Source organism: Phytohabitans maris (assembly GCF_031085175.1).
Taxonomy (GTDB): domain Bacteria; phylum Actinomycetota; class Actinomycetes; order Mycobacteriales; family Micromonosporaceae; genus Phytohabitans; species Phytohabitans maris.
In genome coordinates this window covers 114044-161281 of record NZ_JAVHUY010000020.1, presented here as the reverse complement: position 1 = coordinate 161281, position 47238 = coordinate 114044, and the positions used below count along the sequence as shown (strand labels likewise).

Annotated in this window: 45 protein-coding genes (1 of these 45 running past the window's edge); 21 read left to right on the top strand and 24 right to left on the bottom strand. The window is 71.8% G+C overall.

Annotated elements, in window-relative coordinates; genetic code table 11:
- Positions 1–103: 103 nt before the first annotated feature.
- A complete protein-coding gene (locus RB614_RS22310; RefSeq protein WP_308711415.1) occupies positions 104–967 on the top strand; it encodes an IS5 family transposase in 864 nt (287 codons plus the stop codon).
- Positions 968–1462: 495 nt separating this feature from the next.
- Here the strand turns inward: RB614_RS22310 and RB614_RS22305 are convergent, their stop codons facing one another.
- Together RB614_RS22305 and RB614_RS22300 are read right to left on the bottom strand one after the other, a co-directional pair.
- On the bottom strand, positions 1463–1717 hold the full coding sequence (locus RB614_RS22305) for a WhiB family transcriptional regulator (protein WP_308714521.1): 255 nt from the start codon (positions 1715–1717) through the stop codon (positions 1463–1465).
- A 412-nt stretch (positions 1718–2129) separates the two neighbouring features.
- Positions 2130–3053, bottom strand: a complete 924-nt coding sequence (locus tag RB614_RS22300; RefSeq protein ID WP_308714520.1) for a diacylglycerol/lipid kinase family protein — start codon at positions 3051–3053, stop codon at positions 2130–2132.
- Here RB614_RS22300 and RB614_RS22295 point away from each other — a divergent pair.
- Positions 3052–3480 (top strand): hypothetical protein, encoded by a 429-nt coding sequence (locus RB614_RS22295; protein WP_308714519.1) that lies wholly within the window; start codon positions 3052–3054, stop codon positions 3478–3480. The two genes, RB614_RS22300 and RB614_RS22295, sit on opposite strands and share 2 nt — an antisense overlap.
- Before the next feature lie 62 nt (positions 3481–3542).
- Positions 3543–4247 (top strand): FadR/GntR family transcriptional regulator, encoded by a 705-nt coding sequence (locus tag RB614_RS22290; protein WP_308714518.1) that lies wholly within the window; start codon positions 3543–3545, stop codon positions 4245–4247.
- A 166-nt stretch (positions 4248–4413) separates the two neighbouring features.
- Here the strand turns inward: RB614_RS22290 and RB614_RS22285 are convergent, their stop codons facing one another.
- The 3 genes from RB614_RS22285 to sodN form a co-directional block, all read right to left on the bottom strand.
- Positions 4414–4821 carry an ATP-binding protein gene (locus RB614_RS22285; protein WP_308714517.1) on the bottom strand — a complete coding sequence of 136 codons (408 nt, stop codon included), beginning with the start codon at positions 4819–4821 and terminating at the stop codon, positions 4414–4416.
- 22 nt (positions 4822–4843) lie between these two features.
- Positions 4844–5296 carry a GNAT family N-acetyltransferase gene (locus RB614_RS22280; RefSeq protein ID WP_308714532.1) on the bottom strand — a complete coding sequence of 151 codons (453 nt, stop codon included), beginning with the start codon at positions 5294–5296 and terminating at the stop codon, positions 4844–4846.
- A gap of 65 nt (positions 5297–5361) precedes the next feature.
- Positions 5362–5766 (bottom strand): superoxide dismutase, Ni, encoded by a 405-nt coding sequence (gene sodN / locus RB614_RS22275; protein ID WP_308714516.1) that lies wholly within the window; start codon positions 5764–5766, stop codon positions 5362–5364.
- Between the two features lie 84 nt (positions 5767–5850).
- Here sodN and RB614_RS22270 point away from each other — a divergent pair, with 84 nt between their 5' ends.
- The 3 genes from RB614_RS22270 (at position 5851) to RB614_RS22260 (ending at position 8439) form a co-directional block, all read left to right on the top strand.
- Positions 5851–6162: a S24/S26 family peptidase gene (locus RB614_RS22270; RefSeq protein WP_308714515.1), complete on the top strand. Its 312-nt coding sequence runs from the start codon at positions 5851–5853 to the stop codon at positions 6160–6162.
- Positions 6163–6272: 110 nt separating this feature from the next.
- Positions 6273–7463 (top strand): NAD(P)-dependent malic enzyme, encoded by a 1191-nt coding sequence (locus RB614_RS22265; protein ID WP_308714514.1) that lies wholly within the window; start codon positions 6273–6275, stop codon positions 7461–7463.
- Positions 7464–7476: 13 nt separating this feature from the next.
- A complete protein-coding gene (locus tag RB614_RS22260) occupies positions 7477–8439 on the top strand; it encodes a zinc-binding dehydrogenase (protein ID WP_308714513.1) in 963 nt (320 codons plus the stop codon).
- 10 nt (positions 8440–8449) lie between these two features.
- Here the strand turns inward: RB614_RS22260 and RB614_RS22255 are convergent, their stop codons facing one another.
- The 4 genes from RB614_RS22255 to RB614_RS22240 form a co-directional block, all read right to left on the bottom strand.
- Positions 8450–9370 carry an alpha/beta hydrolase family protein gene (locus RB614_RS22255; protein ID WP_308714512.1) on the bottom strand — a complete coding sequence of 307 codons (921 nt, stop codon included), beginning with the start codon at positions 9368–9370 and terminating at the stop codon, positions 8450–8452.
- A complete protein-coding gene (locus RB614_RS22250; RefSeq protein ID WP_308714531.1) occupies positions 9360–10175 on the bottom strand; it encodes an NAD-dependent protein deacetylase in 816 nt (271 codons plus the stop codon). The genes RB614_RS22255 and RB614_RS22250 overlap by 11 nt, the downstream gene beginning before the upstream one ends.
- 234 nt (positions 10176–10409) lie before the next feature.
- Entirely contained in the window at positions 10410–10949 is a 540-nt protein-coding gene (locus RB614_RS22245) for an alpha/beta hydrolase (RefSeq protein ID WP_308714511.1), read from the bottom strand.
- Between the two features lie 440 nt (positions 10950–11389).
- Complete coding sequence (locus tag RB614_RS22240) at positions 11390–13588, bottom strand: MMPL family transporter (RefSeq protein WP_308714510.1); 2199 nt, start codon at positions 13586–13588, stop codon at positions 11390–11392.
- A gap of 116 nt (positions 13589–13704) precedes the next feature.
- On the opposite strand from RB614_RS22240, the gene RB614_RS22235 reads away from it, so the two are divergent.
- On the top strand, positions 13705–13869 hold the full coding sequence (locus tag RB614_RS22235; RefSeq protein WP_308714509.1) for a hypothetical protein: 165 nt from the start codon (positions 13705–13707) through the stop codon (positions 13867–13869).
- Here RB614_RS22235 and RB614_RS22230 read toward each other — a convergent pair.
- From RB614_RS22230 to RB614_RS22200, 7 genes are all read right to left on the bottom strand, one after another.
- Positions 13855–14952: an acetate/propionate family kinase gene (locus tag RB614_RS22230; RefSeq protein ID WP_308714508.1), complete on the bottom strand. Its 1098-nt coding sequence runs from the start codon at positions 14950–14952 to the stop codon at positions 13855–13857. The two genes, RB614_RS22235 and RB614_RS22230, sit on opposite strands and share 15 nt — an antisense overlap.
- The gene (gene pta / locus RB614_RS22225) at positions 14949–16997 is read right to left on the bottom strand and encodes a phosphate acetyltransferase (protein ID WP_428983086.1); all 2049 of its coding nucleotides are present in this window, start codon (positions 16995–16997) and stop codon (positions 14949–14951) included. Before pta ends, RB614_RS22230 begins: the two co-directional genes overlap by 4 nt.
- A 119-nt stretch (positions 16998–17116) precedes the next feature.
- Positions 17117–19093: a DNA recombination protein RecN gene (locus RB614_RS22220; RefSeq protein WP_308714506.1), complete on the bottom strand. Its 1977-nt coding sequence runs from the start codon at positions 19091–19093 to the stop codon at positions 17117–17119.
- Positions 19090–19608, bottom strand: a complete 519-nt coding sequence (locus tag RB614_RS22215; RefSeq protein WP_308714505.1) for an ABC-three component system middle component 2 — start codon at positions 19606–19608, stop codon at positions 19090–19092. Before RB614_RS22215 ends, RB614_RS22220 begins: the two co-directional genes overlap by 4 nt.
- Positions 19598–20620, bottom strand: a complete 1023-nt coding sequence (locus RB614_RS22210; RefSeq protein WP_308714504.1) for a hypothetical protein — start codon at positions 20618–20620, stop codon at positions 19598–19600. The genes RB614_RS22215 and RB614_RS22210 overlap by 11 nt, the downstream gene beginning before the upstream one ends.
- A 135-nt stretch (positions 20621–20755) precedes the next feature.
- Positions 20756–22615, bottom strand: coding sequence for an EAL domain-containing protein (locus RB614_RS22205; protein WP_308714503.1), 1860 nt, complete (start codon positions 22613–22615; stop codon positions 20756–20758).
- Between the two features lies 1 nt (position 22616).
- Complete coding sequence (locus tag RB614_RS22200) at positions 22617–23150, bottom strand: RNA polymerase sigma factor (RefSeq protein ID WP_308714502.1); 534 nt, start codon at positions 23148–23150, stop codon at positions 22617–22619.
- Between the two features lie 406 nt (positions 23151–23556).
- Here RB614_RS22200 and RB614_RS22195 point away from each other — a divergent pair, with 406 nt between their 5' ends.
- The 8 genes from RB614_RS22195 to RB614_RS22160 all read left to right on the top strand — a co-directional run bounded on the left by RB614_RS22195 (position 23557) and on the right by RB614_RS22160 (position 31302).
- Complete coding sequence (locus RB614_RS22195; protein ID WP_308714501.1) at positions 23557–24456, top strand: MurR/RpiR family transcriptional regulator; 900 nt, start codon at positions 23557–23559, stop codon at positions 24454–24456.
- Between the two features lie 26 nt (positions 24457–24482).
- Entirely contained in the window at positions 24483–25217 is a 735-nt protein-coding gene (locus tag RB614_RS22190; protein ID WP_308714500.1) for a sugar isomerase domain-containing protein, read from the top strand.
- A gap of 23 nt (positions 25218–25240) precedes the next feature.
- Positions 25241–26629, top strand: coding sequence for an N-acetylglucosamine/diacetylchitobiose ABC transporter substrate-binding protein (ngcE, locus tag RB614_RS22185; RefSeq protein ID WP_308714499.1), 1389 nt, complete (start codon positions 25241–25243; stop codon positions 26627–26629).
- A 17-nt stretch (positions 26630–26646) separates the two neighbouring features.
- Positions 26647–27531, top strand: a complete 885-nt coding sequence (locus tag RB614_RS22180; RefSeq protein WP_308714498.1) for a carbohydrate ABC transporter permease — start codon at positions 26647–26649, stop codon at positions 27529–27531.
- Positions 27528–28346, top strand: a complete 819-nt coding sequence (locus RB614_RS22175; protein WP_308714497.1) for a carbohydrate ABC transporter permease — start codon at positions 27528–27530, stop codon at positions 28344–28346. The genes RB614_RS22180 and RB614_RS22175 overlap by 4 nt, the downstream gene beginning before the upstream one ends.
- Positions 28347–28370: 24 nt before the next feature.
- Entirely contained in the window at positions 28371–29564 is a 1194-nt protein-coding gene (locus tag RB614_RS22170) for a family 16 glycosylhydrolase (protein WP_308714496.1), read from the top strand.
- 7 nt (positions 29565–29571) lie between these two features.
- Entirely contained in the window at positions 29572–30465 is an 894-nt protein-coding gene (locus tag RB614_RS22165) for an N-acetylglucosamine kinase (RefSeq protein ID WP_308714495.1), read from the top strand.
- Positions 30466–30675: 210 nt separating this feature from the next.
- Positions 30676–31302: an RlpA-like double-psi beta-barrel domain-containing protein gene (locus tag RB614_RS22160; RefSeq protein ID WP_308714494.1), complete on the top strand. Its 627-nt coding sequence runs from the start codon at positions 30676–30678 to the stop codon at positions 31300–31302.
- Positions 31303–31329: 27 nt separating this feature from the next.
- On the opposite strand, the gene RB614_RS22155 is transcribed toward RB614_RS22160, so the two are convergent.
- The 6 genes from RB614_RS22155 to RB614_RS22130 are packed head-to-tail and all read right to left on the bottom strand — an operon-like array spanning position 31330 to position 37110.
- The gene (locus RB614_RS22155) at positions 31330–32028 is read right to left on the bottom strand and encodes a hypothetical protein (RefSeq protein ID WP_308714493.1); all 699 of its coding nucleotides are present in this window, start codon (positions 32026–32028) and stop codon (positions 31330–31332) included.
- Positions 32029–32043: 15 nt separating this feature from the next.
- Positions 32044–32631, bottom strand: coding sequence for a GTP-binding protein (locus tag RB614_RS22150; RefSeq protein WP_428983085.1), 588 nt, complete (start codon positions 32629–32631; stop codon positions 32044–32046).
- Complete coding sequence (locus tag RB614_RS22145; protein WP_308714491.1) at positions 32609–33049, bottom strand: DUF742 domain-containing protein; 441 nt, start codon at positions 33047–33049, stop codon at positions 32609–32611. Before RB614_RS22145 ends, RB614_RS22150 begins: the two co-directional genes overlap by 23 nt.
- Positions 33046–33477: a roadblock/LC7 domain-containing protein gene (locus RB614_RS22140; protein WP_308714490.1), complete on the bottom strand. Its 432-nt coding sequence runs from the start codon at positions 33475–33477 to the stop codon at positions 33046–33048. The genes RB614_RS22145 and RB614_RS22140 overlap by 4 nt, the downstream gene beginning before the upstream one ends.
- On the bottom strand, positions 33474–36062 hold the full coding sequence (locus RB614_RS22135; protein ID WP_308714489.1) for a sensor histidine kinase: 2589 nt from the start codon (positions 36060–36062) through the stop codon (positions 33474–33476). Before RB614_RS22135 ends, RB614_RS22140 begins: the two co-directional genes overlap by 4 nt.
- On the bottom strand, positions 36049–37110 hold the full coding sequence (locus RB614_RS22130; protein WP_308714488.1) for a hypothetical protein: 1062 nt from the start codon (positions 37108–37110) through the stop codon (positions 36049–36051). The genes RB614_RS22135 and RB614_RS22130 overlap by 14 nt, the downstream gene beginning before the upstream one ends.
- A gap of 462 nt (positions 37111–37572) precedes the next feature.
- Here RB614_RS22130 and RB614_RS22125 point away from each other — a divergent pair, with 462 nt between their 5' ends.
- Complete coding sequence (locus tag RB614_RS22125) at positions 37573–38976, top strand: sigma 54-interacting transcriptional regulator (protein ID WP_308714487.1); 1404 nt, start codon at positions 37573–37575, stop codon at positions 38974–38976.
- Positions 38973–40928, top strand: coding sequence for a VWA domain-containing protein (locus RB614_RS22120; RefSeq protein ID WP_308714486.1), 1956 nt, complete (start codon positions 38973–38975; stop codon positions 40926–40928). Before RB614_RS22125 ends, RB614_RS22120 begins: the two co-directional genes overlap by 4 nt.
- Before the next feature lie 228 nt (positions 40929–41156).
- Here RB614_RS22120 and RB614_RS22115 read toward each other — a convergent pair whose 3' ends face one another.
- Positions 41157–42188, bottom strand: a complete 1032-nt coding sequence (locus RB614_RS22115) for a potassium channel family protein (protein WP_308714485.1) — start codon at positions 42186–42188, stop codon at positions 41157–41159.
- An 87-nt stretch (positions 42189–42275) separates the two neighbouring features.
- On the opposite strand from RB614_RS22115, the gene RB614_RS22110 reads away from it, so the two are divergent.
- Complete coding sequence (locus RB614_RS22110) at positions 42276–42668, top strand: cupin domain-containing protein (protein WP_308714484.1); 393 nt, start codon at positions 42276–42278, stop codon at positions 42666–42668.
- A gap of 5 nt (positions 42669–42673) precedes the next feature.
- Here RB614_RS22110 and RB614_RS22105 read toward each other — a convergent pair whose 3' ends face one another.
- Positions 42674–43123 carry a hypothetical protein gene (locus RB614_RS22105; RefSeq protein ID WP_308714483.1) on the bottom strand — a complete coding sequence of 150 codons (450 nt, stop codon included), beginning with the start codon at positions 43121–43123 and terminating at the stop codon, positions 42674–42676.
- Positions 43124–43252: 129 nt separating this feature from the next.
- Between RB614_RS22105 and RB614_RS22100 the strand changes: the two genes are divergently transcribed.
- The 3 genes from RB614_RS22100 to RB614_RS22090 form a co-directional block, all read left to right on the top strand.
- A complete protein-coding gene (locus tag RB614_RS22100) occupies positions 43253–45181 on the top strand; it encodes a phosphotransferase (protein ID WP_308714482.1) in 1929 nt (642 codons plus the stop codon).
- Entirely contained in the window at positions 45157–46350 is a 1194-nt protein-coding gene (locus tag RB614_RS22095) for a radical SAM protein (protein WP_308714481.1), read from the top strand. The genes RB614_RS22100 and RB614_RS22095 overlap by 25 nt, the downstream gene beginning before the upstream one ends.
- Before the next feature lie 149 nt (positions 46351–46499).
- Positions 46500–47238, top strand: the 5' portion of a protein-coding gene (locus RB614_RS22090; RefSeq protein ID WP_308714480.1) for a hypothetical protein. It continues 137 nt past the right edge of the window; only the first 739 of its 876 coding nucleotides appear in the window; the start codon lies at positions 46500–46502; the stop codon falls past the right edge of the window.

Below are 47238 nucleotides of genomic sequence, written 5' to 3'. Positions count from 1 at the left end.
AGAGGGCATCTGATCTCAATACGGGATAATTTGGTATAGGCGCGACGATGTATTCGAAAACAACATCCCACACGTAGTCCATCTGGTCTGGTACAGCACGTGGGTGACCGCTTCCCGACGCCCGTACCGAACCGACCTGTCCGACGCGCGCTGGGCGTTGATCGAGCCGATCCTGACGCGGTGGCGGGCGGACCGGGTCGGGTTGGGGATAGCGCCGATACAACATGACCTACGCGAGATCGTGAACGCGGTCCTGTACATCAACCGGACCGGGATTCCATGGGAGTACCTGCCGCACGACTTCCCTCCACATAAGACGGTTTACCACTACTATGCGTTGTGGGAAAAGGACGGCACGACTGAAGCGATCCACGAGGCGCTGCGCCGCAGGGTGCGGCGGGCCGCCGGGCGGGCCGAGGAGCCCAGCGCGGCGATCATCGACGCGCAGACGGTCAAGACCTCCAACAATGTTCCAGAGTCATCGCAAGGAATCGACGCCGGCAAGCGGATCAAGGGCCGGAAACGGCACATCGCCACAGACGTGCTCGGCCTGCTGCTGGTCGTGTTGGTCACTGCGGCGAGTGTGCACGACACGGCCGGCGGCCGATACGTGGTCGACGAGCTCGCCGCCCACCGACCAGATGTGGTCAGGGTGTGGGTGGATGCCGGCTACAAGCAGAGCGTCATCGACCAGGGCGCGGCACACGGCATCGATGTCGTGGTGGTGACCAAGGATCCCGACCAGCGCGGGTTCAAACCGCAACCCAAGCGGTGGGCGATCGAGCGGACCTTGGGCTGGCTGATGCTTCATCGCCGGCTGGTCCGGGACTACGAGGCCGACCCGGCCCGATCCCGGACGATGATTCTCTGGGCAATGATCGACAACATGTCCCGGCGGTTAACCGGAGAATCAACATCGACGTGGCGCACCACCCCAACAAATACGGACATTATCTGTCAGTTATAGATCAGATGCCCTCTAACGACTAGAAGGGAGCTTCGATCACAGCCCATCACCCCTGCGCCGCGCCGCCGGCTGCGGTTTGTGGAGCGGACCTGTATCAGGGGGGCGGTCTCTGGGCTCCTCATCCCAGAGGGACGCCCCGACCGCGCCTCTGGGCGTCCTTCTCGCACGCGCGGGACGGTCTCGGGGGCGGTCCCGCGCGTGCACGACCGGCCCGGGCATCAAGGGCAGGTCCGGGGTGGCCGGGGGGCGGTCCGGGACTGTGGGAGGGGGGCCTTGATGCTGGGCCGGTCGTGCGGGCGAGCCGGTCGTGCCCGCGAGCCGGTCCTGCGCGCGAGCCGGTCCTGCGGGAAGAGCGCGGGGAGGAGCCGGGGGCCAGGGGGAGAGAGCGCCCGGGGGCCAGGGCGAGAGAGCCGGGTCCGCCGAAAGAGCCGGGCAAGCAAAACGCCCCGGTGGCCTGGAGCCCGGGGCGTTGATGCTGTGTGTGGTGCTGTTTTGTCAGGCGGAGTGAGCGCGGACCCGCAGGCCGCCGCGACGCTTGACGGCGCGTCGCTCCTCTTCGCTCATCCCGCCCCAGACGCCGGCGTCCTGACCGGAGTCGAGCGCCCACTGCAGGCACTCGTCGGTCACGGAGCAGCGCCGGCAGACGGCCTTCGCCTGCTCGACCTGCAGGAGCGCCGGGCCGGACGTCCCAATCGGGAAGAACAGCTCCGGGTCCTCGTCGCGGCAGGCAGCATGGTGGCGCCAGTCCATGGCGGCAACACTCCTCGTTCTGGATCGGTGGCAATTAATGCGGTGGAACTCTATTTGCGTCCGCGGTGCCGATCGCGACTTTGCGCATTCATCCGATCGGCAGCGCGTTAGCAGGCCTTTGGACCGGTCAAGCTGCGTGAACTTGCCACACGGCGGGCATGCCCGCGCAACTTCCCGGTAACTCGTTTCGCTTGTGAATACTTTCACGAACTCCCGCGATGTCAAGGGGGACGCTCGGAAAAAATCTGAGCGGGTGAGCAAGCCCACAACCCCTTTGTCCGGATTTTGACCCTGGGTCAGCACCCGGTGTGCGACAGTCACCAGTCAATGTAGTACAGTCCCGGCTGCATTGCCGACATTTCCGGCGTAATCCGTGGGGGTGGTTGTGCCGGTGCGGCGCAGGAGGCGTCTCTCAGCAGATTACGCGCAGTGCGCCCGGGACGCTCGTGAAACGGACTTTTTCTCGCTCGCCGAGGTAGTCGCCGTCCAGCTGGAACGCCTGCGGACGCTCCGCTAGCAGGGAAAACTCCGAGACGTCGTGCAGTCGTACCACTTGTGCCCCGTGCGGCTCGCGATCGCGGGACAGGAGCTGCGTCACTGTGCGTGTTGTGCTGGGCACGCGTAGTCGACGGAGGGCCAGTACGTCAAGACCGAGGTCGAACGACGCGTCCGGGTTGGGGTTGATCGCGCGGTCGCCGAGGAAGGTCCACGGGGCGGTGTTTTGGATGATGACGGTCGATAGCTCGGCCTCGGCCGTCTCGCCCGGCTGCTCGAGCGTGATCGCCGGGTGCCGCCGGTCCATCGCCGTGAAGTACTGGGTGACCGCGGAGCGCATATAAAGGGCGGGAGTGGAGGTGCGCCCGCGGAGCCGGGCCTGCTCGACCCGCCGCACGACCGAGGCGTCCAGCCCCAGTCCCGCGCAGAACGTGAAGTACCGGTCGTCCGCCCGCCCCAGCCCGATCGTGCGTATCCGGCCGGCGTGGAGCGCCTCGAGGATCACGCTCGCGCCCTCGGCCCAGCCCTTGGGGAGCCCGAGCGCGCGGGCGAAGACGTTGGTCGAACCGCCGGGCACCACCGCCAGCGCCGGCCGGGTCTCCGCCGGCGCGCCCGCCATCAGGCCATTGACCGCCTCGTTGATCGTGCCGTCGCCGCCGAGCGTGAAGAGCACGTCGACGCCGCCGGCGGCGGCTTCCCGGGCGAGCGTGGTGGCGTGCCCCCGCCGGCGGGTGTGCTCCACCCTCAGCTCGAACTCGCTGCGCAGCGCCCGCACGAGCACGTCCCGCGCGCGCTCGCTGGTGGTGGTCGCCTTGGGGTTGACGACCAGTAACGCCCGCATGGGCGGGACTGTACCCGCTGGCGAGTATCGTGTGCGCGTGATCCAGGACTCCCCGGCGCTCCCCGGCACGCTGCGCTGGGCGGTGTGGCTGCTGCTGGGCGAGGCGGCCGCGGTCGCGCTCGTCGCCGCCTACCTGGTCTACGAAGACCTCACCGGCACCGCCAACAACATCGTCGTGGCGCTCATGGTGACCGCCTTCGCGGCCGCCGGCGCGGCGCTGCTCTTCGTGCTGGCCCGGGCGCTGGCGGCGCGCCGGGCGGGTGCCCGCGGGCCGGCCATCGTGCTCCAGTTGATGCTGCTGCCGATCGGCTACTTCATGATCCAGGGCGGCCTGCCCTGGGCCGGCGTCCCGATCATCGCGGTCGCCGTCGCGGTGGGGGCGCTGCTTGTCACTCCATCGAGTACCAAAGCGCTCGGTCTAGGCTGAACACGACACTCGAACGGATGGCTCTGCCACCGTTTGCGCGCCACCGCCCCTAAAGTGTCGCCGTGGGTGTAGAGGGGGCAGTGCGGCCACCGGCGTACCAGACGCTCGCGGAAGACCTCCGGGCCGAGATCACATCAGGGCGGCTCCAGCCGGGCGAGCGGCTGCCGACCGAGCCACAGCTGTGCGCCCGTTCCGGAGTGAGCCGCAGCACCGTACGGGAAGCGCTCCGCCTGCTGGCCAGCCAGCATCTCATCGTGACCACCCGGGGCGTGACCGGCGGCAGCTTCGTCGCCCACCCGAGCCCGGAAAACCTCTCCGACACGCTCTCCACCGGGCTCAACCTGCTGATCAACGCCTCCACCGCCAGCCTCTGCGACCTCCTGGAGGTGCGCGAGTCGCTGGAGGTGCCGGCGGCCGGACAGGCGGCCCGGCGGCGTTCCGAGGAGCACCTCGCCGCGATGGAGCTGGCGCTCTTCGACCCGCGGACGGCGGACGTGCCGGCGATGCTCGTCGCCCACCGGCTCTTTCACGCCGCTCTCGGCGCGGCCACCGGCAACCCGCTCTACGAGCTGCTCAGCCGGCCGCTCTACCAGGTGGCCAACGAGCGTGAGGTGGCCGCGACGGCCCCGCCGGGCTTCTGGCTCCAGATCGACGCCGACCACCGGGAGCTCCTGCGCTGCGTCCGGGCCCAGGACGCGGAGGGCGCGACGAAGGTCGCCTGCGACCACATCACCTTCATCCGGACCGCGCTCGCGCCGCGCGTCTGAGCCCGCTGACCGAGGCCCAAAGACCGAAGATCTTGAGCTACCGCGACGCCCGTCGTGGTCCGGACCGTTGCGCGGGGCCCCCGGGGAAACGTGGAGCGCAGCGGAGCGTCTTTCTTGGGGTGCATTCCCGCGGCCTTGCTCTCCGCGGTCGCGCAACCCCGAACCCTCAGGGAGAGCGCCGGGTCAGCAGGCGGATCGAGGCGCGGTCGCCCTCGGCGGTGGCGGACGCGGCGGTGGTGAGCGCGGTGAGCACCTTCCACGCGAAGGAGGACTCGGCCGGCAGCCGCGCGCCGCGCACGGTGTTGACCGCGACCTCGACGCTCAGCGCGTCGTCGGTGACCGAGAAGCGGCACTCGAGCTCGGCGTCCCGGCTCGCGATCGCCAGGAGCATCGCGCACGCCTCGTCGACGGCGATCCGCAGGTCTTCGATCTCGTCGAGGGCGAAGTGCAGTCGTGCCGCGAGGCCGGCCGTGGCTGTGCGTAGCACCCCCAGGAAACCGACGTCGGCCGGCACGGTGAGCAACACGACGTCGTCTTCGATCACCGGCTCCACATGCACTGTCAGCTGACTCACCCCGCCCAGCGACTCTACCGGTTCATGACCAATCGACGGGCTCCCGTGTCGCCAGTTTGTGGAGGGCCGGCCCGGAGAGGCGGTACGGGATCCACTCGTCCATGGCCGCCGCCCCGAGCGCACCGTAGAAGTCGCGGGCCGGGTTCCAGTGCAGGACCCACCAGTCGAGCCGCTGGTACCCGCGTTCGACGCAGATCCGCGCGAGGGTGGTGAGCAGCAGCCGCCCGGCCCCGGTGCGCCGGGCCGCGGGGCGGACGTAGAGGTCCTCCAGATAGATCCCGTGCACGCCTTCCCAGGTGGAGAAGTTCAGAAACCACAGCGCGTACCCGATGATGTCGCCGGAGGGCGCGCCACCGCGGACCGCGACGTGGCCGAAGAGCGCCGGCTGCGGCCCGAAGAGGGCGGTGTGGAGCTGGGGCTCGGTGAGGTGGCACTGCTCGGGCGCCCGCTCGAACTCGGCGAGCTCGTGCACCATAGCGACGACGGCCGGCACGTCATCGGGACGTGCCGGCCGGATCGTGACCTCGGAGGGAGCGGGCGTCACGCCTGCTTGGTCTCCCAGAAGATCTTGGAGATCTCCTCGATCTTGCTCAGCAGCTCGTCGGCCTTCGCCGGGTCGGCCGAGCCCTTGGCGCCGGCGGCTCCGGCGAGCTTGGTGGCCTCGTTGAAGAGCTGGTGCAGGTGCGGGTACTTCTCGAAGTGTGGCGGCTTGAAGTAGTCGGTCCACAGCACCCACAGGTGGTGCTTGACCAGCTCGGCACGCTGCTCCTTGATGATCAGGCACCGCGTGCGGAACTCGGGATCGGTGTTCGCCTGGTACTTTTCGGCGATCGCCTTGACCGACTCGGCCTCGATCCGTGCCTGCGCCGGGTCGTAGACGCCGCAGGGCAGGTCGCAGTGGGCACTGACCACCGTGCGCGGAGCAAGAATGCGTGGAAGTCGCATAAGGACCCTCCATGACGTTTGCGATGATCCGGGAAAGACCCTACTCCTCGTCCGACTGCCCCACGTGCGAGAGGTGAAACACACATGCCGTTCGCGGTTCTCGTGCGCGGCCCCTCAATGGCACCGACGCTGCGCCACGGCGACGCGCTGATCGTGCGGCGCGGAGGCCGCGCGGTGCGGCCGGGTGACGTCGTCGTGGCGAGGTTTCGCTCCCGTCCCGACCTGCTCGTGGTCAAGCGGGCGGTCCGTGCCGAAGACGGCGGTTGGTGGGTACACGGAGACAACCAGCTCGTCACGGATGACTCCCGGGCCTACGGGGTAGCCGACGTCGTGGGTCGGGTGGTGCTGCGCTACTGGCCCCGGCCGGGGTTTATGCTCAAGTTTCGGACCGGGTGACCCCCGCACCGCGCACCGCCCCTCGTGCACTCACCGTCGAGTGCAGAGCCGGCGGCCGAAGCGTTCGCCGCCAGGGGGCGAGCGAGGAAACACACGTGGGGAGTCACCGCATGTCATCATCGTCCAATTTGGATCCCGTCTTCGCGCTGCATCGCGGCGGCAAGATGGCCGTCGCCGCCACCGTCCCGCTGACCAGTCGCGAGGACCTCTCGCTCGCGTACACGCCGGGGGTGGCCCGGGTCTGCGAGGCGATCGCGACCGAGCCGGACCTGGCCGCCGAGTACACCTGGACCGGCCACACCGTCGCCGTCGTGACCGACGGGACCGCCGTGCTGGGCCTGGGCAACATCGGCCCGCGCGCCGCGATGCCGGTCATGGAGGGCAAGGCGGTGCTCTTCAAGCAGTTCGGCGGCGTGGACGCGGTGCCGATCTGCCTCGACACCCAGGACGTCGACGAGATCGTGGCGGTGGTGAGCGCGCTGGCGCCCTCGTTCGGCGGGATCAACCTGGAGGACATCTCCGCGCCCCGGTGCTTCGAGGTCGAGCGGCGGCTCGACGAGGCGCTGCCGATCCCGGTCTTCCACGACGACCAGCACGGCACGGCGATCGTCGTGCTCGCCGCCCTGCGCAACGCGATCACCCTGCTCGACCGCAAGATGGACGACCTGAGCGTGGTGGTGAGCGGCGCGGGCGCGGCCGGCGTCGCGGTCACCAGGATGCTGATCGCCGGCGGGGTCGACGCCGACCGGGTCGTGGTCGCCGACTCGCGCGGGATCATCCACGGCGGGCGGAGCGACCTCACCCCCGTCAAGGCCGAGCTCGCCGCCACCACCAACGGCGCGGTCCGCCACGGCCGCGTCGCCACCGGCGGTATCGCCGACGCGCTCGCCGGCGCGGACGTGCTGATCGGGGTCTCCGGCGGCCAGATCCCCGAGGAAGCGGTGGCCGGCATGGCGCCGGAGGGGATCGTCTTCGCGCTCGCCAACCCCACGCCCGAGGTGCACCCCGACGTCGCGTCCCGGTACGCGGCGCTGGTCGCCACCGGCCGCAGCGACTTCCCGAACCAGATCAACAACGTGCTCGCGTTCCCCGGCGTCTTTCGCGGTGCCCTGGACGCGCGGGCGACGACCGTTACCGACGGCATGAAGGTGGCCGCCGCGGAGGCCATCGCCGGCGTGGTGGCCGACGCGCTGCGGGCCGACGCGATCGTGCCCTCGCCGCTCGACCCGCGGGTGGCGCCGGCGGTGGCCGAGGCTGTGGCGGATGCCGCCCGGCGTGACGGAGTCGCCCGCGGCGCGTGACGCCTTTGCTAGCGTGCCGATCATGCGAGCCGCGTACGCCTCCACGTTCGATGACGACAACCCGCTCACCGCGCTTGTGGTGGGGGAGCAGCCGGAGCCGGCCCTGCCCGGACCCGACTGGGTGACGATCGAGGTCAAGGCCAGCTCCCTCAACCACCACGACCTCTGGTCGCTGCGCGGCGTCGGGCTCTCCGCCCAGCAGCTGCCGATGATCCTCGGCTGCGACGCGGCGGGCGTCGACCCGTCCGGCGCGGAGGTCGTCGTGTACCCGGTGATCCTCGACAAGGACGACCCGCGCGGCTACTCGCTGCTCTCCGAGCGCCACCCCGGCACGATCGCCGAGCGGGTCGCGGTGCCCCGCGCCAACGCGGTGCCCAAGCCGGCCGGCATGTCGTTCGCGGACGCCGCCTGCCTGCCGACCGCCTGGCTGACCGCGTACCGGATGCTCACCACCCGCGGCCGGGTCGGCGAGGGCGAGTCGGTGCTGGTGCAGGGGGCCGGGGGCGGGGTGGCCACCGCGGCGGTGGTGCTGGCCGTCGCGCTCGGCAAGCGGGTGTACGCCACGAGCCGCGACGCCGCCAAGCGGGCCCGCATCGCCGAGCTCGGCGCGACCGCGCTGGAGCCCGGCGCCCGCCTGCCGGAGCGGGTCGACGTGGTGATCGAGACGGTGGGCGCGGCGACGTTCGAGCACTCGCTCAAGTCGGCGGCCTCCGGCGCCCGCATCGTGGTCTCCGGCGCCACCTCCGGCCACGAGCCCAAGGTCAACCTCCGCCGCGTCTTCGCGATGCAGCTGGAGATCCTGGGCACCTCCATGGGTACGCCCGAGGAGCTGGCCGCCCTGCTCGCCCTCCTCCAGGAGCGGGGGATCAGCCCGGTGGTCGACAGCGTGTTCCCGTTCTCCGATGTGGAGGGCGCCTTCGCCCGCCTCGACTCCGGCGAGGTCTTCGGCAAGGTGGTCGTCGACCACACCCGGTAGCGGTGGGCGTTCAGCCGAGCTTGTCGTCGAGGCGGCCCAGGCCGGCGGACTCGGCGTCGTCCGGGAGGCGGCGCTTGGCGTCGGCGTCGCCGTAGAGGGACCATCGCCAGAAGTCGAGCGTCGAGTCGGCCACCACGTCGAACGCCTCGTTGCCGTCGCGCAGCAGCGACTGGCCGTGGTCGCCGTCGGGCAGCGTGAGGAACGCCTTGGGCCACGGCACGCTCGCGTAGACGGCCTGGCCGGAGGCGTACGAGACGACCGAGTCCCGCTGGCCGTGTACGAACAGCAGCGGCGCCGGCGGGCCGGTGAAGCCCAGCCCCACGCCGAGCGCGCTGCCGGCGAGCACGATGCCCGCGTCCAGCCGCTCGTCGCGGGCCACGCTGAAGAGGCCGATCGTCGTGATGCCGCCGGCGGAGTGACCGGCCGCCGCGAGCCGGTCGGTGGCGAGGCGCCCGCGCAGGGCGTCGCCCGCCCGCCGGTCCAGCTTGAGGACCTCGGTCAGTACGTACGTGGCGTCGGCCGGCTGGTTGACCACGTCAAGCGCGTCGAAGCGCTCGGCGCCACCGCTCGTGTGCGGGTACACCGGGGCGGCGATCACGAACCCGGCCGACGCCCAGCGCTCCAGCAGCGGCGCGTAGTCACCGGGGCGGCCGGTCAGCCCGTGGCTGAACAGGATCACCGGCAAGCGCCCGGCGTCCGCGTCCGGGTACCAGATCGTCACCGGCAGCGGCCGGTCGGCGCCGCGGCGCAGGCGCAGCTGGCGGGTGTCCACCTCGAAGGTCTGCCGCGGTGCCCGCCCGGTCGCCGCCGGGGCGGGAGCGGTCGAGGTCACCGCGGGCGCCGGTGGCGCGGACGTGGTGGCCGGGCGGGGCAGGGAGACCGAGCAGCCGGTGAGCAGGAGGACGGAGGCGGCGGCGAGGCTAGCGCGCAACGACGCCTCCGGCGCCTACGAGCCGGACGAGGTCGGGCAGCACCGCGCCGAGCGGCGCGTCGAGCGTGAGCGCCGCGTACGGGTCGCCGCGGGTCGCACCGCGGTTGACGATCGCCACCGGGATGCCGAGTTTCGCCGCCCGCAGCACGAACCGCCGCCCCGACATCACCGTCAACGACGACCCCAGTACGAGCAGCATCCGCGCGCTCTCCACCAGCCCGAAGCTGGCGTCCACCCGCGGCCGTGGCACCGTCTCGCCGAAGAAGATCACGTCGGGCTTGAGCGTGCCCCGCCCGCAGGCCCGGCAGCCGACCAGGCGAAACCGCTCCGCCGCCGCGTCCGGCAGCTCGACGTCGCCGTCCGGGTTGACCGCGAGCACCTGGGCGTGAAACTCGGGGTTGACCAGCCGCAGCCGCCGGTCGAGCTCGTCCCGCATGGTCCCGTCTCCGCAGTCGAGGCAGATCACCCGGTCGAGGTTGCCGTGCAGCTCGATCACCTCGGTGCACCCGCCGGCCTGGTGCAGCCCGTCGACGTTTTGCGTGATGACGCCGCGGAGCAGCCCGCCGGCGTGGAGGTCGGCGATGGCCCGGTGCCCGGAGTTGGGCTCGGCGCGCGCGATCGTCCGCCAGCCGACGTGGCTGCGCGCCCAGTACCGCCGCCGCGCGAGCGGGTCACGGGTGAAGGTCTGGTAGGTCATCGGCGCGTGCCGCGCCTGCACGCCGTCCGGCCCGCGGTAGTCCGGAATGCCGGAGTCGGTGGAGATGCCGGCGCCGGTGAGGACAGCGACGCCACCCTCCCCGACCATCTCGGCCAGCCGCTCGGTCCCGTCGATCACCCATCCATGGTGCCTCAGCCCCCGCCGGCACTCACCCTCCGCTCTCCACAAGCCCCGGCCTCCCGGCCACCGTCGCGGTGCGGCTGGTTGGTTGCGGCTGAAGCTCGGTGATGGGCTGTATCGAAGCTCCCCTCAAGTCGTTAGAGCGACCTGAGGGGAGCTTCGATCACAGCCGTCGCGCTAGCCCTTGGATCTGGGCGGCGGTCAGGTCGTCAGCGTGAGCCGGCCGCGGGCGGCGAGGTCGTCGTAGAGGGTCCAGCGCAGGAAGTCGAGCGTGGTCGCCAGTACCCGGGTGAAGTCGGGCTGGCCCGGAGTCAGGTAGGCGCCGTGGTCCTGGCCCTTCAGCGCCAGGAACGCCTTCGGCCAGTTGACGCGGTCGTACGCGGCCCGCGCGGCCTCGATCGGCACGGTCGGGTCGGCGGTGCCGTGGATGAAGAGCAGCGCGGCTCGCGGGCCGGAGAAGGCGCCGGCCATCCCGGCCCCGGCGATCACGATGCCGCCGCGCAACCGGCGGTCGTGGCCGGCCGTGAAGAGGCCCGCCGTCGTGTAGCCGCCGGCGGAGTGGCCGGCCGCGGCGATCCGGCCGGCGTCCAGGTGGCCGGCGAAGATCGGGACGGCGAGCACCTTGCGGACCACGTACCAGGCGTCGGCGGGCTGGTTGCGCACGTCGGCGCGGCTGAACCGGCGGGCGTCCTTCCGGGTGCGCGGGTAGGCCGGCGCGGCCACCACGAAACCGGCCGCCACCCAGCGGCTGACGATCTCGGCGTGCGCCCCGGGGAGGCTGTGCAGCCCGTGGCTGTAGACGACGACCGGAAAGCGGCCGGCGGCGACCGGGGCGTCGCGGCCGGGGTAGAGGGCCGGGTACCAGACCGTGGTGGGCAGCGGGCGGGCCGGGCCGCGGCTGAACGCCAGCAGGCGGATGCCGACCGGGAACGTCGTCGCCGGGGCCGCGGCGTGCGAAACGGCGTGGGGGGGCGGGGCGCCCCCCCCCCCCCCCCCGGGGGGCCCGGGGGGGGGGGGCGGGGGGGGGGGGCCCCCCCCCCCCCCCCCGCCGAAGCGAGCAGCAGGACCACGCCGACGAGCCCCGCTGCGAACCGCTTCATGTTTCGACGGTACGGACGGGACCGCCGTACTGGGCCGGCTTTCCGGTTCCCGTACGGCGGCCGTCCGGACACCGCAGAGGCTTACTGGTGCGACAGCCGCGGCAGCCACCCCAGCCAGCGTGGCAGGTACCAGTTTCGCTCGCCCAGCATCGCCATCACCGAGGGAAGGAGCACCGCCCGTACGATCGTGGCGTCGAGCAGCACGGCGATCGCGAGGCCGAAGCCCATCTCCTTCATCGCGGTCAGCGGGGCCGTGGTGAAGAGCGCGAAGACCGCCACCATCACCACCGCCGCGCTGGTGATCACGCCGGCCGTGTTCTGGATGCCGCGGGTGACGGCGAGCCGGGTCGGCCAGCCGCGGTCGTGGCCCTCGCGGATCCGGCTCAGCACGAAGACGTGGTAGTCCATCGAGAGGCCGAACAGGATCACGAAGAGGAACAGCGGGATCCAGCTCGTGATCGTGCCGCGCTCCTGGAAGTCCATCAGCCCGGCGCCCCAGCCGTGCTGGAAGGCGAGCGTCAGCGCGCCGTACGCGGCGGCCACCGAGAGCAGGTTGAGCACGATCGCGGTCACCGCCACGACCACCGAGCGGAACGACACCAGCATCAGTACGAACGCCAACCCCAGCACGAACGCGAACACCAGCGGCACGCTGCGGGTGAGCGCGTGGTTGAAGTCGACCGACTGGGCGGTACCGCCGGTGACCGTGACGTCCGCGCCGTCCACGCCCCGGAGCGTGGTCGGGATGACGTCGTCGCGCAGCGTGTGGATGGCCTGCTCGGAGACCTTGTCGGTACCCGTGCCGGAGAGGCCGATGCCGATCCGGGCGACCGTACGGTCGGGGTTGACCTCGACGGTCACCGGCTCGTGCAGCTGGCCGGTTGCCAGCGCCTTGGCCTTGAAGTCAGCGATCGCCGCGGTCATCGCGGGGTTGGTGACGTCCGGGGCCTTGACCACGACGGTGGCCGGGTCGGCGCCGCCGGGGAAGGCGGCCTGCACCTGGTCGTACGTCTTGATGGCGGCGGCGTCGTGCTTGACGCCGTCGATGCCGTCGGACGCCGGGCGCATGCCGAGCGCCGGCAGCGCCAGTGCGACCAGGGCGGCGGCCGCGATCGTGGCGGAGACGCCGGGCCGGCGCAGCACCACGCGGAGCACGAACCGCCAGAAGCGCCCGTCGGACTTGCGCCGGTACAGGCCGGGGATGCGACCCAGGTCGACCTTGTCGCCCAGCTTGGAGAGCATCGCCGGGAGTACGGTGAGCGAGCCCAGCGCGGCGGTCGCGACGACCAGGATCGTGCCGACGGCCAGGCTGATGAACGTCGTGTCCCGGGTCAGGAACATGCCAGCCATCGCGATGATCACGGTGAACGCCGAGATCAGCACCGACCGCCCGGAGGTGGCCGCCGCGGTGGCGAGGGCCTGTTCGGGACTGGCGCCCTTGGCCCGCTCCTCCCGTTCCCGGCGGATGTAGAAGAGGCAGTAGTCCACGCCCACCGCCAGCCCCATGAGCAGCATCAGGTGGGTGACCGTGTCGTCGGCCGGGAAGAAGCGGCTGCTCGCCGCCAGCAGGCCGAGGGACGCCAGGAACGCGGTGACGGCGAGGCCGAGCGGGAGTACGGCGGCCAGCAGCGCGCCGAACGCCACGATCAGGATGCCGAGCGTCACCGGCAGGGAGAGCATCGAGAGGGTACCGAGCGCGTCGCTCACCTGGCCCTCGATCGCCTCGTCGATGCTGACCTCGCCGGTCTGCGCGACGAGCAGGTCCGGGTGCCGGTCCTGCACGCCGGCCACGGCGGCGAAGACCGGTTCGATCCGGTCCGCGGCCGTCTCCGGGTCGCCCTTCATGTCGAACGTGACGAGCGCCGAGTGCCCGTCCTCGGATACCGCGTCGGTGTTGACGTTTTCGACCTGGCCGGTGGCCTCGACGGCGGCCGCGGCCTCCCGCACCACGCCGCGGAACTCGGTCGAGTCGGCGGTGAGCGTGCCGCTCTGCACGATCACCATCTCGCCGGCCCGCTCCGGGAAGCCGGCCGCGTCGACGATCTGGGCGGCCCGCTTGGACTCGCCGTTGCCGTAGTCGCTGTCCTCCGCGCCGATGGTGCCGATCACGGCGCTCAGCGCGGTCGCCAGGACCACGAAGAGCAGCCAGCCACCGATCGCGGTGGCCCGGTGCCGTGCGCTGAAGCGGGCGACGGAGGCGGCCAGGTTGCGGGGCCGCCGGTGGCTCGTCAGGGTCTCGTCCGGCCGGATCTCCGGCGGTCGCAACATGGATGTCGTCATGCCGCTGACGCTATGAGCGGGGCTGATCCGCTTCGATCCAGCGCGCACCCCACTTTCTGGTGAGGAACACCGCGCCTTCGTGGTAGGGCCTGCCCTACCACGCTATGGTCAGGGCCATGTCTGACGAGTACGTGGACCCGAGCGGTAACACGGAGGCGTTTCGCTCCTTCGCGCAGGGCGCGGAGGCCGAGGCGGCGCCGTCCCGCCTGCCCCTGATCATCGGCATCGCGGTGCTGGCCGCGATCCTGATCGTGCTGGCGGCCTTCCTAGCCCTGGGCTGATCCGATCACGCCGCGCGCCTGCGTGGCGATCTCCAGCTCTTCGTCGGTCGGCACCACGAAGACGGCGACCGGCGCACCGTCCGGCGAGATGAGCCCCTCCTTCACCCGCTCGTTGCGCTCCGTGTCGATCTCGATACCCATCCGTGACAGGCCGGCCAGCGATTCGGCCCGTACCGCCGGTGCCCGCTCGCCCACCCCGGCCGTGAACGTGATCGCGTCGAGCCTGCCCAGCACCGCGTAGTAGGCGCCGACGTACTCCTTGATCCGCCGGCAGTACACGGCGAGCGCGAGCGTGGCGGCCGGGTCGCCGGCGGCGCGGCGGCTCAGCACCTCGCGCATGTCGCCGGCCCCGGCCAGCCCTTTCAGGCCGCTGCGGTGGTTGAGCATGTCGTCGAGGTCGTCCACGCCCATCCCCGCGTTGCGGGCGAGGTAGATCAGCACGCCGGGGTCGACGTCGCCGGGACGGGTGCCCATGACGAGCCCCTCCAGCGGCGTCAGCCCCATCGACGTGGCGACCGACCGTCCACCTTCGACCGCGCACGCGCTCGCGCCGTTGCCGAGGTGCAGCGTGATCGTGTTGACCGTCTCCAGTGGACGCCCGAGGAGCATGGCGGTGCGCCGGGAGACGTACGCGTGGGAGGTGCCGTGAAAGCCGTACCGGCGCACGCCGTACCGGTCGGCCAGCTCACCGTCGATGGCGTACCTGGCCGCCTCCTCGGGCAGCGTGCGGTGGAAGGCCGTGTCGAAGACCGCCACCTGCGGTACGCCGGGCAGCAGCTTGCGCGCCACCTCGACGCCGGCGAGGTTGGCCGGGTTGTGCAGGGGGGCGAGCGGGATCAGCTGCCGGATGTCCTTCAGGACCTCGTCGGTGACCAGGGTCGGCTCGCTGAACGACGCTCCACCGTGGACCACGCGATGCCCCACACCGTCCAGCCCGGACAGGTCGAGCCGCCGGGTCACCTCGGCGAGGGCGGCCTCGTGGTCGGTGACCCGCTCGACGAGTCCCTTGTCGACGGTGCCGTCTCCGTCGTAGAGCTGGTACTTGACCGACGACGAGCCGCTGTTGAGGACGAGGATCTTCATGACGCCGCCTGGATCGCCGTGATGGCCACGGTGTTGACGATATCCTTCACCGTGGCGCCCCGGCTGAGATCGTTGACCGGCCGCCGTAACCCCTGCATCACCGGGCCGACCGCCACCGCGCCGGCCGTGCGCTGCACCGCCTTGTACGTGTTGTTGCCGGTGTTGAGGTCCGGGAAGATGAAGACCGTGGCGTAGCCGGCGACCGTGCTGCCGGGCAGCTTGGTGCGGGCCACGCTCGGGTCGACCGCCGCGTCGTACTGGATGGGGCCCTCGACGGGCAGGTCGGGCCGGCGCTCCCGGACCAGCGCGGTGGCCGCCGCGACCTTCTCCACGTCGGCGCCGGCACCGGAGACGCCGGTCGAGTACGAGAGCATCGCCACCCGCGGCTCGATGCCGAAGCGCGCGGCGGTGTCCGCCGAGGAGAGCGCGATGTCGGCGAGCTGGGCGGCGTCCGGGTCGGGGTTGACCGCGCAGTCGCCGTAGACGAGCACCCGGTCGGCGAGGAGCATCAGGAAGACGCTGGAGGCGACCGAGACGCCCGGCACGGTCTTGATGATCTCGAACGCCGGGCGGATCGTCGCCGCGGTCGTGTGGGTGGCGCCGGAGACCATGCCGTCCGCCCGGCCGGTGTGCACCATCATCGTGCCGAAGTAGCTGACGTCCCGTACCACGTCGCGGGCGAGGTCGAGCGTGACGCCCTTGTGCCGGCGGATCTCCGCGTACGCCTGGGCGAACTCCTCCAGCCACGGGCTGGCCGCCGGGTCCACGATGGACGCTCCGTCGACGTCGAGCCCGAGTTCCCTCGCCTTGCGGGCGATCCCGTCCGGGTCGCCGAGGAGCGTCAGGTCGGCCACGCCCCGGCGCAGCAGCGTCTCGGTGGCGCGCAGGATCCGCTCCTCCGAACCCTCCGGCAGCACCAGGTGGCGGCGCTTCAGGCGGGCGCGGTCGATCAGCTCGTACTCGAACATCAGCGGTGTCACCCGCGGCGCCCGCGCCACGTCCAGCCGGCGCATCAGCTCGTCGCTGTCCACACTGGACTCGAACGCGCCGATCGCGGCCTCCACCTTGCGCGGGCTGGCCGCCGTGGGGCGCCCCTCGATCCGCCCGACCGCCTCGATCGTGTGGTAGCTGTCGGTCGGCACCAGGAGCACCGCGAGCCCCGAGCCGAGCGACTCCACGAGCCGCATGGTCCGCGGGTCCGGCTGTACGCCGAGGGTGAGCACCACCCCGGCGATCGCCGGCGAGCCGGCCGCCCGGGCCGCGGCCGCCACCACCAGCAGGTCGTCGCGGTCGCCGGGGGTGATCAGCAGGCAGCCGTCGGTCATGTACTCCAGCAGCAGCGGCACGTGCGCCGCGCCGACCACGAAGTCGAGCACGTCCCGGTCGAGCGACGCGTCGTCGCCGGCCAGCCGGGTCGCGCCGAGCCGCGCCGCCACCTCGGCCACGGTTGGCGCCGAGACGGTCGGCACCTCGGGGATCGCGTACGCCGGTACCGGCAGATCGGGCATCCCGGTGCCCGGCGGCACCCGGTTGGCGATCACGGCGAGCACCGTGGCGCCGAGGTCGGTCAGCCCGTGGTAGCCGGCGCTGGCCGCCGACGCGATCGCCTCCGGCTCCTGGTCGAGACCGTCGACCACGGCGACGACCACGCTGCCGAACTCGTTGGCCATCCGGGCGTTGAACGCGAGCTCGTCGGTCTCGTCGTCGGCGCGCAGCCCGTTGCCGACGATCACCATCGCCGTGTGCCGCCGCTCCACCTCCCGGTAGCGGCCGACGATCAGGCCGATCAGCTCCTCCCGCCGGCCGCTGGAGAGCAGCTCGTCCGCCTCGGCGTACGTGGCGCCGTACAGGTCCTCGTACGGATCCTCGATCCGGTAACGCTCCCGCAGCAGGTCCAGGATCGCGTCCCGCCCGCTGGCCGGGGCGAGCGGCCGGAAGGCCCCGATCCCCTCCACCTGCCGGGAGAGCATCTCGGCCATCCCGAGCGCGATCGTCGACTTGCCGCCGCCCGGCCCCAGGCCGGCGACGTAAACGCTTCGTGTCACGGCCCTAGTGTCCATCGGATGAGCCTTGTGGATGCGAGGCGAGGTCAAGATCGAGCCCGGCGGTCAGTGATCGAAGCTCCCGTCAAGCCGCTAGAACGACTTGAGGGGAGCTTTGATCACTAGTCGGTTTCGTCGTCGATGAGGCCGTACGGGGGCTGGTCGGAGCGGCGGCTGAACCGCACGATCACGTCTTCCTCGGCCTCGGCCGGCGGGGCGTTGTCGGCGACGACGATCTGCGCGCCGGTGCCCGGGCCGGCCAGCCAGCGCCGCAGGTGGCGGTAGACGCGGGCGATCGTGGCGGCGCCGGCGACCGGGTTGTCGACGAGGCTGCGCTGCGGGCTGTCGATCAGCAGGAAGCCCGGGTGTGACGAGTTCGTCTCCCAGGCCACCTCGAAGATGGCCAGCTGCCAGGCGAGCGCGATCAGCGTGCGGCCGCCGGAGGAGGCGGCCGTGTAGCGCTGGCCGCGCACGTGTGGCACGAGCCGCTCGTCCACGTACGCCTCGGCGAGCTTGGGGTAGCGCCACTCGGCCAGCAGCTCCGCGAACCGTTCGCTGATCCGGCCGATCACCGCGGACCGGTCCGGCGGCGACTGCCCCGCCTCGGCCAGCTCCTCGCGCAGCGACGCGATCGTCGCCTCCTGCCGCTCGATGTCCTGTGCCCGCCGCCGCAGGCTCGCGACCAGGCGTAACCCGGCCGCCGCCCGCTCGTGCACCACCGCCGCGCCCTGGCGGCGGCGGGCCAGCGCGTCCCGTTCGCCGAGGAAGGGGGTGACCGCCCCGGCGGTCGCGGCGTCCACCTCCGCCGCGGCCGCCACCTCCGCGGCCAGTGCCTGCTCAGCCGTGGTACGCAGCGCGGGGAGCCCGCCCTCCAGCTCCTCGACCCACCGGGTGAGCTCGGCGAGCCGGGTCTTGGCGGCGGCGAGTTCGGCGCCGACGTCGGGCGCGGCCCCCGACGGCTCGGCGGGCAGCTCGGTCTGGCACAGGCCACAGCGCCCTTCGGCGATCGCCGGCGTGGTGGCTGGGACGGTGTGGCAGACCGGGCAGGCGGTCAGCCGCACCGGCTCGAAGACCTCCTCCGCCTCCGACAGCATGGTCAGCTTCGAGACGTCGTCCGCGTACTGCACGCGCAATGGCAGCATCCGCCGCAACTGGGTCTCGCCGTCGCGGACCGCCGTGACCGCCTCCTCGGCCGCCTCGACCGCCTGTCTGTAGCGGTCGCGCAGCTCGTCCGCGAAGCCGGCGGCGGCGAGCGTACGCCGGTCCAGCTCGGCCAGCTCCGCGTCCGCGGCCGCCTGCTCGGCCATCGCGCCTTCGCGCGCCGCGTCGAGCAGGGCGGTGTCGCCGAGGCTCTGCTCCTCGACCAGCTCCTGCGCCGCCGCGTACGCCACGCGGGCGGCGGCGGCCCGCTCCTCCAGCTCGCGGATCTGGCGCCCCAGCCGCAGCGGCCGGTCGTCGTGGACGTCGAAGACCACGTCGACCACCTGGCGGAGCGTGAGGTGGCGGACCGGCTGCCGCTCGAAGAGCAGGTCGCCGTCGAGGCGGTCGCCGAGCAGCAGGCAGAGCCACATGAGCTCGCGGAAGCTGAGCGGGTCGGCCGGCGACCCGGCCGGGTCGGGCGCGTCGCGCAGGTGGATCCCCTCGAGCTTGCAGTACGACAGCAGCAGGCTGGACAGGCTGCTCGGGTGGGCGGCCGGGCGTAACGGCCGGCGCTTGGCGACCTCGCCCTGCTCGTCGAGGCGTCCAGAGCGGACGGTGGCCCAGGTGGAGGGCTCGCCCACGGTCCGCTCGACGACGTGCGGGGCGCCGGAGAGGTCGACCTCCAGCGCGGCGCTGCGCACCCGCGGCATGACCTCTGGATGGCGCGGGTGGTCGGAGGCGCCGAGGCAGTAGTCGATGAACTCCAGGACGGTGGTCTTGCCGGTGCCGAAGGCGCCCGCGATCACCGAGAGCGCCCGCGCCGAGCCGTCCGCCCCCCGGAAGTCGATGTCGTAGCTGCGCTCGGCGGCGGCGAGGCGGAGCCGGCGCAGGCGGATGCCGTGGGTGCGGTCTGCCGGCACCGCGCCGTGACCCACGGACCCGCGTCCGGCCTCGGTCATGGTCCCGTCCTCCGGGAGTCCAGCGAGCGGGGTTGCGCCCGCACCGCCATCCATTGACTCATGACTTCCGCCAGACCACGATCAGGCATCCGGCCGAGCCGGTTCACAACGATCACCGCCGCGTCCCGGTAGGCCCGCGCGTACATCGACGTGAACGAGCGGGCCACCTCCCGCCCGGCCGGGGTGAGCCGGTGCCGCACCCGGCCGTCCACAACGACCGTGACCAGCCCGTACGCGACCAGCCAGGCCAGGTCGTCGCAGAGCCGCTGGCGGCGGGTGACGTACCGCTGCACCGCGCTCGCGTACGAGACGGCGCGGTCGTCGAACCCGGCCAGCCGCAGCCGGATGCGGTCCGGATCACTCTCCTCGCGGGCCAGCAGCAGCGGGTTGGCCGCGAGGAAGTCGAACAGGGCCAGCCGGTGCGCGTCCACCCCCTCCGGGCGCACTTCCGCGATCACGTCCAGCAGCAGCGTCAGGCAGGCGACGCGAAACCGCCGGTCGTCCTCAACGCTCATCAGGTCCCTTCCCCGTTGTCCCCGTTTGCCCATGTTCCGTGGCCACGTCCCGCCAGTGCGCGACCCAGCCGGCCCGGCGCTGGTCGACCAGGCGGTGCAGCAGCCCGCAACGGTGTACCGCACCGGCCGGCAGCGTGGTCGGAAACGCGTGGGTGGACTCGCGGATGTCCCGCATCACGTCCGGGTGCAGGCCGGGCAGCAGCGGATCGGCGTCCGGCCGTCCGGCGTGCTCGTTGAACCGGCTCTCCCAGATCGCGTGCACGATCGCGTCCGACTCGGCCAGCGCGTCCAGCTCCTCCGGCAGCCCTTTGTCGGCCACGTCCCGGGCGAGCAGCTCGGCGTTGAAGTACTCCCGCTTGGCCGCCGCGACCTCGACGTGGCCGGCCGCCCGAAGCTGCCGTACGAAGAGGGCCTCGTCGAGCCGCTCCGCCTCCGGCTCGGGCAGCGCCCGCACCGGCGGCCGCCGAGGGGCGGGTACCGGCGGTGGCGCGTACGGGTCGTAGTAGTGCCGCCGCACGTGCGTCGCGTCCGGTGAGATGAGCAGGTTGCGCAGCGTCGTCTCGTGCCAGAGCTCGATGACGATGCCGGTCTCCCGCTGCTTGCGGGCGCGCCAGCGGTCCCACCAGCGGGCGGTCGGCGCGTCCATGCTGCACGGCACGCAGAGCACCCAGCGCCGGATGCGGTACCCCTTGGCCTGCGCGTTGGACACCGCCGAGGCGAACGAGGAGCGGATGTCGGCCTGCCGGTGCTTGGTGACCATCGGCCAGAAGTACTTCGACTGCCAGACCACGACGAGCCCGGAGAGCTCACCGGCGAGCACGTCGATTCCCCAGTCGCCGGGGTTGGCGGCGATGAGGCGGGCACCGGGGTGTACGGCGGCGACGAGCATCGCCAGCATCTGCTCGAAGTCCTCCCGCGCGCCCGAGATGTTTCCAGCGCGGATCTGGTGAGCCGCGAAGTTGATTGGCGGCTCACCAGCGGCGAGGGGCGGAACCGCGACCGCGGCCGTCATCCCTCAACGATGACGACTCTCGGTAGCGGTGTGGCAACTACATGATCGTGAGTGGTGAATGTGACGGGAAGTGATGGTGAATTTCTCGTACTTACAGCCGCTTCCACCTGCGGATTGGTGATTTGGCGCGGCCGGCTACACCGGCGAGTCGATGCGCAGGTCGAACTCGATCGACGTACCGGACGTCGCGGGCGCGCCGGCGATCGGCATCGGGGCACCCACCTCGTACCCCTGGGCGAAGTCGACGCCGTAGCCCCGCAGCAGCTCGATCGTCGCCGCGTCCCGCACGTACTCCGCGGCGGTCAGCACGCCGTGCGCCTGGCAGGCCTCCACAATGGACCGCACGAGCGCCTGGTCCGTGGGGGAGTTGACGATGTCGGTGATGAAGGCGCCGTCGATCTTGACCAGGTCGATCGGGAACGACTTGAGGTAGATGAACGAGCTGTACGCCGCGCCGAAGTCGTCCAGCGCGAGCTGGCAGCCGAGCTCCCGGATCGCCCGCGCGAAGCGCATCGCCTCGGAGCGGTTGTCGATCCGCGCGGTCTCGGTGATCTCGAACGTGATCCGGCGCGGGTCGACGTCGTGCTTGTGCAGCAGGTCCTGAACGCGGCCGAGCAGCCCGGGCTCGCCGAGCGACCGTCCGGAGAGGTTGATTTGGTAGTGCGGTGTCGGCGGTCCCTGCGCGATCAGCTCGAACGCGTTGTCCATCACCCACAGGTCGATCGGCAGCGTCTCGTCGACGTGCTCGGCCATGTCGAGCAGTGGCGAGGGCGGCACCGGGTTGCCCGCGTCGTTGAGCGTACGGAGCAGGATCTCCTGCCGGGTGATCTGGTTGAGCCGGAGGTCGAGGATCGGCTGGGTGTAGAGCGTGAACCCGTTGCCGGCGACCGCCTCCCGTACCCGGGTGCGCCCCGCCTCCTGCCGCTCGTCGGCCGGTGCCGGCCGGGGCAGCGCCTTGAGGACGGCACCGGTCTGCTTCGCGTGCCGCCACGCCGACTCGGCGTCGATGAGCAGGTCGATGCTGCTGCTCTCGTCGTGCGCCGCGAAGCGGACCAGGCCGCCCCAGGCGTCCAGGCGCAGCCCGTGCGGCCCGGCCACGAAGAGTTGCGCACGCAGCTTTTCCACCATCGTCCGGGCCAGCGAGGTCGCCGGCCGCAGCCCGATGTCGGGCATGAGCACGCCGAACTCGCCCGGTCCGAGGAGGCCGCAGATGTCGGTGCGGCGGGCCAGCTTCATGACGAACGTGGTCACGACCTCGGTGAGGCGGTCGGGGTCGGTGCCGCCCTGCGGCTCGGTGGCGATCACCAGCAGTACCCCGCTGGCGGTGCGCCGCGCGCGGTCGATCTCGTCGCTGAACGCGGTGCGGTCGCGCGGCCCGGTTCCGGGTCCGAGGCTGCCCGACTCCCGCTCGACGATCGCCCGGCGGCGGGCCCGCCGCTCCCGCTCCTGGCGGGCCAGCTCCAGCTCGGTGACGTCCTGCGCGGTGCCGATCAGGCCGGTCGGCTCGCCGTCGGCCGCGGTGAGGACCTCGACGTAGCAGTGCACCCACCGGGTGATCCCGCCCGGCTGCACCACGCGGCAGGTCAGCTCGGTGGCGGTCCGGTCCCGCCAGGCGGTGCCGGTGGCCTCGCGGACCCGGCCGGCGTCGTCCGGGTGGACCAGCCGGTAGAGGCTCTCCATGCAGGGGCGGACCAGCCCGGGCGCCCGGCCGAAGATCAGCGACATCTCGTCGGACCAGGTCAGCTCGTTGGTCGCCGCGTCCCACCGCACGGTGCCCTGCTTGGCCAGCTGAGCGGCCCGGGTGATCCGGGGTATCTCGCCGGTGTCGTCGCGCAGCGGGTCGCGCAGGTCGACGTCGCCCACCAGGTCGCGGCCGTCGGCCTTGGCCCGCGCGTACTGCTGCTGCACCCAGCGGGTGTTGCGGCTGGCGCTGGCCCGCTCGAAGACCGTTGGCTTGTGGCGGGCGGCCAGGGCCAGGATGTCGTCGAGGTTCACGTCAGCGTCCCTCCTCGGCAAGCTCCTTCAGGCGCCGCCGGGCCGCGGACTTGTACGAGCGGACGGTGTTGTCGGCCATGCCGAGGATCCGGGCGATCTCCGGATCGGTCCAGCCCTCCAGGGCGAGCGCGAACACCGCGGCCTGGCGGGCGGGGAGGCGGCGCAGGCAGCGCAGCAGCCAGTCCTGCGCCTCGCGGGAGTCGGCCGGCGGGGCGGCGAGGCGGTCGCTCGGCACCTCGTCGAGCGCGGTGGTCGCCTCCCGGCGCTGCCGGGCCTGCTCGTTCATCAACTTGTAGCGGGCCGTCTTGTACACCCAGGCCAGCGGCTTTTCGTAGCCGCTGATCTGCTCCCACTTGTCGCGGGCCGTGATGAGCGTTTCCTGCACGGCCTCCTGGACCAGCTCGCGGTCGCCGCACAGGCCGCGGAGGAACCGCTCGACCGGCACGATGTGGTCGCGGCAGAAGTCCTCGAACGAGGCATCCAGCTCGGCCAGCCGCTGCTCTGCGGCGGTCACGCTGGGCTCGACTACGGTCACGCCGCTGCCACCTCACCGGCTCCGCGCGCTGACACGCTCGTTCCCCCAAGCGTCAAGAAATTGATCACCGTTCGCTCCCCGCCCATCATGGTCCCGCATATCACTGTCGGTAGGAGTTGGTTGAGAGGTGCGTTGAGCGGCACAGGTTCCCCGCATGATCAGTGGTCATGCTCCCCATCAGCGATCTTTAGGTCGATCGGCCAAACTAGACGAGCCGAAAGGATGATGGGCGTGGGATGGGGTCGTGCTGTACGGAACGTAGCCGTAAGCACACGCTTGGTCCTAAGTGGTCAAACGCCTGGGGTGGGCCGCCCTCAGGCGTCAAAATTTTTTCGCTCGCTCTTGACGTAGATGGGTCGTCAATCGTAATTTTCTTCATCACCAAGTAACGATGAAAGGAATTACGGTGGCGGTGCAGACCCAGGGTGTCATCGGGCGGCTCCGGATGGAGCTGTCCACGCTTCCCGACGCGCTCCAGCGCGTGGCGGAGCAGATCCTGGACGACCCGGCCGAGGCGGCGCAGGCGTCCATCGTGGACCTGGCCGAGCGCGCCGGCACCTCCACCGCCACGATCACGCGGTTCTGCCGGGTCCTCGGCTTCCGGGGGTACGCCGCGCTCCGGGTCGCGCTCGCCGCCGAGATCGGGCGCCAGGAGCAGGCCCGCTGGGTCACCGACATCGACCGGGAGATCGAGCCGGGCGACCCGCTCGACCGGGTGCTCGGGGTCATCGCCAGCGCCGACTCCCGGGCCATCCAGGAGACCGCCGCCGGCCTCGACCTCGACCAGGTGGCGCGGGTCGCCGACGCGATCGCGAGCGCCGGCCGGGTGGAGCTCTTCGGGCTCGGCAGCAGCGGCACCGCGGCCCGCGAGATGGCGTTCCGGCTGGAGCGGATCCGCATCCCGGTCTGGTACCGGGAGGACGCGCACAAGGCACTCACCAACGCGGCCCTCCTCGGCCCCGGCGACGTCGCGATCGCCCTCTCCCACGAGGGGCGTACCCGAGAGGTGATCGAGATGCTCGCCGAGGCGGCTTCGCAGGGGGCGCTGACGGTGGCGGTCACCTCGTTCGAGCGCTCACCGCTGGGCGAGACCGCCGACATCACGCTGACCACGGCCGTGCACGAGACGACGTTCCGGGTGGCCGCGCTCTCCGCGCTGCACTCCCAACTCGTCGCGCTCGACCTCATCTACGTCGCGGTGGCCCAGCGCACGTACGAGCGCACCACCGAGGCGTTCGAAGTGACCGCGCGGGCGGTCGAGGCACACCGGCTGCGTGACCAATCCGCGCGCCGGCGCCGCGGCTGACCCGCCTACCCCGGGGGAGTTCTCACATGACGGCACAGGCGTACCTCTCGATGATCACCGAGCTCGTGGCCAAGGTGGGCACCAGCCAGGCGGACGGCGTCAAGCGCGCCGCGACCCTGATCACCGCCGCGCTGGAGCGCGGGGGAGTCGTGCAGGCGTTCGGCTCGGGCCACTCCGAGGCGCTGGCCATGGAGATCGCCGGCCGGGCCGGCGGGCTGGTGCCGACCAACCGCATCGCGCTGCGTGACATCGTCATGTACGGCGGGGAGCCGCGGGCGGTACTCGAAGATCCCGGTCTTGAGCGCGACCCCACGGTCGCGCACCGCCTCTACGACCTGGCCCCGGTCGACCCCCGGGACGCCTTCGTGATCGCCTCCAACTCCGGCGTCAACGGCGTCGTCGTGGCGCTGGCCCTGCTGGTGAAGGAGCGCGGTCACGACCTGATCGCGGTGACCTCGCTGGAGCACAGTGGACGCGTCTCGCCACTGCACCCCTCCGGCAAGCGCCTGTGCGACATCGCCGACGTGGTGCTCGACAACGGCGCGCCGTACGGCGACGTGGCGCTGCCCGGCCAGGTCGGCGCGGTCTCCTCGGTGACCGCCGCGGTGCTGGCGCAGATGGTCGTCGCCGAGGTGGTCGCCCGGCTGGCCGAGGCGGGACAGACCCCGCCCATCTACCTGTCCGCCAACATCCCCGGCGGGCACGAGCACAACCAGCTCCTGGAAGCGCGGTACGCCGGCCGCATCCGGCGCACTGCCTAGCCCCTTTCGAAGGGAGGCAAACCGTGAACGCACATCCCAGCAGACGCACGCTCCTGCTCGGCGCGGTCGCGGCGACGGCGCTCAGCGCCTGCGCCACCAGTGGCGCCGACGACGACGATACGAGTGCCAAGGGCGACGCCACCGCGGAAAACCCGTTCGGCGCGCCGGCCGACGCACCGCTGGAGGTGGTCGTCTTCAAAGGCGGCTACGGCGACCAGTACGCCATCGAGGCGGGCACCGTCTACAAGCAGAAGTTTCCCAAGGCCACTGTGGACCACAAGGGGATACAGCGAGTGGGCGAGGTGCTCCAGCCCCGCTTCATCTCCGACGACCCGCCGGACGTTGTGGACAACAGCGGCGCCGGCCGGCTCGATCTGGTGACCCTGGTCTCGTCGGGCAAGCTCACCGACCTCACCGAACTGCTCGACGCGCCGAGCCTCGACGACCCGGCGAAGAAGGTCCGGGACACGCTCATGCCGGGCGTGGTCGAGGAGGGCACGTACGACGGCAAGGTGCTCGTACTCAACTACTCCTCCGTCCTCTGGGGCATCTGGTACTCCAAGTCGCTGTTCGCCAAGCACAGTTGGGCGTACCCGACCAGCTGGGCCGAGATGCTCGCGCTCTGCGAGCAGGTCAAGAAGGCCGGCATCGCGCCCTGGACCTGGCAGGGCAAGTTCCCCGAGTACATGAACGACCCGCTCATCTCGCTCGCCGCCAAGGCGGGTGGGCACGACCTGGTCAAGTCGGTCGACAACCTTGAGCCGGGCATCTGGAAGAGCCCGGCGATGCTGGCCGCGGCGGACGCGGTCCACCAGCTCGCCGCGCGCGGATACATCATGCCCGGCTCGGAGGCGCTGTCGCACACCGAGGCGCAGAACGCGTGGAGCAAGGGCCAGGCCGCGTTCATCCCCTGTGGATCGTGGCTGGAGGGTGAACAGCAGCAGGTCACCCCGGCCGGGTTCGACATGGTGCTCGGCACGGTCCCGGCGCTCACCGGGGCCGACAAGCTGCCCAACGGCGCGGTGATGGCGGCGAGCAGCGAGTCGTTCCTCGTACCGGCCAAGGCCGGCAACGCCCGCGGCGGCCTGGAGTACCTGCGGATCCTCTTCTCCCAGAAGGTGGCCCGCGGCTTCGCGCAAAACTCCAAGGCGCTGCCGGTCGTCGCCGGAGCCACCGACGGGCTGACGCTCAGCAGCGGCCTCGCCTCCACTGCCGAGACCGCCAAGGCCGCCGGCGCCAACCTGTTCGGCTACCGCTTCCGCACCTGGTACCCGGCGCTGGCCAAGGCGCTCGACGACGCCACCGGCGAGCTGCTCACCAAGCGGACCACGCCGGACAAGTGGGCGGAGCGGGTCCAGAAGGCAGCCGACGCGGTCGCCGCCGACTCCTCGGTCACCAAGCAGAAGCGCTGAGCGCGGGAGGGTGACCGATGCGACACGGCCGGTACCGGTTTCTGGCCGGGGCGATGCTCCCGCCCCTGCTGCTGTACGCCGTCTTCGTCGTGTCGCCGTACGCGCAGGCCTTCTATCTGGCCTTCACCGACTTCAACGGCGTCTCCAGCGACGTACGCATCGTCGGCCTGGACAACTTCACTCGACTGTGGAGTGACCCGCTGTTTCTGTCGGCGCTGCGCCACAACGGCCTGATGCTCGTGGTCGTGCCGCTGGTCACCATCGCGCTCGCCCTCTTCTTCGCCGCGTCCACCCGGGGCGGGCGCCTGCTGCGGGCGTACCGGGTGCTGTACTTCTTCCCCCAGCTCCTCTCCGTCGCCATCATCGCCGTGCTGTGGCAGTTCGTGTACACCCCCAACAGTGGGCTGCTCAACGGCTTCCTCGACGGCATCGGCCTGTCCACACTGGAACGTTCGTGGCTGGCCGAGCCCCGGTTTGCCCTCTGGTGCGTGATGGCGGCGATGATCTGGTCCGCGGTCGGCTTCTACGTCGTGCTCTTCGCGGCGGCGATCGAGTCGATCCCGGCCGACATCACCGAGGCGGCGCTGATCGACGGCGCCGGACCGGTCACGCTCTTCTGGCGGATCACGCTCCCGCTCGTCTGGGACAGCGTGCAGGTCGCCTTCGTCTACCTGGGAATCATCGCGCTCGACGGCTTCGCCCTCGTGCAGATCATGACGGTGGGGCCGGGCGGGCCGGACAACAGCACCGAGGTGATGGGGCTCTCGCTATACCGCAACGCGTTCACGTACGGCAAGTACGGCTACGCGTCCGCGATGGGCGTCGCGCTCTTCTTCCTCACGCTCACGCTGACCGTCCTGATGCTGCGGGCGACCCGGCGTGAACGTGTGGAGCTGGCATGAAAACCAGTCGCCTCGTACACGTGGTGCTGCTTGTCTGGGCGCTGCTCGTCACCCTCCCTCTACTGTGGGCGGTCGTCTCCTCGCTCAAGACCGACGCGGAGATCTTCGACAGCCCGTGGTCGCTGCCGGCAACGCCCCGCTTCGACAACTGGGCCCGCGCCTGGGCCGAGGCGTCGATCGGCCGCTACCTGCTCAACACCGTCGTGGTGGTCGGCGGCGCGCTCTTCCTCACCATGCTCTTCGGCGCGCTCGTCGCGTACTGCCTGGCCCGCTATCCCTTTCCGGGCAACCGGATCGTCTACTACTCGCTGGTCGCCGGGATGCTCTTCCCGGTCTTCCTGGCGCTCGTGCCGCTCTTCTTCGTGGTCGACCAACTGGGCATGCTCGGCACCTACCACGGGCTGATCCTCGTGTACACCGCGTACGCCCTGCCGTTCACCGTCTTCTTCCTCCATTCCTTCTTCCGTACCCTGCCGACCGCCGTCGCGGAGGCCGCGTTCCTCGACGGGTGCTCGCACGCGGCGGTGTTCTTCCGCATCATGCTGCCGATGGCCCGGCCAGGCCTGGTCAGCGTGGGCATCTTCAACTTCCTCGGCCTGTGGAACCAGTACCTGCTGCCCCTCGTGCTCAATCCGGATCCGGACCGGTACGTCCTGGCCCAGGGACTCGCGTTCCTGGCCGTCAGCCAGGGCTATCGCAGCGACTGGAGCGGCCTGTTCGCGGGACTCGTCATCGCGATCCTGCCCGTCCTGGTCGCGTACATCCTGTTCCAGCGCCAGATCCGCGACGGCCTGACCGCCGGCGCGGTGAAGTGACTCCCATCGAGAAAGGAGCACGCCGTGAAACGCCTCTCGGCCGGTCTCGCCGCGACAGCCGCGGCCCTCGCCACCGGCACCGTCGCCGCCGTGGTGGGTGGTGGCGCCGCCCCCGCCGCCGCCCTTGCCCCTTGCCAGGTGCTCTTCGACGACTTCAGCTACAGCGGCCCGGCTGACTCACTGATCAGTCAGCGGGGCTGGACGGTACGCACCAACTCGGGCGGCCCGGGCGTACCCGGCGCCTCCTGGCCCGCCGCCAACGTCTCCTTCCCCACCGTCGACGGGGCGAAGTCGCTCCAGCTCCAGGCCGTGACCGACGGCACGGCCGGCGGCACCAGCCAGTCCGAGTTCTTCCACCAGCGCAAGTTCTTCGAGGGCACGTACCTGGCCCGGGTCAAGTTCGCCGACGCGCCGGTGAGCGGCAACGACGGCGACCATCTGGTGGAGACCTTCTTCACCATCACCCCGCTGAACGCGGCCATGGATCCCAACTACGGCGAGATCGACTTCGAGTACCTGCCCAACGGTGGGTGGGGCGAGCAGGGTCCGATCTTCTACCAGACCACGTGGGAGACGTACCGCCCCGACCCGTGGGAGGCGGTGAACACGCACACCGAGCAGCGGCAGAGCTTCAACGGCTGGCACGACCTGATGTTCACCGTCGCCGGCGGCCACGTGAAGTACTACGTGGATGGTGCGCTCGTCGCCGACCACAGCGGCATCTACTACCCCGAGACGCCCATGTCGATCAACTTCAACCTCTGGTTCATCGACACCGCGGCCCACTCGGGCGGCGCCGCCACCTACCGCCAGCAGGTGGACTACCTCTACCACACGGTGAACGAGGCGCTGACGCCCGCCGAGGCGGCGGCGCGGGTGGCCGCGTTCCGTTCGGCCGGCACCACGCACACGGACACGGTCGGCACCGGGGGCACCTGCCCGACGCCCTCCGTCTCACCGTCGGTGTCGCCTTCCGTCTCGCCCACCGTTTCACCGACCGTTTCGCCGACCGGCGGGGTCGGCTGCACCTCCGCTCCACAGTGGAACATCAACGCCGTGTACCAGGGCGGCAACCAGGTGCGCCACGAGCGGAGCGCCAACGGCGTGCCCGGCGGCCCGCCCTCCGGCGACGGTGTGCACCTGTGGCGGGCCCGCTGGTGGACACAGGGCAGCGAGCCCGGCTGGACCCAGCAGTGGGAAGACCTCGGGCGCTGCTGACCCAGGCATGACCCTCGTCCTCGGTATCGACATCGGTGGCACCGCGACCCGTGCGGTCGTCACCACCCTCGGCGGCACCCGTGCCGGCTCCGGCCGCGCGGGTGCCGCCAACCCCGTCACCGTCCCCGCCGCCGAAGCGGCGGCCAACCTGACCGCCGCCCTCACCGCCGCACTGTCCACCGTGGACGTGGCGCGGATCGGGGCGGCGGTCGCCGGCGCCGCCGGCGGCTCACGGCCCGCCGTGCTCCAGGCCGCGTTCGACACCCTGGGGGTACGCTGCCCGCTGCGCGTGGTCGGCGACGCGGTGATCGCGTTCGCCGCCGGCACCACCGAGCCGGCCGGGAGCGTGCTCATCTCCGGCACCGGTGCGGTGGCCGCCGAGATCCGGGCCGGCACCATCGCGTGTACCGCGGACGGCCTCGGCTGGCTCCTCGGCGACCTGGGCTCCGGCTTCTGGATCGGCCGCAGCGCCGCGACCGCGGTCGCCCGCGCCCTCTACCGCGGCGACCCACCCGGCCCGCTGGCGCGGCTGGTCACGGCGGCGGTGGGCGCCCGGGAAGGCGACCCCTTCGTCGCGGCCGTGCACGACCGGCCGCCGCGCGAACTGGCCGCGCTCACCCCGCTCGTAACGGCGGCGGCCGCGGACGGCGACCCGGTGGCGCTCTCCATCATGGCGGGCGCCGCGACGCACCTCTGCCAGACGCTCGCCGAGATCCGCGAACCGGGCGACCGCCGCCCGATCGTCCTGGCCGGCGGCGTGCTCCGGCACTGCCTGCCGCTGCGTGCCGCGGTGCGGGCCCGGCTCACCGCGGCCTGGCCGGCCGCGCCGGTGCTGGTGGCCGGCCCGGGCGAGGAGGGCGCTGCCCGGCTGGCCGCCCACGACCTCACCGCGTACACCTGACGCCGCTGGCCGGCCTTCCGGAGCCGGGTAGTTGTCCGTGATCAAAAGCTCCCCTCAAGTCGCTAGAACGACTTGAGGGGAGCTTTGATCACAGACCGTGGGGAGCGCGGGGCGCCCCTCGCCGGTCCAGGCGCCCGTGGAGTGGGTTGAACTCTTGGCGCTGGCGGGCCGTACCAAGGGCCAACAGTCAACAGAAAGGTTTGTTTCCCGATGATGCGGTGGAGCGGATGGAAGCGGCGGGTCGCGATCCTGGTCGGTGCCGGCGTCGTGGTGGGCGGTGGCATCGCGGTCGGCACCGGGCTCGGGCAGGCGGGTGAGTCCTGCGTGGGTCTGGACAACGCGCTGCGCAACAACCTCAACTTCATCGCCGACCAGCAGCGTAACCCCGACGATCTCTCGGCGGCCCGGATCGCCAACCGCCAGGCGGTCGTCGACCTCATCCAGCAGCGCCGCGCGACCGCCGGCTGCACCGCGGACGTCGTGGCGGACAATCCCGCCGCGCCGGCTCAGCCGCCCGCGCAGCCGGCCGAGCCGGCACAGCCCGCGCAGCCGGCCGACCCGCCCGCGGACCCGCCGGCGGCTGGTGGTGACGGTGAGGTCGTCTGTGCCGGCTCGACCGTCACGCTCTCCGGCGAGGAGGGTGCGCCGGCGGCGTCGAGCAGCCAGTTCCCGGTCGGCACGCGGCTGAAGGTCACCAACCTCGACAACAACAAGTCGATCACCGTCGAGGTGACCGGGCCGTCGGGGAGCTGCGTACTGCTCAACAACGCCGCGTTCGAGCAGGTGCGGGAGCCCGGCAAGTTTCTCATCCGGCGAGCCGTCATCGAGAAGGTCTGACGGCCGCCACCCCGGTAAGGCGCCGCACTAGCGCTCCTCGGGGTTCGCCAGGAGCGACGGGTCTTCGCGGATCATCGCGGCCAGGCGGGCGGCGGCGCCGGGGTTGTCCTCGTGCTCGGCCTTCCAGGCGCGCGGCGCGGACCGGGACGGGAGCCCACCCGCGGGATCACCCGAAGCCGAAGAATGAGCCGGATCGGGAGCGGGGGCGGGAGTAGGGGCAGCGTGGCGGTGCCGCCGCTCACCCAGGTGGCCCGGGTCGGCTGGCCGGCCCGGGCCACCGAGGTGGCCGGGGTCGACCAGGCGCGGCGCCTCGGGCACCGGGGACGGGGATGGGCGGCGGGGAGCCGGGCGGGCCTCGACGCGTGGGCGGGCCGCGTCGGGCAGCGGCCGGGGCAGGTCGGTCATCGGCGGGATTTCGGCCGGCAGCACCGGCATCGGTCCGTCGCTCGGGCCGAAGCTGGCGCCCTCGGGGCCCTCGACCGAGACGATTTTGGCGCGTACGACGCCGTCCTCCCAGCCGATCCGCACTTCGGCGCTGCCCTCGCCCTGCTCGCCGTAGAGCGTGATGTTGAGATCGGGATGGCGCTCGACCACCCGGCGGACCGCCTCGATCGCCTCGGCCAGCCCGTGTGCCGTGGGCAGGCCGCCGGACGCCTCCTCGGTCCGGCGGCGCAGCTGGTCCATCCGTGCCAGGCGTTCCAGCGCGTCGTCCAGTCCACCACGCACCCTGGAACCACCTCCCTATGCGGTCTGCCCGCTAACCGCATCATCCAGCGCTCGGTCTAATAGGACTAGGAGTGCGTCTCTCACAGATATCCGGTTTCGGGCGTCGAAGGCGACCACGGGAATCCGCTCGTCGACCGCGAGGGCCCAGCGGACCTCGTCCAGGTCGTGGGCGAGCTTCCCGTCGAACGCGTTGACCGCGACCACGAATGGTAGGCGCGCCCGCTCGAAGTAGTCCACCGCAGGGTAGCAGTCATCTAACCGGCTGCTGTCAACCACGACCAGCGCACCGAGCGCTCCGTGGGACAGGTCATCCCACATAAAGCCGAAGCGGGACTGTCCGGGCGTACCGAAGAGATAGAGCTTCAGGCTGCGGTCGATGGTCACACAGCCGAAGTCCATCGCGACCGTGGTGGTCGTCTTGCCGGTGGCCTGGCCGGGGTCGTCCACGCCGACGCCGGCGGAGGTCATGACCGCCTCGGTGGTCAGCGGGGAGATCTCGCTGATCGCGCCGACGGTCGTGGTCTTGCCGACGCCGAAGCCACCGGCGACCACGATCTTGACGGGGATGGGGGGTGCTTGCTCAGGAGATCGCACGAAGTCCACGGATCACTCGCAGGATGGTGTCGGGGTCGGGACGCGCGGCCTCCCGCGCGTGGACGTCGAGGTAGCCGGCGGCCCGCAGGTCGCCGACGAGGATGCGGGTGACGCCGAGGTGCAGGCGGGCCCGGGCGGAGATCTCGGCGACCGAGATGGGCTCCGCGCAGAGCGCCATGATCGTGCGCAGCTCCGGCGCGAGGCTCGACACCGGTACGCCGGTCCGCAGCGGCCCGTCCGAGCGGGCCGTCACCTGCGTCTCCAGGCCGATGTCCGGGTCGACGCCGTCAACCCGGCCGGAGGTGAGCACGAACGGTCGCAGCCCGGCGGGAGTGCCGTCCGCCGGCGTCGAGCCCAGCCCGGAGACGCCCAGGAACGGGCGGATGCGGGCGGGCCCCGCCGGCTCCTCGGGCGGGACGTGGGTCACGACTGGGCGGCGTTCTTCAGCTCGGCGATGAGGCGGGGCGTGAGCGCTCCGCCGGCACGGCTGGCGAAGAGCGTCATCTCGTACGCGATGGTGCCGAGGCTGGCCGACCGGTCGGCGATGACGCCCAGCACCGAGCCCGCGCTGATGGCCGTGACCAGCAGGTACCCGCCCGTCATGTCGATGACGACCCGGTTGAGGCCGCCGAGGGCGTACCAGTTGGCGGCGCCGCCGGCGAGGCTGGTCAGCCCGGAGACCACGGCGGCGAGCCGTTCGGCGTTCGCGCGGTCGGCGATGTTGGACATCGCCATCAGCAGGCCGTCGGCGGAGACCGCGATGGCCTCACGCACCCCGGCCGTGCTCGACGTGAACGAGTCCAGGAGCCAGTTGAAGGTCTGCGCCTCGGGGCTCAACTGGAGTGAGTTGTTCACTTCTGGGTTCCTTCCTGCTGCAAGGCGCGCGCGACGCCGGATTCGAACTGCTCGAGCGAGTCCCGGGCCGCCTCCGGATCGGGTGACCACTGGTCGGGCAGCACCTGCGGCGGCGGCTGGACCGGGAAGTCCGCCGGCAGCGTGGCGCCGGGCACCCGGCGGCTGAGCGGGGCGCGCGGGCCCGGGGCGGGTGGCGCGATCACCGGCGGCACTTCACTGTGGACGACCGCGCGGTCGGCGACGATGGACTCGGCCCGGCGTACCCCCGCCTCGAACTCCTCGACCAGCGCGCGGGCGGTCGCGGCATCGACCCCGGTCGGCGCCGGCGCCCGTTCCGCCACGGCCGCCGTGCCCTCCGGGAGCTGCGCTCCCGGGACCCTTTGCCGCAGGCCGGAGTGGGTGGGCGCGGTCGGCGGCGCGGCGGCTGGCGGTGCCGCTGGTGCCGGCTCCATCACGGGTACGGGCGGTGTGGCCGGCCGCGGCGCGAAGGCGTTCCAGGTCCGGCCGCTGCCGATCGTGCGGGTCGCGCGGTCGAGCGCGAGCACGTTGAAGGCCGAATCCTGGTCCGCCGTCGCCACGATCGCGCGCGCCACCGCCCGTTCCACGATGGCCGGCTCCTCCTGGCCGGCCGGCGGTGCCGCGTGCAGCTGGCGCACCGAGGCGAGCCCGCGCGCCGGCTTCGGCGGCTGTGGCGGGGGTACCGGCTCCGGCTCCGGGATCGCGCTGCGTACCAGGTGGTCCTGTCCGATGTCGACGGTGACGGTCACGCCGCCGCCGGGCGTCTCGGAGAGCGAGACCGCGAGCCCGTGCTTGCGGGCCAGCCGGCCGACCACGAAAAGGCCGAGCACCTCGGTCGGCGCCAGGTCGAGGCGCTCGCGGCGGGCCAGGCGGGCGTTTTCCTCGTCGATCCGCTCGGGCGAGAGGCCGAGGCCGTGGTCGACGACGCGGAGCCGCACCACGTGGCCGGTCGCCATCGCGGTGACCGTGACCCGGGTGTGCGGCGGCGAGAAGACCGTCGCGTTCTCCATCACCTCGGCCAGCAGCAGCACCAGGTCGCCGGTGAGCGCGGGCGAGACCGCGATGCCGCCGGGCACCTGCACGTCGACCCGGGTGTACTCCTCGATCTCGCCGAGCGCGAGCCGTACGACGTCGGCGAGCGGCAGCGGCGTGATGTGCTCCTCCGCGCCGGAGGCGCCGGCCGAGCCGGAGAGCACGACGAGGCTCCCCGCGTTTCGCCGCAGGCGGCTGGAGACGTGGTCGAGCCGGTAGAGCTGCTGCAGCCGCTGCGGGTCGGTCTCCTCCTGCTCCAGCCGGTCGATGAGCGCGATCTGCCGGCCGACCAGGTTCTGGGTGCGGCGGCCGACGTGCCCGAACATCTGCGCCACGTTGCGCCGGCTGCTCACCTGCCGTTCGACCAGCCGGGCTGCCGTGGTCTGTACCCGGTCGAACGCGCGGGCCAGGTCGCCGATCTCGTCGGCGGAGCGGACGTCGACCGGTTCCAGGTGGATGGGTTCGGCCTCGTCGTCGGCGTCCTCGTCGGCGACCCGCCGCAGCTCGGCCTCGGCGACGGTGGCCACCCGTTCGGCGGAGTGGGTGAGGCTGGTCAGCGGCCGGGCCACCGCGCGCGCCACGACCACGCTCATCAGCACGACGCCGACGAGCACGAGCAGGGCGAGCGTGATCACGCCGTACGCGGTGGTGAGGACGATCGTCTGCTGCCGGTCGACCTCGGCGGTGACGTCGGTGACGATCTTGCGTTCGACGAAGCGCCCGAGGACGATGAACGACTCCAGCGACGGGTACAGCCGTTGCACGGTGAAGCGGGAGAGCGTCTGGAGCGGGTTGGTCTGCACGGTGACCGGGAAGTCGGCGCCGACCCGCTCGTTCAGCGCCTGCTGGACGAGCTGGAAGAGGCCGCTCTGCTCCGCCGTCGCGTACGCGTTGAAGCGCGCGGTGATGGCCTGCAACGCGGCGAGGTTGGCGGTGTAGCCGGTCATCGCCGCGGGGCTGCGCTCGGCCACCATGACCACCATCAGCGCGGCGCCGGCGCTGATCAGGTCGTTCATCTGCAGGACGGCGTCGAGCGCCACCACCTGCCGCCCCTCGACGGTGGCCACGTCGACGTTGTCGAGCAGCCGTAGCGAGTCGAGGATGCGCGCGGTCACCGCCCCGTACGCGGCGATCACCTGGTCGCTGCGCATGGCCTTGCCGAGCACGCCCGTGCGCACCTGTTCCAGGTCGCGGATCGTGTCGATGGCCTGCGCTACCGGGGGCGGCAGGTCGTCGCCGAGCGAGGCGCGCAGGTCGGCGGTGCGGTCGCCGACCGCGGTGGTCTGGAGCGTGAGGGCCGCGGCGTCGACGGTGCCGAGCAGGTAGCCGACCGAGAGCATGCGCTCCTGCTGGAGGTCACCGACGAGGCCACCGACCTCGCTGGCCACCCGCACGGTGCGGGCGGTGTCACCGGCCCGCCCGGCCAGGCCGGCCCGGTTGACGACGAGCGGGACGGTGAGCACGCCGACCAGGAGCAGCGGCACCATGACCAGGACGGCCAGCTTGCCGCGGATGCGCAGCCTACCGAGCAGCACCGACGGGCTCCCACTGGCTCTGGTTCTGCTCCGGGCCCGCGGCCCGCGGCAGCACCGTCCGATGTGGACCGCCGAACGGCCGCCGGCGTCGCCGCCGCTTGCGCAGGGCCAGCACCGAGGGTACGGCGCAGCCGAGCACCGCCACCGCGAACGCGACGAGCGAGACGGCCCGTTCGGTGCGGATGCTGGACCGGCGGTCCGCGATCAGCACGTCCAGCTCGGCGAGGATCGAGTTGGAGAGCTCGGAGGCGGCCGCCTGCACCTCGATCCGGGCCGGGTTGAGCCGGTCCGCCGTCGGCAGCGGCGACCGCCCGTCGAGCGTGCCGGCCGAGCTGGCCAGGCCGTCCATGGAGCGGCGGAAGCGGTCCAGCCGGCTGAGCAGGTTGCCGCCGAGCGTGCGGCTCTCCGTACTGTCCACGGCGGACTGGAGGCCGTCGGCGAGGTCGGCGGCGGGGTCGAGCACCGCGCCCCGGGCCGAGACGAGGTCGGCGATCGCCGCCGTACGCTCGGCGGCCGGCCGCCCCGCGGCGATGACCACGAGGTCGGCGAACCGGCCGGCCGCGACCACCGACTCGGGCAGCTCCTCGGCGGCGCCGTCCTGCAGGAAGTAGGTGTCCGCCTCGGGGTCGCGGATCAGCTGCGAGTTCTCCCGGACCTTGCCGTACAGGGCGAGCAGCAGGTCGGTCACCTCGCCGTACGCGTCGTAGATCCGGGCCCGGTCGCCGCCGGGTACCGAGGAGAGCGCCTCGATCTTGACGCGCAGGCCGGACCAGCGCTCGCTGGTACGCAGCTCCTCGCCGAGCCGGTCGTCGACCTCGGTGGCGGCGTCGACCGCCCGGGTCACCGCGGCCCGGTCCGCCGGACGCCCGGCCACCGCGGCGGACTGCGCGTCGGTCACCGCGGTCGTCACCTGGCCGAGCGTGGTGAGGTACTCGATGCCGTGCCGCTCCTTCGCGGCGAACGAGAGGCGGTCCGACTGCCCCTGCCACGCCTGCCCGAAAAGCACCCCCACGGGGATCAGCAGTGCGAACGCCAGGAGCGGTCGCAACAGCGAGGCTCTCGTGGGCGCGTTAGGCGTGGCAGCGCTCATCGTCCACCCTCCCGGCGGCAGCGACGGATGGGATGGCAGGGCCCCCTCAGCTCGCGCGAGATCTCGCGGTGCCACCCGCGGAGGAACTTAGGCCCGCTGGCCGGGGGAGCGGAACTGTTTCACCGGCCGGGACTTGTGCCCGGGAGCGCTCCCAATGCAGACCGTGAATGCTCCTTGATCACAGCGTCGCGTGGCGCGGCCGGCAAGGGTTTACTGCACCTGATTCGTCAGTAAACGTCGGAATGCGCGACATCCGAATTGCTCTGGCACGCGCTGAGTGTCCGGTCAGTCGGGATACGCCCTCTCGGCATCTTAGTCCGGCCGGGTGGCCGACCGGGGGTCGCCCGATCCGCTCTGCCCTATCGCCGCCCGATCCTGCGCTTTCGACCGCTGGTAACAGACCCGAGCTAGCTTTGGCCGGTGACGTCAACGCCTGAAACTCTTCGGACGGTCGGTGCGCTCCGCGCGAGTGGCCACCGGCACCGCACGGTCAAGGAAGAGCTTCGCGAAAACCTCCTCGCCCGGATGCGCGACGGCGGCCCCCGGTTCCCCGGCATCGTCGGCTACGACGACACGGTGCTGCCCGAGGTCGAGCGCGCGATCCTGGCCGGCCACGACATGGTCCTGCTGGGTGAGCGGGGCCAGGGCAAGACCCGGGTCATCCGCTCCCTGGCCGGGCTCCTCGACGAGTGGACGCCCGTCATCGCCGGCTCCGAGCTCAACGAGCACCCGTACGAGCCACTCACCCCCTCCTCCCGCCGGCAGGCGCAGGAGCTCGGCGACGAGCTGCCGATCCGGTGGCTGCACCGCTCCCTGCGGTACGGCGAGAAGCTGGCCACCCCGGACACCAGCGTCGGCGACCTCATCGGCGACGTCGACCCGATCCGGGTGGCGCAGGGCCGCACGCTCGGCGACCCGGAGACCATCCACTTCGGACTCGTACCCCGTACCAACCGGGGCATCTTCGCGGTCAACGAGCTGCCCGACCTCGCCGAGCGGATCCAGGTCTCCCTGCTCAACGTGCTGGAGGAGCGCGACATCCAGGTCCGCGGCTACCAGCTGCGGCTCCCGCTCGACCTGCTGCTCGTGGCCAGCGCCAACCCCGAGGACTACACCAACCGCGGCCGCATCATCACGCCGCTCAAGGACCGCTTCGGCGCCGAGATCCGCACCCACTACCCGCTGGAGCTGGAGCTGGAGCTCGACCTGATCCGCCAGGAGGCGCGGCTCGTGGCCGAGGTGCCCGACCACGTACTCGAGGTGGTGGCGCGCTTCGCCCGCGGGGTGCGGGAGTCGCCGTCGGTCGACGCGCGGTCCGGTGTCTCCGCGCGGTTCGCGATCGCGGCGGCCGAGACGGTGGCCGCGTCCGCGCTGCGCCGCTCCGGCATCCTCGGCGAGCCGGTCGCCACCGCCCGGATCGGCGACACCGCCTCGATCACCAGCACGCTGCGCGGCAAGGTCGAGTTCGAGAGCGGCGAGGAGGGGCGCGAGGTCGAGGTGCTCGCCCACCTGCTCCGTACCGCCACCGCCGAGACGTTCCGGGCGCGGCTGGCCGGGCTCGACCTCTCCGGCTTCACCGACCTGGTGGCCGAGGGCGAGATCGTGGAGACCGGCGAGCTGGTCGGCGCCGAAGACCTGCTGCGCCAGGTCGGCACCGTGCCCGGCCTCGCCAAGGTGCTGGAGCGGCTCGGCTTCGACGACGCGCCCACCGCCGCACAGGCCGCGGCCGGCGTGGAGTTCGCGCTGGAGGGGCTGCACCTGACCCGCCGCCTCTCCAAGGCCATGACCGACGAGGGCCGCACCCTCTACGGGAGCCGCGAGTGAAGGGTCGGGGCCGCTTCCGGTACGGCGCCTGGCGCGGCGGGCCCGACCCGCTCGCCCCGCCGTACGACGTGCGGGGCGCGGTCGACCAGGTCGGCGCCGAGGTACTGGCCGGCGGCAGCCTGCGCGAGGCGCTGCGCAACCTGCTGCGCCGCGGTCCCGACGGCGGCCGTGGCCTCGACGACCTGGCCGCCCGGGCCCGGCGGATGCGCCGCGAGGCGATGCGCCGGGGCAACCTCGACGGCGCCGTCACCCGGGCCCAGGCCCTGCTCGACCAGGCCCTCGCCGCCGAACGCGAGGAGCTGGCCCGCCGCACCGACGACGCGTCCCGGTTCAGCGAGGCGCGGCTGGACAGCCTGCCCCGCTCCACCGCCCGCGCGGTCGAGGAGCTCTCCGACTACGAATGGGCCAGCGACGAGGCCCGCCGCACGTACCAGCAGATCCTCGACGGCCTGCGCAACGAGGTGCTGGAGCAGCGCTTCGCCGGCATCCGGGAGGCGCTCGGCAACCCGGACCCGGCCGCCCAGCGCCGCCTCGCCGAGATGCTGGGCGACCTCAACGACCTGCTCGACCGGCACGCCCGGGGCGAGGACACGACCGACGCGTTCGCCGAGTTCATGCGCCGGCACGGCGAGTTCTTCCCGGAAAGGCCCGGCTCGGTCGAGGAGCTGATCGACGCGCTCGCCCGCCGCGCCGCCGCCGGTGAACGGCTCATGCGTTCGCTCTCCCCGCAGCAGCAGGAGGAGCTGTCCCGGCTGATGGCGCAGGCGCTCGGCAACGCCGGCCTGGCCGACCAGATGGCCCGGCTGACCGCCAACCTCCGCACGCTCCGCCCCGACCTGGGCTGGGACCGGCGCAGCCAGGTCCGCGGGCAGCGGGGACTCGGGTACGGCGAGGCGGCCGGCGCGCTCGCCGAGATCGGTGACCTGGACGAGCTGCTCGACCAGCTGGGCCAGGAGCATCCCGGTGCCACGCTCGACGACATCGACGTCGAGGCGGTCGAGCGGATCCTCGGCCGGGGCGCGGCCGGCGACGTACGGCGCCTGCAGGAGCTGGAGCGGGAGCTGCGCCGGCAGGGCTGGCTGGCCCGCGGTGGGGAAGGGCTCACGCTCAGCCCCAAGGCCCTGCGCCGGCTCGGCGGCACCGCCCTGCGCCGCGTCTTCGCCTCGCTGGAGACCGGCCGCCGCGGCCAGCACGACCTCCGCGACGCGGGCGCGGCCGGCGAGATCACCGGCGCGTCCCGCCCCTGGGAGTACGGCGACGAGCAGCCCATCGACGTGGTCCGCACGGTGACGAACGCGGTCCGCCGCGGCGGCGCCGGTCCCGTCTCGCTACAGGTGGACGACTTCGAAGTGGTGGAGACCGAACGGCGCGCCTCGGCCGCCGTCGCGCTCTGCGTCGACCTGTCGTACTCGATGGTGGCCGAGGACCGCTGGGGCCCGATGAAGCAGACCGCGCTGGCCCTGTCACACCTGGTCGCGACGAAGTTTCCGCAGGACGCGCTGCAGATCATCGGCTTCGGCCGGTACGCGATGCGGCTCACCCCCGAGGAGCTGGCCGCCGTCGAGCCCGACTACGTACAGGGCACCAACCTCCAGCACGCGCTCCAGCTCGCCGGACGCCACCTGCGCAAGCACTCCGGTGCCGAGCCGGTGGTGCTGGTCGTGACCGACGGCGAGCCCACGGCCCACCTGGCGGACGACGGCGAGGCGGTCTTCTTCTGGCCTCCGCTCACCGAGACCGTACAGGCGACGGTGGCCGAGGTGGACGCGCTGACCCGCTACGGCGCCACGCTCAACCTCTTCATGCTCGGCGAGGACCCCGGCCTGCGCCGCTTCGTCGACGCGGTAGCCCGCCGCAGCGGCGGCCGCGTCTTCACCCCGGACACCGAAGACCTGGGCAGCTACGTCGTCAACGACTACATCCGAGCCCGCCGCGGCCGCGTGTCCCGCTAACCGCCGGCCGCCCCCCGCCCGGCCGGCCCACCGACCGCTGGCCGGGCGCGCCGGTCGCGGGGCGTAGGAGGACGACAGGAGGCGCAGATCGTGGTACTTCGGTGTCCCTACAGGGGCAGCTATATACCACGATCTGCTCGCAGCCAGCCGACGTTGACGCCGATCAAGGGCCTGGTGGTTGGGCGTTTCGCGCGGAGAGCGGGCGAACGATCACCGCCACCACCCCCTCTACGAGCTGTCGCGGGTGAGGGTCGGCTCGGCGGGCGCGGCGGTGTCGTCGCGGATGTAGACGAGCAGGTCGCCGGTCTCGATGGTGGCGCACTCGGGGGAGGCCAGGGAGCATACGCGGCCGCGGCGGACCAGGGCGATCACCAGTTCGCTGACCTTGCGGGGCGACTTGCCCACCTCGGCGCGGTCGGCCGAGCGGAGCGCCAGGGCCATGCCGTGGCCGGGCGTCAGCAGGTCTTCGACCACGTCGATGAGGGGTGGCGCGGAGGTGGAGAGGCCGAGCAGGCGGCCGGCGGTCGCGGAGCTGACGATCACCTGGTGGGCGCCGCTCTGCTTGAGCAACGGCGCGTTTTCCGCCTCGCGGGCGGCGGCGATGATCCGCACCTTGCCGGCGGTCATCTGCCGCGCGGTGAGCGTGACGAGTACGTTCGCCTCGTCGGTGTCGGTGGCGATGATGACCGCCCTGGCGTCCTTGATGTGCGCGTCGGCCAGGACGGACGAGTGGGTGGCCGACCCTTCGATCGCGACCAGCCCGTCGCCGGTGGCCTGGCGCACCGTCGCCCGGTTGGATTCGACCACGACGATGCGCTTGCCGTCGAAGCCGTTTTCCCGCAGCGCGGCGACGGCGCCGCGTCCCTTCGTCCCGTAGCCGCAGACGATCACGTGGTCCTTCAAGAGTTTTCTCCACCGCGTGAGGCGAGCGTTCGTGCGGTACTGCTCGGTCAGCACCTCCAGTGTGGTGCCGACCAGGATGATCAGGAAGAGCACCCGTGCCGGGGTGATCACCACGACGTTGATCAGCCGGGCGCTTTCCGAGACCGGCGTGATGTCGCCGTAGCCCGTGGTCGACAGCGACACGACCGCGTAGTAGAAGCAGTCGAGCAGCGTGAGGCCGTCTTCGTTGACGTCGCGATAGCCGTCGCGGTCCAGGTAGACGACGCCCACGATGCCCACCACCAGGATGATCGCGGCGACGAGTCGCGTGCTGATCCCACGCAACGGGCTCCGGACGGGGACCGGCATATGGATCACGACGCACGTCCCTCCGGCACGCCTACACCATAGATCAGCCGTTCCCGGCGTGCGTTGATCAAGGCGGGATGGGGTACGAATGAGAACATGGAGCATTTCACGATCGCGACCGTCGCCGAGGAAAACCAGGACTTCCGGCGGGTGCTGTGGACTGGGCGACACGCGCAGCTAGTGATCATGACAATCCCGCCGGACGGTGAGATCGGGGAAGAGGTCCATCCGGATACCGACCAGATTCTCACGTTCGTCAGCGGCGTGGGCGAGGCACGGGTCGGTGGGCGTGCGCGAAAGGTGAGCCAGGGGGACCTGGTGGCGGTGCCGGCCGGCACGAAGCACAACTTCGTCAACACCGGCCCCAACCCGCTGGTGCTCTATACCGTCTACGGCCCGCCCGAGCATGCCGACGGCGCGGTGCACAAGACCAAGGAAGAGGCGGAGAGGGCCGAGGAGTCCGGAGCCGACGAGCCGCCGACCACGTAACGCCGTCAGTCGGTCTTGAGGTCGCGGCGCGCCGCCTGGATGAGCCGGCGGCGCGCCGCGCTGACCGCGTCCAGCCCGGCCGGCTGGTCGGCCAGGGCGGCGTCGCGCAGCTCGCGGTGGCTGATCAGCAGGTCGACGCCGGCCGCGCCGACCCGTTCGGTGGCGAAGAGGCGCAGCCGGGTGAGGCTGGTGCGGAGCTCGGCGAACGCGGCCTCGATCGCGTCGTCGAGGCGGGTGGCCAGCGCCGCGTCGGCCGGGCGCGGGCCGAGCTCGTGCCGCTCGCGGACCGCGTCCGAGCTGCGCCAGCTCGCCTCCAGCAGGGCGACCAGCGTGTCCGACAGCGACTCCCGGGACCAGCTCGTGCGGTCGCGGCTGCGGGTCAGGAGCGCGGTGACGACGATGTTCGCGCCGCTGATGAACGCGGCCGTGAACGCCGCCCACTCGCCCACACCCATCGTTGGCGATCCCTCCCTCGTACGCCGACCCGCAGAGTAGCGAAGCGGGCACGGCGCCGGTAGACCAGACAATCTGGGCGCGGCTAGGCTCGGGCCTGCCCCCTCGTTTCTTTGTCGTCTGGAGATTTCGTGCCGCCCCGGCTGACCGTGATCGGCAAGCATTCCGAACTGGCGGCCGGCGATGTCCGGCGCCTTGTCCATCTGGTGGTGGGAGACCAGGTGCCGGGTGATTCGCGAACGCGCGGGACGGTCGACGTACGCGTGCTGCAAGGCGGATACAGCGGCCTGCTGGTCGCACTGGTGTACGCGCCGGGGCGCGGCCTGTTCATCCTCAAAGGCGGCCCGACCGGCGAGATCCGGCAGGAGCACGAAAACCGTTCCGCGTTTCTCGGCTCCGACGAATGGCTCGTCAGCAACAAGCTCGACGGCATCTACGGCCCGGCCGAGGTGGAGATCCGCGACCAGTCGGAGAGCTGGAGCGCGATGGCGTACCGGTACATCGGCAGCCGGACCTACCGCGAGCTGGCCGACTACAGCGAGTTCGGCGGGTTTCTCCAGTCGTTCGCGCTGCCGCAGACGGCGGAGAGCGCGCCGCCGGAGCGTACCGTCCGCGCCTGCCTGTACAAGGTGGCCAGCCTGCTGGTGCGCAACGCCGACCTGCAGAACGAGGAGGAGGGCCGGGCGCTCGTCGAGTACCTGCCGGACGTGGACTGGGAGCGGGACATCAACGCCAGCCTCACCACGGCCGCCGCCCTCTGGTCCGACATCGAAGACCTGCGCGACTTCCGCGCCTGGTACACGGAGGCGGCCGCGGCCGTGCGGGTGGCGCCGGTGGCCGACCGGCGGCTGATCCACGGCGACGCCCACCTGGCCAACATCCTGGTCAACAGCGTGCGGGCCGAGGTCGACCTGATCGACTTCGGCAAGGGGCGGCAGGCGCACGTCTTCGAAGACCTGGCCCGCTTCGAGGTCGACCTGGTGCTGCACACCACGCCCCGGCACGCGCACAGCGCCGAGCTGGTGCAGGACGAGCTGCTGGAGACGGTCAGCCTGGTCGGCGACGACGACTTCGCGCTCCGCGACTCGCCCGAAGAGCCGCGCCACCGGCGCTGCCTGCGGATGTGGCGGCAGGAGCTGTGCGCGGTGCTGCGCGGCACGTCGTTGCCGGGCGCGGCGATGATGTACCGCTGGTTCCTGCTCAGCGAGTGCCTCAAGCGGATCCGCTGGGTGACCAACAACGGCCCGGTCGCCGCCGGCGTCGACATGCTCTCGCTGCTCCGGATGATCACCGCGCTGCGCCGCATGCTTGACGGTCATCGCTACGCTCCGGAGACAGTGATATCGACCACCGCCGAAGCGTTGACCTTGCTGCGCTGCACCGCCGCCTACGTGCCGATGCACGGCCACGAGCTGCTGACGAACGAGAAGCGCAACCGCGCCAAGGAGGCCGCGCTGCACGCCTCCGCCGCCCGTGGCGCGTCCGTCCGGATCACCGCCGAGACCGGGTACTCGTACCTGGCCACCCGGGGTGTCTTCAACTCCCGGATCGTCCGCCTGCTGCGGGCCGGCGCGAGCCTCCAGATGGTGATCTGCAACCCGTACTTCCTGGAGGCGTACGGGATCTCCGCCAGCTACGACCCGGACGGGCGGCGGCTGGGCTCGGTGGTCTCCGACCGGCTGGAGCTCCACGCCGACCTGGCCCGCAAGTTCGAGGCGAGCCTGCGCGGCTACGAGATCCTCCGCGAGGAGTACAAGAGCCTGGTCGAGGTCAGGCTCGCCCGGTTCGGCATCGGCGCCACGGTGCTGCTGACCGAGCGGGCCTCCTTCTTCGAGCCGTACTTCCACGCCTCGCGCAGCCGCCGCGAACGGGTGCTGTTCGACACGTTCGAGCTGCAGTTCGACCCGGGTGGGCTGCACATGAAACGGCTGCTGGAGGAGACCTTCTCGTTCCACTGGAACAACGCGGACGCGGTCACCGACGCGACCCAGTTGGAGGAGCGATGCAGGAGGGCGCGTACGACGGTCTTCGAGGCGTGGCAGGAGACGGGCGCCAGCTGACCCGGCCGGCCGTCCCGCTGGTGGCCGAGCACGACTCGTGGATCACCGTGGACCCGATCGTCGGCTGCCCGGCGGACTGCGCGTACTGCTATCTCGGCCCGCTCGGCCTGCGGGCGACCCGGCCGGCGGTGCGGGCCACACCGGAGATGGCGGTGGCGGCCGTCGAAGACCACCTGGGTGGGCGGCGGGCGGGCGTCGTCGACCCGGCGTACGACCAGACGCCCCTCTGCGTCGGCAACTACACCGACATGGTGCTCACCCGCCCCAACCGCGACGCCCTGGTACGCATCGTCGAGCTGCTCGCCGAGCGGATCCCGCGCCGCCCGGTGGTCGTGGTGACCAAGGGGCGGCTCGACCCCGACCTGCTCGCCGCGCTCGACCGGACCGGCTTCCCGATCTTCTGGTTCCTCAGCCAGTCGATGGCCCGCCCCGCCGGGGTGCCGCTGGAGCGCGGGCGCATCGCCGACCTGGACACGACGCTCGACAACGCCCGCCTCGTCTCCCGGACGACCCACCAGAAGGCGGTGCATTTCTGGCGCCCGTTCGTGGCCGAGCTGCGGCCGAGCCGGGCCGACCTGGAAAAGCTGGTCGGGCGGCTGGCCACGTCGGGCCTGTCCGCCTCCGTCGCGGTCGGGCTCACCCGGGGGCCCGGGGTACCGCTGTGGGACGAGCGCCTCGTCACGCTGCTGGACCGGTCGATGGCGGCGCCGGCGGAGCGGTGGGAGGTCTTCGACGACGAGGGCTGGGCCGTGGCGCGGGAGAGCGCGGCGGCCGCCGGCTACCCGCTGTACCGCAACACGTCCTGCGCGCTGGCGTTCCTCGGTGGCCGGCCGGAGGCGCTGGGCACCTGGCGCCCGCCGCACGCCGAGCACCGCTGCCTGCCGGCCGCCTGCCCGCTCGCCCAGCGGGGACGCTGCGCGACGGCGGCGCTGACCGAGGAGTGGACGGATGGTGCGACCCTGGCCGCCAGGGTGGCCGCCTTCCTGGGTCTCGACCCGGGGCTGGTGTCGGTCACGGCGGGGAAACTGCTGATCGATGACATGATCGACGAGTTTGACTACAATACACTCTTGCACGGCTACGGCCGGCATTTGGCGGTTCGAGCCCAGGGCGTGCGCAGGCAGAAGGCGTGGCTGGGGTCGTTTACCGGAGGGGGGCTCGCGGCGTGACGGTCGATCCAGCTTCTCTGGCGCCCACCGCGCACAGCACCGTTCGAGCGCTTCGCCGGTTGCGTCGCATCACGGGCTTTGTTTCGGTATTCGGGGAAGAGCGCGATCCCCGCTCGTCGGCGTTCGCGCGGATCTGGCACGTCGGCCGCATGACCTGGGTGGCCCGGCGGCTTGCCGAGCGCCAGCCGGGAGTCGACGTCGAGCGCGTCGTGCGGCTCTGCCTCCACCACGACCTCAACCGCTGGCCCTTCGCGCACAACACCGAGGTGGGGTGGTTCGACCAGGCCGGCAATACCCGCACCTTCAGCAAGTCCCTTGTGGATGCCCGACTCTCCGACGAAGACTTCGCCGACATCGAGGGCGTGCACCACAAGCGGATCGACGAGCTGAGCGCCGAGGGGCGGATCGTGCTCGGCGCCGACGCCATCACCGGCGTGGTCGAAGACCCGCTGCTGCTCGTGACCGGGCTCAACGTGCGGCCCGACTACATTCCCGACGCGGTCTGCCGGGTGCTCGGGTTTACGCTCCGAGCCGAGCCGTGGCGGGGCCGGGTCCGCCGGCTCGCCAAGGAGTTCCACGGCACCGGCACGCCCGATCCGCTCGCGTTCCGCGCCGACTTCGCGCGGCTCTTCCGCGACCTGATGGGGCGGGTGCTGGAGCGGCAGGACCGGCCGGAGCGGCTGCTCGACGTCGCGGCCAGCGTCAAGGCGCACTTCATCCGCCCCCGCGTCTTCCCGGTCAACAACGAGCTCGTGTGCCGGTCGAGCTGGCTGCGCGGCGAGGTGATGCCGCGATACCTCGCCCACTACGGTGACGTCGACCTCGTGTTCGTCGATGAAGACGACTTCGTGCGGCGGGCGGTGCGGATCGGCGCCGCGGCCAGCCCCG

Coding starts and splice junctions, on each gene's coding strand:
- RB614_RS22160 (WP_308714494.1), top strand. CDS start 30,676: ATGATGCGGTGGAGCGGATGGAAGCGGCGGGTCGCGATCCTGGTCGGT.
- RB614_RS22280 (WP_308714532.1), bottom strand. CDS start 5,296: ATGGTGCACGAGCTCGCCGAGTTCGAGCGGGCGCCCGAGCAGTGCCAC.
- RB614_RS22300 (WP_308714520.1), bottom strand. CDS start 3,053: ATGCGGGCGTTACTGGTCGTCAACCCCAAGGCGACCACCACCAGCGAG.
- RB614_RS22250 (WP_308714531.1), bottom strand. CDS start 10,175: ATGGTCGGGGAGGGTGGCGTCGCTGTCCTCACCGGCGCCGGCATCTCC.
- RB614_RS22235 (WP_308714509.1), top strand. CDS start 13,705: ATGTCTGACGAGTACGTGGACCCGAGCGGTAACACGGAGGCGTTTCGC.
- RB614_RS22190 (WP_308714500.1), top strand. CDS start 24,483: ATGACGGCACAGGCGTACCTCTCGATGATCACCGAGCTCGTGGCCAAG.
- RB614_RS22295 (WP_308714519.1), top strand. CDS start 3,052: ATGGGCGGGACTGTACCCGCTGGCGAGTATCGTGTGCGCGTGATCCAG.
- RB614_RS22240 (WP_308714510.1), bottom strand. CDS start 13,588: ATGACGACATCCATGTTGCGACCGCCGGAGATCCGGCCGGACGAGACC.
- RB614_RS22265 (WP_308714514.1), top strand. CDS start 6,273: ATGTCATCATCGTCCAATTTGGATCCCGTCTTCGCGCTGCATCGCGGC.
- RB614_RS22165 (WP_308714495.1), top strand. CDS start 29,572: ATGACCCTCGTCCTCGGTATCGACATCGGTGGCACCGCGACCCGTGCG.
- RB614_RS22105 (WP_308714483.1), bottom strand. CDS start 43,123: ATGGGTGTGGGCGAGTGGGCGGCGTTCACGGCCGCGTTCATCAGCGGC.
- RB614_RS22110 (WP_308714484.1), top strand. CDS start 42,276: ATGGAGCATTTCACGATCGCGACCGTCGCCGAGGAAAACCAGGACTTC.
- RB614_RS22305 (WP_308714521.1), bottom strand. CDS start 1,717: ATGGACTGGCGCCACCATGCTGCCTGCCGCGACGAGGACCCGGAGCTG.
- RB614_RS22270 (WP_308714515.1), top strand. CDS start 5,851: ATGCCGTTCGCGGTTCTCGTGCGCGGCCCCTCAATGGCACCGACGCTG.
- RB614_RS22220 (WP_308714506.1), bottom strand. CDS start 19,093: ATGACCGAGGCCGGACGCGGGTCCGTGGGTCACGGCGCGGTGCCGGCA.
- RB614_RS22180 (WP_308714498.1), top strand. CDS start 26,647: ATGCGACACGGCCGGTACCGGTTTCTGGCCGGGGCGATGCTCCCGCCC.
- RB614_RS22215 (WP_308714505.1), bottom strand. CDS start 19,608: ATGAGCGTTGAGGACGACCGGCGGTTTCGCGTCGCCTGCCTGACGCTG.
- sodN (WP_308714516.1), bottom strand. CDS start 5,766: ATGCGACTTCCACGCATTCTTGCTCCGCGCACGGTGGTCAGTGCCCAC.
- RB614_RS22230 (WP_308714508.1), bottom strand. CDS start 14,952: ATGAAGATCCTCGTCCTCAACAGCGGCTCGTCGTCGGTCAAGTACCAG.
- RB614_RS22210 (WP_308714504.1), bottom strand. CDS start 20,620: ATGACGGCCGCGGTCGCGGTTCCGCCCCTCGCCGCTGGTGAGCCGCCA.
- RB614_RS22175 (WP_308714497.1), top strand. CDS start 27,528: ATGAAAACCAGTCGCCTCGTACACGTGGTGCTGCTTGTCTGGGCGCTG.